General features: G+C 59.2%; 59 protein-coding genes and 2 pseudogenes (1 of these 61 cut by a window edge). 36 read left to right on the top strand and 25 right to left on the bottom strand.

Features of this window, described 5'->3' with window-relative positions; translation table 11 throughout:
* Nucleotides 1–639, bottom strand: partial view of a ribulose-phosphate 3-epimerase gene (gene rpe, locus B2M20_RS11880; RefSeq protein WP_079447256.1) — the 5' portion only. It extends 63 nt beyond the left edge of the window; 639 of the gene's 702 nt are visible here — the first part of the coding sequence; the start codon lies at nt 637–639; the stop codon falls past the left edge of the window.
* A 303-nt stretch (nt 640–942) separates the two neighbouring features.
* Nucleotides 943–1,941, bottom strand: a complete 999-nt coding sequence (locus tag B2M20_RS11875; protein WP_079447255.1) for a P1 family peptidase — start codon at nt 1,939–1,941, stop codon at nt 943–945.
* 149 nt (nt 1,942–2,090) lie between these two features.
* On the opposite strand from B2M20_RS11875, the gene B2M20_RS11870 reads away from it, so the two are divergent.
* Nucleotides 2,091–2,825, top strand: a complete 735-nt coding sequence (locus B2M20_RS11870; protein WP_079447254.1) for a cytochrome c biogenesis CcdA family protein — start codon at nt 2,091–2,093, stop codon at nt 2,823–2,825.
* A 101-nt stretch (nt 2,826–2,926) separates the two neighbouring features.
* On the opposite strand, the gene B2M20_RS11865 is transcribed toward B2M20_RS11870, so the two are convergent.
* The 5 genes from B2M20_RS11865 to B2M20_RS11845 all read right to left on the bottom strand — a co-directional run bounded on the left by B2M20_RS11865 (nt 2,927) and on the right by B2M20_RS11845 (nt 8,107).
* Complete coding sequence (locus B2M20_RS11865) at nt 2,927–4,042, bottom strand: branched-chain amino acid ABC transporter substrate-binding protein (protein WP_079447253.1); 1,116 nt, start codon at nt 4,040–4,042, stop codon at nt 2,927–2,929.
* A 181-nt stretch (nt 4,043–4,223) separates the two neighbouring features.
* Nucleotides 4,224–4,967: an ABC transporter ATP-binding protein gene (locus B2M20_RS11860; protein ID WP_079447252.1), complete on the bottom strand. Its 744-nt coding sequence runs from the start codon at nt 4,965–4,967 to the stop codon at nt 4,224–4,226.
* Entirely contained in the window at nt 4,964–5,800 is an 837-nt protein-coding gene (locus tag B2M20_RS11855; protein ID WP_079447251.1) for an ABC transporter ATP-binding protein, read from the bottom strand. Before B2M20_RS11855 ends, B2M20_RS11860 begins: the two co-directional genes overlap by 4 nt.
* Nucleotides 5,797–7,122 carry a high-affinity branched-chain amino acid ABC transporter permease LivM gene (gene livM / locus B2M20_RS11850; RefSeq protein WP_173815991.1) on the bottom strand — a complete coding sequence of 442 codons (1,326 nt, stop codon included), beginning with the start codon at nt 7,120–7,122 and terminating at the stop codon, nt 5,797–5,799. Before livM ends, B2M20_RS11855 begins: the two co-directional genes overlap by 4 nt.
* 70 nt (nt 7,123–7,192) lie before the next feature.
* Nucleotides 7,193–8,107, bottom strand: coding sequence for an ABC transporter permease subunit (locus tag B2M20_RS11845; protein WP_079447250.1), 915 nt, complete (start codon nt 8,105–8,107; stop codon nt 7,193–7,195).
* Nucleotides 8,108–8,563: 456 nt separating this feature from the next.
* On the opposite strand from B2M20_RS11845, the gene B2M20_RS11840 reads away from it, so the two are divergent.
* The gene (locus B2M20_RS11840; protein ID WP_087881175.1) at nt 8,564–9,091 is read left to right on the top strand and encodes a hypothetical protein; all 528 of its coding nucleotides are present in this window, start codon (nt 8,564–8,566) and stop codon (nt 9,089–9,091) included.
* Between the two features lie 53 nt (nt 9,092–9,144).
* On the opposite strand, the gene pcaD is transcribed toward B2M20_RS11840, so the two are convergent.
* Nucleotides 9,145–9,927, bottom strand: a complete 783-nt coding sequence (gene pcaD, locus B2M20_RS11835) for a 3-oxoadipate enol-lactonase (RefSeq protein ID WP_079447249.1) — start codon at nt 9,925–9,927, stop codon at nt 9,145–9,147.
* 179 nt (nt 9,928–10,106) lie between these two features.
* On the opposite strand from pcaD, the gene B2M20_RS11830 reads away from it, so the two are divergent.
* From B2M20_RS11830 to B2M20_RS11775, 12 genes are all read left to right on the top strand, one after another.
* Entirely contained in the window at nt 10,107–10,553 is a 447-nt protein-coding gene (locus tag B2M20_RS11830; RefSeq protein WP_079447339.1) for an SRPBCC family protein, read from the top strand.
* A 133-nt stretch (nt 10,554–10,686) separates the two neighbouring features.
* On the top strand, nt 10,687–11,172 hold the full coding sequence (locus B2M20_RS11825; RefSeq protein ID WP_079447248.1) for a (2Fe-2S)-binding protein: 486 nt from the start codon (nt 10,687–10,689) through the stop codon (nt 11,170–11,172).
* 44 nt (nt 11,173–11,216) lie between these two features.
* Nucleotides 11,217–12,023 (top strand): FAD binding domain-containing protein, encoded by an 807-nt coding sequence (locus tag B2M20_RS11820; RefSeq protein WP_079447247.1) that lies wholly within the window; start codon nt 11,217–11,219, stop codon nt 12,021–12,023.
* A 33-nt stretch (nt 12,024–12,056) separates the two neighbouring features.
* Entirely contained in the window at nt 12,057–12,962 is a 906-nt protein-coding gene (locus B2M20_RS11815) for an AAA family ATPase (RefSeq protein ID WP_079447246.1), read from the top strand.
* Nucleotides 12,963–12,975: 13 nt separating this feature from the next.
* Nucleotides 12,976–14,205, top strand: coding sequence for a vWA domain-containing protein (locus B2M20_RS11810; protein WP_079447245.1), 1,230 nt, complete (start codon nt 12,976–12,978; stop codon nt 14,203–14,205).
* The gene (locus tag B2M20_RS11805; RefSeq protein WP_079447244.1) at nt 14,189–14,512 is read left to right on the top strand and encodes an XdhC family protein; all 324 of its coding nucleotides are present in this window, start codon (nt 14,189–14,191) and stop codon (nt 14,510–14,512) included. Before B2M20_RS11810 ends, B2M20_RS11805 begins: the two co-directional genes overlap by 17 nt.
* Before the next feature lie 235 nt (nt 14,513–14,747).
* Nucleotides 14,748–15,440, top strand: a complete 693-nt coding sequence (locus B2M20_RS11800) for an XdhC family protein (protein WP_079447243.1) — start codon at nt 14,748–14,750, stop codon at nt 15,438–15,440.
* On the top strand, nt 15,437–17,041 hold the full coding sequence (locus tag B2M20_RS11795) for an NTP transferase domain-containing protein (protein ID WP_079447242.1): 1,605 nt from the start codon (nt 15,437–15,439) through the stop codon (nt 17,039–17,041). The genes B2M20_RS11800 and B2M20_RS11795 overlap by 4 nt, the downstream gene beginning before the upstream one ends.
* 307 nt (nt 17,042–17,348) lie before the next feature.
* The gene (locus tag B2M20_RS11790) at nt 17,349–18,068 is read left to right on the top strand and encodes a TetR/AcrR family transcriptional regulator (RefSeq protein WP_087881171.1); all 720 of its coding nucleotides are present in this window, start codon (nt 17,349–17,351) and stop codon (nt 18,066–18,068) included.
* Nucleotides 18,065–18,853, top strand: a complete 789-nt coding sequence (locus B2M20_RS11785; RefSeq protein WP_079447240.1) for an HlyD family secretion protein — start codon at nt 18,065–18,067, stop codon at nt 18,851–18,853. Before B2M20_RS11790 ends, B2M20_RS11785 begins: the two co-directional genes overlap by 4 nt.
* Nucleotides 18,850–19,794, top strand: a complete 945-nt coding sequence (locus B2M20_RS11780; RefSeq protein WP_079447239.1) for an ABC transporter ATP-binding protein — start codon at nt 18,850–18,852, stop codon at nt 19,792–19,794. Before B2M20_RS11785 ends, B2M20_RS11780 begins: the two co-directional genes overlap by 4 nt.
* Entirely contained in the window at nt 19,791–20,948 is a 1,158-nt protein-coding gene (locus B2M20_RS11775; RefSeq protein WP_079447238.1) for an ABC transporter permease, read from the top strand. The genes B2M20_RS11780 and B2M20_RS11775 overlap by 4 nt, the downstream gene beginning before the upstream one ends.
* An 18-nt stretch (nt 20,949–20,966) precedes the next feature.
* On the opposite strand, the gene bcsS is transcribed toward B2M20_RS11775, so the two are convergent.
* Together bcsS and B2M20_RS11765 are read right to left on the bottom strand one after the other, a co-directional pair.
* Nucleotides 20,967–21,692 (bottom strand): cellulose biosynthesis protein BcsS, encoded by a 726-nt coding sequence (gene bcsS / locus B2M20_RS11770; RefSeq protein WP_079447237.1) that lies wholly within the window; start codon nt 21,690–21,692, stop codon nt 20,967–20,969.
* Between the two features lie 148 nt (nt 21,693–21,840).
* Nucleotides 21,841–22,644: a DUF72 domain-containing protein gene (locus tag B2M20_RS11765; protein ID WP_079447236.1), complete on the bottom strand. Its 804-nt coding sequence runs from the start codon at nt 22,642–22,644 to the stop codon at nt 21,841–21,843.
* A gap of 272 nt (nt 22,645–22,916) precedes the next feature.
* Here B2M20_RS11765 and B2M20_RS11760 point away from each other — a divergent pair, with 272 nt between their 5' ends.
* The 4 genes from B2M20_RS11760 (at nt 22,917) to B2M20_RS11740 (ending at nt 27,451) form a co-directional block, all read left to right on the top strand.
* Complete coding sequence (locus B2M20_RS11760) at nt 22,917–24,047, top strand: glycosyltransferase (RefSeq protein WP_079447235.1); 1,131 nt, start codon at nt 22,917–22,919, stop codon at nt 24,045–24,047.
* Nucleotides 24,048–24,054: 7 nt separating this feature from the next.
* Complete coding sequence (locus tag B2M20_RS11755) at nt 24,055–25,551, top strand: glycosyltransferase family 39 protein (RefSeq protein WP_079447234.1); 1,497 nt, start codon at nt 24,055–24,057, stop codon at nt 25,549–25,551.
* Between the two features lie 196 nt (nt 25,552–25,747).
* Nucleotides 25,748–26,341, top strand: a complete 594-nt coding sequence (locus B2M20_RS11750; protein WP_079447233.1) for a DUF4142 domain-containing protein — start codon at nt 25,748–25,750, stop codon at nt 26,339–26,341.
* A 462-nt stretch (nt 26,342–26,803) separates the two neighbouring features.
* Entirely contained in the window at nt 26,804–27,451 is a 648-nt protein-coding gene (locus B2M20_RS11740; RefSeq protein WP_079447338.1) for a VOC family protein, read from the top strand.
* 34 nt (nt 27,452–27,485) lie between these two features.
* Here B2M20_RS11740 and B2M20_RS11735 read toward each other — a convergent pair whose 3' ends face one another.
* Nucleotides 27,486–27,719 (bottom strand): hypothetical protein, encoded by a 234-nt coding sequence (locus B2M20_RS11735; protein WP_139372894.1) that lies wholly within the window; start codon nt 27,717–27,719, stop codon nt 27,486–27,488.
* A 117-nt stretch (nt 27,720–27,836) separates the two neighbouring features.
* Between B2M20_RS11735 and B2M20_RS11730 the strand changes: the two genes are divergently transcribed.
* The gene (locus B2M20_RS11730) at nt 27,837–28,220 is read left to right on the top strand and encodes a hypothetical protein (RefSeq protein ID WP_079447230.1); all 384 of its coding nucleotides are present in this window, start codon (nt 27,837–27,839) and stop codon (nt 28,218–28,220) included.
* 210 nt (nt 28,221–28,430) lie between these two features.
* Here the strand turns inward: B2M20_RS11730 and groL are convergent, their stop codons facing one another.
* Both groL and groES read right to left on the bottom strand, forming a co-directional pair.
* Nucleotides 28,431–30,074, bottom strand: coding sequence for a chaperonin GroEL (groL, locus tag B2M20_RS11725; protein WP_079447229.1), 1,644 nt, complete (start codon nt 30,072–30,074; stop codon nt 28,431–28,433).
* 40 nt (nt 30,075–30,114) lie between these two features.
* A complete protein-coding gene (gene groES, locus B2M20_RS11720; RefSeq protein WP_079447228.1) occupies nt 30,115–30,432 on the bottom strand; it encodes a co-chaperone GroES in 318 nt (105 codons plus the stop codon).
* Nucleotides 30,433–30,832: 400 nt separating this feature from the next.
* On the opposite strand from groES, the gene B2M20_RS11715 reads away from it, so the two are divergent.
* The 5 genes and pseudogenes from B2M20_RS11715 (at nt 30,833) to B2M20_RS11695 (ending at nt 33,929) form a co-directional block, all read left to right on the top strand.
* A complete protein-coding gene (locus tag B2M20_RS11715) occupies nt 30,833–31,132 on the top strand; it encodes an usg protein (RefSeq protein WP_079447227.1) in 300 nt (99 codons plus the stop codon).
* 191 nt (nt 31,133–31,323) lie between these two features.
* Nucleotides 31,324–32,064 (top strand): competence/damage-inducible protein A, encoded by a 741-nt coding sequence (locus tag B2M20_RS11710; RefSeq protein WP_079447226.1) that lies wholly within the window; start codon nt 31,324–31,326, stop codon nt 32,062–32,064.
* A 100-nt stretch (nt 32,065–32,164) separates the two neighbouring features.
* Nucleotides 32,165–32,671: a xanthine phosphoribosyltransferase gene (gpt, locus tag B2M20_RS11705; RefSeq protein ID WP_079447225.1), complete on the top strand. Its 507-nt coding sequence runs from the start codon at nt 32,165–32,167 to the stop codon at nt 32,669–32,671.
* Nucleotides 32,672–32,733: 62 nt separating this feature from the next.
* Nucleotides 32,734–33,218 (top strand): annotated as a pseudogene (locus B2M20_RS11700) (hypothetical protein).
* 105 nt (nt 33,219–33,323) lie between these two features.
* Nucleotides 33,324–33,929, top strand: coding sequence for a 2-hydroxychromene-2-carboxylate isomerase (locus B2M20_RS11695; RefSeq protein WP_079447224.1), 606 nt, complete (start codon nt 33,324–33,326; stop codon nt 33,927–33,929).
* Nucleotides 33,930–33,948: 19 nt separating this feature from the next.
* Here the strand turns inward: B2M20_RS11695 and B2M20_RS11690 are convergent, their stop codons facing one another.
* The gene (locus tag B2M20_RS11690) at nt 33,949–34,347 is read right to left on the bottom strand and encodes a hypothetical protein (protein WP_079447223.1); all 399 of its coding nucleotides are present in this window, start codon (nt 34,345–34,347) and stop codon (nt 33,949–33,951) included.
* Nucleotides 34,348–34,686: 339 nt separating this feature from the next.
* Here B2M20_RS11690 and B2M20_RS11685 point away from each other — a divergent pair, with 339 nt between their 5' ends.
* Together B2M20_RS11685 and B2M20_RS11675 are read left to right on the top strand one after the other, a co-directional pair.
* Nucleotides 34,687–35,943: a tyrosine-type recombinase/integrase gene (locus tag B2M20_RS11685; protein WP_079447222.1), complete on the top strand. Its 1,257-nt coding sequence runs from the start codon at nt 34,687–34,689 to the stop codon at nt 35,941–35,943.
* Nucleotides 35,944–36,379: 436 nt separating this feature from the next.
* A complete protein-coding gene (locus B2M20_RS11675; RefSeq protein ID WP_139372892.1) occupies nt 36,380–37,372 on the top strand; it encodes a hypothetical protein in 993 nt (330 codons plus the stop codon).
* Nucleotides 37,373–37,537: 165 nt separating this feature from the next.
* On the opposite strand, the gene B2M20_RS11670 is transcribed toward B2M20_RS11675, so the two are convergent.
* Both B2M20_RS11670 and B2M20_RS11665 read right to left on the bottom strand, forming a co-directional pair.
* Nucleotides 37,538–38,797: a type II toxin-antitoxin system HipA family toxin gene (locus tag B2M20_RS11670; RefSeq protein WP_079447220.1), complete on the bottom strand. Its 1,260-nt coding sequence runs from the start codon at nt 38,795–38,797 to the stop codon at nt 37,538–37,540.
* Entirely contained in the window at nt 38,787–39,128 is a 342-nt protein-coding gene (locus tag B2M20_RS11665; protein WP_079447219.1) for a helix-turn-helix domain-containing protein, read from the bottom strand. The genes B2M20_RS11670 and B2M20_RS11665 overlap by 11 nt, the downstream gene beginning before the upstream one ends.
* Before the next feature lie 435 nt (nt 39,129–39,563).
* Between B2M20_RS11665 and B2M20_RS11660 the strand changes: the two genes are divergently transcribed.
* The gene (locus B2M20_RS11660) at nt 39,564–40,481 is read left to right on the top strand and encodes an ArdC family protein (protein ID WP_079447337.1); all 918 of its coding nucleotides are present in this window, start codon (nt 39,564–39,566) and stop codon (nt 40,479–40,481) included.
* Nucleotides 40,482–40,486: 5 nt separating this feature from the next.
* On the opposite strand, the gene B2M20_RS11655 is transcribed toward B2M20_RS11660, so the two are convergent.
* A complete protein-coding gene (locus B2M20_RS11655) occupies nt 40,487–40,669 on the bottom strand; it encodes a hypothetical protein (protein ID WP_079447336.1) in 183 nt (60 codons plus the stop codon).
* 464 nt (nt 40,670–41,133) lie between these two features.
* Here B2M20_RS11655 and B2M20_RS11650 point away from each other — a divergent pair, with 464 nt between their 5' ends.
* The 6 genes from B2M20_RS11650 to B2M20_RS11625 all read left to right on the top strand — a co-directional run bounded on the left by B2M20_RS11650 (nt 41,134) and on the right by B2M20_RS11625 (nt 46,025).
* Complete coding sequence (locus B2M20_RS11650; protein ID WP_079447218.1) at nt 41,134–41,979, top strand: abortive infection family protein; 846 nt, start codon at nt 41,134–41,136, stop codon at nt 41,977–41,979.
* A 578-nt stretch (nt 41,980–42,557) separates the two neighbouring features.
* Nucleotides 42,558–42,899 carry a plasmid mobilization protein gene (locus B2M20_RS19115; protein WP_139372891.1) on the top strand — a complete coding sequence of 114 codons (342 nt, stop codon included), beginning with the start codon at nt 42,558–42,560 and terminating at the stop codon, nt 42,897–42,899.
* 37 nt (nt 42,900–42,936) lie between these two features.
* Nucleotides 42,937–44,586, top strand: coding sequence for a relaxase/mobilization nuclease domain-containing protein (locus tag B2M20_RS11640; RefSeq protein ID WP_079447216.1), 1,650 nt, complete (start codon nt 42,937–42,939; stop codon nt 44,584–44,586).
* Between the two features lie 504 nt (nt 44,587–45,090).
* A complete protein-coding gene (locus B2M20_RS11630; protein ID WP_079447335.1) occupies nt 45,091–45,324 on the top strand; it encodes a hypothetical protein in 234 nt (77 codons plus the stop codon).
* A gap of 33 nt (nt 45,325–45,357) precedes the next feature.
* A complete protein-coding gene (locus B2M20_RS19560) occupies nt 45,358–45,531 on the top strand; it encodes a hypothetical protein (RefSeq protein WP_158081535.1) in 174 nt (57 codons plus the stop codon).
* Nucleotides 45,532–45,809: 278 nt separating this feature from the next.
* Nucleotides 45,810–46,025, top strand: coding sequence for a hypothetical protein (locus B2M20_RS11625; protein ID WP_079447214.1), 216 nt, complete (start codon nt 45,810–45,812; stop codon nt 46,023–46,025).
* A 26-nt stretch (nt 46,026–46,051) separates the two neighbouring features.
* Here B2M20_RS11625 and B2M20_RS11620 read toward each other — a convergent pair whose 3' ends face one another.
* The 4 genes from B2M20_RS11620 to B2M20_RS11605 form a co-directional block, all read right to left on the bottom strand.
* A complete protein-coding gene (locus B2M20_RS11620) occupies nt 46,052–46,951 on the bottom strand; it encodes a hypothetical protein (protein WP_139372890.1) in 900 nt (299 codons plus the stop codon).
* 62 nt (nt 46,952–47,013) lie between these two features.
* On the bottom strand, nt 47,014–47,472 hold the full coding sequence (locus tag B2M20_RS11615) for a hypothetical protein (RefSeq protein ID WP_079447212.1): 459 nt from the start codon (nt 47,470–47,472) through the stop codon (nt 47,014–47,016).
* Nucleotides 47,469–49,004 (bottom strand): type IV secretory system conjugative DNA transfer family protein, encoded by a 1,536-nt coding sequence (locus tag B2M20_RS11610; RefSeq protein WP_079447211.1) that lies wholly within the window; start codon nt 49,002–49,004, stop codon nt 47,469–47,471. Before B2M20_RS11610 ends, B2M20_RS11615 begins: the two co-directional genes overlap by 4 nt.
* Entirely contained in the window at nt 49,004–49,441 is a 438-nt protein-coding gene (locus B2M20_RS11605; protein ID WP_079447210.1) for a hypothetical protein, read from the bottom strand. Before B2M20_RS11605 ends, B2M20_RS11610 begins: the two co-directional genes overlap by 1 nt.
* 39 nt (nt 49,442–49,480) lie before the next feature.
* On the opposite strand from B2M20_RS11605, the gene B2M20_RS11600 reads away from it, so the two are divergent.
* Nucleotides 49,481–50,017 (top strand): hypothetical protein, encoded by a 537-nt coding sequence (locus B2M20_RS11600; protein WP_079447209.1) that lies wholly within the window; start codon nt 49,481–49,483, stop codon nt 50,015–50,017.
* Nucleotides 50,018–50,092: 75 nt separating this feature from the next.
* Here B2M20_RS11600 and B2M20_RS11595 read toward each other — a convergent pair whose 3' ends face one another.
* Nucleotides 50,093–50,347, bottom strand: a complete 255-nt coding sequence (locus B2M20_RS11595; protein ID WP_244553504.1) for a hypothetical protein — start codon at nt 50,345–50,347, stop codon at nt 50,093–50,095.
* Between the two features lie 317 nt (nt 50,348–50,664).
* On the opposite strand from B2M20_RS11595, the gene B2M20_RS11590 reads away from it, so the two are divergent.
* Together B2M20_RS11590 and B2M20_RS11585 are read left to right on the top strand one after the other, a co-directional pair.
* The gene (locus B2M20_RS11590) at nt 50,665–50,997 is read left to right on the top strand and encodes a plasmid mobilization protein (RefSeq protein ID WP_079447208.1); all 333 of its coding nucleotides are present in this window, start codon (nt 50,665–50,667) and stop codon (nt 50,995–50,997) included.
* The gene (locus B2M20_RS11585; protein WP_079447207.1) at nt 50,987–52,420 is read left to right on the top strand and encodes a relaxase/mobilization nuclease domain-containing protein; all 1,434 of its coding nucleotides are present in this window, start codon (nt 50,987–50,989) and stop codon (nt 52,418–52,420) included. The genes B2M20_RS11590 and B2M20_RS11585 overlap by 11 nt, the downstream gene beginning before the upstream one ends.
* Before the next feature lie 444 nt (nt 52,421–52,864).
* Here the strand turns inward: B2M20_RS11585 and B2M20_RS11580 are convergent, their stop codons facing one another.
* The 3 genes and pseudogenes from B2M20_RS11580 to B2M20_RS20785 form a co-directional block, all read right to left on the bottom strand.
* Nucleotides 52,865–53,527, bottom strand: a complete 663-nt coding sequence (locus B2M20_RS11580; protein ID WP_079447206.1) for an SOS response-associated peptidase — start codon at nt 53,525–53,527, stop codon at nt 52,865–52,867.
* Nucleotides 53,528–53,716: 189 nt separating this feature from the next.
* Nucleotides 53,717–54,238 (bottom strand): OB-fold nucleic acid binding domain-containing protein, encoded by a 522-nt coding sequence (locus tag B2M20_RS20295; RefSeq protein ID WP_244553503.1) that lies wholly within the window; start codon nt 54,236–54,238, stop codon nt 53,717–53,719.
* A gap of 147 nt (nt 54,239–54,385) precedes the next feature.
* A pseudogene (locus B2M20_RS20785) lies at nt 54,386–54,637 on the bottom strand (helix-hairpin-helix domain-containing protein); the annotation flags it as partial.
* Nucleotides 54,638–54,802 lie beyond the last annotated feature (165 nt).

The following is a 54,802-nucleotide window of genomic DNA, read 5'->3' as shown; positions in this document are numbered from 1 at the left end:
GGACTCCATGGTGCCGCCCTTGAACACCGCGGAGCCCGCCACGAAGGCATTGGCGCCGGCGGCGCCAAGTTCGCCCGCAACGTCGGGTCCGACTCCGCCGTCAACCTCGATATCGATCGGCCGTCCAGCGATCATCGTACGCAAATCCCGAATCTTGCCGACCGCCGAGGAGATGAACTTCTGGCCACCGAAACCGGGGTTGACCGACATCACCAGCACCAGATCGACCATGTCGAGCACGTATTCGATGGTGGAGAGCGGCGTCGCGGGATTGAGTGTGACCCCCGCCTTCTTGCCGAGCGCGCGAATGGCCTGCAGCGAGCGGTGCAGGTGCGGCCCCGCTTCGACGTGAACCGTGATGTGATCACAACCGGCCTTGGCGAAGGCTTCGAGGTAAGGATCGCACGGCGAGATCATCAGATGGGCATCGAAGATCTTCTTCGTGTGCGGGCGCATCGCCTTGATGACATCGGGGCCGTAGGAGATGTTCGGCACGAAATGGCCGTCCATCACGTCGAGGTGGATCCAATCGGCACCCCCCTGATCGACGGCGCGAACCTCCTCGCCAAGCTTCGAGAAGTCGGAGGCCAGGATCGACGGTGCGATAACGAGAGGACGCGGCACAAAAGTCTGGGACATGAACGTTTCCGAAAATTTCTGCGGAGCTTGAGAGAGCCCCGCGTAACATGAGCCGCGTCCGGGGGCAATGAGCGGCGTTAGCACCGGGTCGGGGGACGGAACGCGAGCACGAGGATTCTCTTCATGACGTTTCTCCATTGCTGAGATGCGCGACAGTGCGCACGAGGAGTATCCGCCGGTCAGATTGTCTAAATCTATACTTGAAACTAACCTTAAATACACAAAATAATACAATTATTTACACTATACATGAATTACATGCCGTCCTCGGTGGCGGAAAGACCTATGCACGCCAGATTGGAATCATCGATCAAACCGGTCCTTCCATGCCGGCAATGCGTTCAGAAACGGAAGTGCTTTTGCTTCATAGACGCCGCGTGCGATCGCGCGAGCCACCGTGTTGGCTGCGATCATTCCGAGTTCGGTCAATCCGATGAGCGGATCGATTCGCTTGGCTCCGGTGGCGGCAGCGAACACGATATCGCCGTCCAGGGGAGCGTGAACTGGATAAATCGCCCGCGCGAAACCGGTTTGGGCGATGATCGCAAGCCGTCTGGCTTGCGGTTTGGTAAGCACCGCATCGGTGATGACGATGGCGAGCGTCGTGTTTTCGCCAGCGTTTGCTGTCCCGCCGCCCTTCAATCGCATCGCCAGCATCTCCGGCGTGAACGACGGCGGCAACCCGCGTCCGCCGTATTCGTCACCGGATTCAAATGGCGCCGCCCAGAACCAGGGGCCGTCTCCGACTGTGACGCTGCCGACCGCGTTCACCACGGCGAGCGCCGCCACCCGCACGCCACTTGGCGTGGCGGCCGAAGCGGAGCCGACGCCGCCCTTCAAATTGGCGGTCGTAGCGCCGAGCCCGGCACCGGTGCTGCCGAGTGCGAAATCGTTTCCCGCAGCCGCTGCGGCGGCGTAGCCGAGATCGCGATAGGGCGCAAAACGACCCCATTGCTTGTCGCCGCCGTTCAAGAGATCGAACACGACCGCGCCGGGCACAATGGGTATGACCGCGTCGCCGATCGCAAAGCCGCGCCGCTGTTCGGCGAGCCAGGCCTGAACGCCGCCGCCGGCCTCGATCCCGAAAGCGGAGCCGCCTGACAGCGCGAGAGCGTCGATCCGCTCCACCGTATTGACCGGGTCGAGCAGGGTGCTGTCGCGCGTACCCGGGCCCCCGCCACGCACGTCCATCGCCGCGACGACTGGGGTATCGAAAAGCACCGCCGTGACGCCCGACGCCAGCTTCGTGTCGTCTGCGTGGCCGACACGGACCCCGGAAATGTCGGTAAGAAGGTTCTTCATGGTTCGGTCTCGTTTGCGGCGATGGGAAACGGCCGACCGTCAGATGACGGCACGGGCGTGTCGGGGTCAATCGATCACGCCTGATCACAAATGTCGCGGAAGGAAGCGAAGCCCTTGCATCGTGGCGCGATGGTAGGGCAAGTAGCCGCATGATTCACGACGTTTCCTTTCCCGCCGCCATGGTCGCGGGCCTTGTCAGCTTCCTGTCGCCCTGCGTTCTTCCGCTGGTGCCGCCTTATCTGATCTATCTCACCGGCACTACCATCGAACACGTTTCTCACGACGAGACAGTGAAGGCCTCGAAGCGGGCCGTGATGCTCGCCGCGTTGATGTTTGTGTTCGGCTTTTCCACGGTCTTCGTCGCGCTAGGCGCCAGTGCGAGCTTCATCGGCAGCCTGATCCGGGCTTGGTCGGCGCAGTTGTCGATCGTTGCCGGCATCGTCATCATCATCATGGGCCTGCACTTTCTCGGACTGACGCGAATCGGCTTTTTGATGCGCGAAGGACGGCTCACGGCGCCGAAGCCGGTCGGGTTATGGGGCGCCTATGTGATGGGGCTTGCGTTCGCGTTCGGGTGGACGCCGTGCATCGGGCCGATCCTGGCGGCGATCCTGTCGGTGGCGGCGGCAGAGGACACCGTCGTGAAGGGAGCGGGTTTGCTTGCGGTGTATTCGGCTGGGCTCGGCCTTCCGTTTCTGCTGGCGGCATTCATGGTTGAACAGTTTTCTTCGCTGCTCAATCGGATGAAACGTCATCTCGCTAAGATAGAGCGTGGAATTGGCGTACTCATGGTGCTGACCGGCATCGCGTTTCTCACCGGAACGATCTCCAACGCTAGTATCTGGCTGCTGGAGACCTTTCCGGCGTTGCAGAATTTCGGATGATTGGACGAGACACCTGGCTTTACTCTCGCTCGGTAGGATGACGCGCGCAGTCTTCCCCGCGTTCGAGGGGACGATGCCAAGGATGAGATGAATGTCGCGGCTCAGATGGCGGGGTCGATCTCGGCATAGTTGCCCTTGTCGTCCCATTTGTAGATGACATAGCCCATCTGCTTGATGTCGCCCTTCGCATCGAATTCCAGCTTGCCGAGAATGGTATCCCACGCGCCTGCCTTGATGACTTTCATCACCTTCATAGGATCCGTCGTGCCCGCTTTGGCAGCGCCCTGTGCCCACACCTGCATCGCCGCATAGGTGTAGAGCGTGTAACCTTCCGGATCGACGCCCTTGGCCTTGAATTTCTCGACGATCGCCTTGGCTGTCGGCTTCTTGCGCGGGTCCGGACCGAAGGTGAACAGTGTACCCTCGGCAAGAGGGCCGGTAATGGATGCGAACTTCTTGTCGTTCATGGCGTCGCCCGCCATCAGGATGGTCTTGAGGCCCTGATCACGCATCTGGCGCAGGATTAGTCCGGCCTCCTGATAATAGCCGCCGACGAAAACCAGATCGATGCTGTCGCGCTTCAGCCGCGAGACGATGGAGTTAAAGTCCTTGTCGCCCTTATTGTAGGACTCAAACATCTTCTCCTGAAATCCGGCCTTGTTCAGCGCCTTCTTGGTCTCGTCGGCGAGGCCCTTACCGTAGGTTGTCTTGTCGTTAAGGATGGCGATGTTCTTGCCTTTGAAGTTTTCGACGATGTATTCAGCGGCGGCGACGCCTTGCTGGTCGTCGCGGCCGCAGACACGCAGCACGTTCCACAGCTTGCGTTCCGTGAACAGCGGGTTGGTCGAGGCCGGCGTGATTTGCAGTACATTGCCGTCGGCGTAAGCTTCGGAAGCCGGAATAGATGACGACGAGCAGAAATGCCCGGCGACGAACGGAATACCCCGGCTTGCGATTCTTTCAGCGATGGAGCGCGCTTGCTTCGGTTCGCAGGCATCGTCGCCGATGAACAGCTTCAGCTTCTTGTTGAGCACGCCACCCGCATCGTTGGCATCGGCAACGAACTGTTCGGCGCCGTTCTGCAACTGGCGGCCGAAAGCGGACTCGCTGCCCGTCATCGGGCCGGCCACCGCCACTGTGATATCCTGGGCGAAGGTCGTGGCCGAAAGCGCCAGCGAGGCGAAAAGGGTCAGACCGATCAGCTTCAATGATTTCATTCGAGCAGTCCTCGCGGAGGCGGATCAGGTGCCATGTTTGCCATTGTGCAGGCATTGTCCGATGATTTGCGGTCGGTGTCATGGACAAATTTCGAGCGCCACTCCGTGACCGCCACTTGGTCTCATCGGTCAGGGGAGCGATTCGGCATGCGCGCCATCGCCCAGCAAACTCGCGCTCACCTCAGGCGTGGCGGCCGCCTTCGAGATAGGCCGCGCGTATTTCCGGTCGTTGCAGCAATTCCATGCCGGCGCCGCTCATCGTGATCAACCCGTTGACCATCACATAGCCGCGATGGGCGAGGCGAAGGGCGTGATTGGCGTTCTGTTCGACGATCAGTACTGTGAGATGGTCCTCGCGGTTCAGCGTATGGATAGCGCTGAAAATCTGCCGGGTGATCAGCGGCGCAAGACCAAGTGAGGGCTCGTCCAGCAACAACAGGCGAGGTCGGCTCATCAGCGCGCGGCCGATTGCCAGCATTTGTTGCTCTCCGCCGGACAGCGTGCCGCCCCGCTGCGACATACGCTCCTGCAAGCGCGGGAACAACCTAAGCACGCGCTCCTGGCTGACAGCTCGCTCAGCCTTGCTGCCGGGCGTGGCGTCCGCGCCCATCTGCAGGTTCTCCGCGACTGTCATGCGCGGAAAAATGCGCCGTCCCTCCGGGGATTGCGCGATGCGCAACCGGGCCACCTCGTGCGTCGGCATGGAGCTGATGTCCTGGCCATCGAACAGGATCTGGCCGGCGCGGGCGCGGGGGCGACCGAAGATGGTCATCATCAAAGTCGATTTTCCTGCGCCGTTGGCGCCGATCAACGCGACGATCTCGCCGGCCTTGATGTCGAGATCGATGCCCTTCAGTGCTTCGATCTTGCCATAGGCGGCGTGAAGCCCTTGAATGGCGAGCAGGGGCGTCGAGTCGGCGCTCATACGCCGCCCTCCATGACCGCGGTAGCCGTATCCTCGTCGGCGCCGAGATAGGCCGCGACAACCTTCGGATCGTCGCGCACCGCGCGTGGCGTGCCGTCGGCGATCTTGACGCCGTGGTCGAGCACAACGATGTGGTCGGAGATTTCCATCACCACGCTCATGTCATGTTCGATCAAAAGGATCGAAGTACCGAAGTCCCTGCGGATCGACAGCAAGAGCTCGCTCAAACTGGCACTCTCGTTGGCATTGAGCCCCGCGGCCGGCTCATCAAGGCAGAGCAGCGCGGGATGCGTGCACATTGCGCGCGCGATCTCCAGACGGCGCTGGTCGCCATAGGGCAGATTGCCCGCGGCGTCATCGGCGCGTTGCAGCAGGCCAATGCGGTCGAGCCAGTCGCGAGCTGAGTCGATCGCCTGCTTCTCCGCGGACCGGAACGACGGAGCGCCGATCAGGCCAAGCAGGCCGAAGCCGGACGCCCGCATCAAGGCATTGTGCTGCGCGACCATCAGGTTTTCCAGCGCCGTCATGCCGGGAAACAAGCGGATGTTCTGGAAGGTGCGCGTTACCTTGGCATATTTGCAGATGCGAAAGTCGTGCAGGCGATCGAGCCGGAAGGTTGCGCCGTCGTCGTGCACCAGGCGCATGGTGCCTCGCGAGGGCCGATAGAATCCGGTGACGCAGTTGAATACCGTGGTCTTGCCAGCGCCGTTCGGCCCGATCAGCGCAGTGATGTGGCCGCGCTGCGCGGCGAACGACAGTTCGTTGATGGCAAGGATACCTCCGAAGCGCATCATCAGTCCATCGACGGCGAGGATGGGAACAGGCGTCGTCATCCCTGACCTTCCTTCACCAGCGACGACGATATCTCTGTCCGTTTTTGCAGGAACACGGTTGGAGCGCGATGGCTGACCAGACCTCGCGGCCGCCAGACCATCAACAGCACCATGACTCCGCCGAACACCAGCATGCGAAACTGGTCAAGGCCGCGAAACAACTCAAATCCCCCGATCATTGCGATCGCGGCGAGCGCCACGCCGAGTTGCGAGCCCATACCTCCGAGCACGACGATGGCGAGAACCAGTGCCGATTCCTGAAAGGTGAAGGATTCAGGACTGATGAAGCCCTGGCGGGTTGCGAAGAACGCGCCCGCAAAGCCGCCGAACATCGCGCCTATGGCGAAGGCCGAGAGTTTCGTCGTGGTGATGTTGATGCCGAGCGCCCGACAGGCGATTTCATCCTCGCGCATCGCTTCCCAGGCACGACCGATAGGTAGCCGTCGCAGGCGGATGGTGACCCAGTTCGTAAGTAGTGCCAGCGCCAGGATAAGATAGAACAGGAAAACCAGACGATGCGTTGGCGAGAACGGCACGCCGATCAGCGCCGCGAAACCATCTTCGCCCGGCGTTAGGGGAATGCCGAACACGGAGGGGCGCGGGATGCCGCTGATCCCGTTCGGTCCGCCGGTGAGTTCCTGCCAGTTGAGAATGACCATCCGGATGATCTCGCCGAACGCCAGCGTGACGATCGCGAGATAATCGCCGCGAAGTCGCAACACCGGGAAGCCGAGCAACACGCCCCAGAACGCGGCGAGCAGACCGGAGACCGGCAACAGCACCCAGAATGCCCACGGCCCGAGTTGCAGGAAGTCGATCGCGACGTAGGGATAGGTTTCCATGAAATGCGGAAACGGCAAGCCGCTTTGCGCCAGCAGCGCATAGGAGTACGCGCCGACCGCATAGAACGCGACGTAGCCGAGATCGAGCAGCCCGGCGAGACCGACCACGATGTTGAGACCCCAGCCCAGCATCACATAGGTCAGTACGAGGATCCCAAGGTCGAGCAGGTAACGCTGATTGTAGAAGATGACCGGCACCAGCAGAGCGAAAATCAGAAGTGCCGGCGTCAGCAGGCGACCCAGCATCGAGAACGTACGACGCACGGTTGCTGGCAGTTCGACACTTCCGACGGGTCCGATCCAGCGCTTTAGCGTTTCGACAATGATGCTGCCGACGAACACCGCGCCGACTGTGGCCGCGAGTTCGCCGAACCGGGTCCAGTAGGTCAACTGTCCCGAGGAGCCGGATTCTGTACGAATGCCGATCATGAGCGAGAACAGCACCAGCGCCAGGACCGCGCTCACGACCGCTTTCTTCATGATGAAGACGACACCACGATCGCGCGCCGCGGTTTGTTGGCTCAGAGCGGGCGCTGACACGTCCGGGCCGTCAGACTTTTTCGACTTCGGGACGGCCAAGCAGGCCGGTCGGCCTGAAAATCAGGACGACGATCAGGATCGAGAAGGCGGCGACATCCTTGTACTCGATCGAAAAGTAAGCTGACCAAAAGGTCTCGATCAATCCGATCGCGAGACCGCCGAGCATCGCGCCAGGCAGCGAACCTATGCCGCCAAGAACCGCGGCGGTAAATGCCTTGATGCCGGCGACGAAGCCCATGAAGAAATCAACCAGACCATAATACAACAAGTACATCATGCCGGCGACGGCAGCGAGCGCCGCCCCGATCACGAAGGTCATTGAGATGGTGCGATCGACGTTCACGCCGAGCAGCGCCGCCATGGTCTGATCCTGTTCGCACGCGCGCATATCGCGGCCGAAGCGCGTGCGCGACACAATGAAACTGAAGATCGCGAGCAGAACGATGGTGGTAACCACCACCACGATCTGGACATTGGATAGTTGGACTGCGAAATTTCCGGAATCGTGAAGCGTGTAGCCGCCGGTGATGAGCGGCGGAATGGGCTTAGCCTGCGCGCCTTGCGAAACCTGAGAAAAATTGAAGAGCACGAACGACATGCCGATCGCCGACAAGAGCGGCGCGAGTCGAAACGATTGACGCAGGGGCCTATAGGCAAGGCGCTCGACAACCCAGCCGTACACGGCAGTAACGGCCATTGAAACGAGGAGCATAACGAGCAGGATCAGCGGCACGGCGGAGAGGCCCAACGATATCAGGATGAGGAAGGTGATCATCGCGATGAAGCCGCCGATCATGAAGATGTCGCCGTGAGCGAAATTGATCATGCCGACGATGCCGTAAACCATCGTATAGCCGATCGCGATCAGCCCATAGATCGAGCCGAGTACGACGCCATTGATGAGTTGCTGGGCAAAATAGTCCATGCGCTGCCGTGATCTGCGTATCCGAATGCGACTATATCAGACGCGATGCTAGGCTCCGGCAGCCGGACCGGCGCGTCTTGAATCAATGTCTAACAGTGGGAATCGAGGGCGGCAACCGCGGCAATTTCAGCGGGACCGGCGGCTGTGTATTTCTTCGGCGTCGTTTGCTCAGCGGAAGCAGCTCGTCGCGCGGGTGGGCGTTAAAAAGGCCAGTCTAACGGCAATTTGGCGGGCAAGCCGGCTGGAAAGCCGTCAAATCAGAGTTCCCAGTCTCCCGAAATCCAATCGATGCGGCCGGATTGTGCCTCCGTTCGCGTCGGCGTTGTCCACAGGGCTGGCGGGACTGTTAAGGTAAACAAAGGGTTTCCGTTGCGCCGCTCGGTTTACCCGACGTTAATCACCGTCAAGGCCGCGCTGGTTCCCGACGCGGCGGCCACGCGATTAGCGGGATGGCGCATGACCAATTCCTGGCGCATCAGCACCGTCAACGGAGCGTTGCTGGCGCTCTATTTCGTTCCTGCCTGGACCTTCGTCGCTTTCAAGATCGTGGCGTCGCCGGTGCACGGACTTTACGACCTGGCCAATGTGTCGGTTGCGTTGTTTCTCAGCGACCACCTCCATTTCGCGGCGATGGACCTTGTGCGTTTGGCCTGGCTCCTGGCGCTCGGCAAGATGACCGTCGTGGCGTTCTTCGCGGTGTTCCTGGTGATGACCACGCGCGCTTCGGTCCGGAAGTCAGGCAGCTTCGATGAGGTACTAGCGCTCGCGCTCGGCATCGGCAGCCTCATCGCCTTCGCCAGCATGGTGATGGCGTCACGAGTAGGCGAAATGGCCGCGGTGCGCCTGCATGCGACCGAACTGCTATTGCTACTTGGCGGTGCCATCCTGATGGCGGCCGAGCCGCCGTTCCAGCGCGATCCGCCGCCGGTGAGACGATGGCCTTCGCAACCGGAAGTCTATCCTTCGACCAATGCCAGTTCCTGAACGATCGTGCTGGTTTCCTTGACCGCGTGATCGGTTGCAGGGCGTTCATTTGACTACTGCTGCATCAGGAAGCCGGCCACTGCCTCTGTGAAAGCGTGTGATTGTTCGACGTTAGAGATATGTGCGGCGTCAAGGATGGTCATGTTGGCGGAAGGAATCTGGCTGCGGATGTATTCACCGGCCGCGACAGGCGTCGACAGGTCGTGCCGTCCGGCGATGACGAGCGTAGGGCTTTTGATGCGCGGCAGCAACGCGCGCTGATCCAGGGTACTCAACGCCTGACAGCAGGCGATGTAACCCTCCACCGGAGAGGCGCTCAGCATGGCTTTAATCTTCGCCGTGACCTGAGGTTCGCGTTCGCGAAAGCTTGCGGTCAGCCAGCCGCTGATTACGGTGTCGGCGATTGCAGCGAGACCGCCATCCTTCACTGCCTTGATGCGGGCGTGCCAATTGGTCGGATCGGGATAGTAGCAATTCGTATTGGCGAGAATGATCCGGTCGAACCGCTCCGGCGCATTTGCTCCGAGCCATTGGCCGACCATGCCGCCCATGGATAATCCGCACCAGTGCGCTCTTGCGATGTTGAGGTCGTCCAGAATTGCCAGCACATCCCGGCCAAAGCGCTCCATCGAATAGGGGCCGGGTGGCGCACCGGACTTGCCGTGGCCGCGCCGGTCATAGCGGACGATTCGGAACAGCTTCGACAGCGTCGCCATCTGCGGCTCCCACATCTGCAGCGTGCAGCCGAGTGCGTTCGACAGCATCAGCGTCGGGCCGCTGTCGCGCCCGTCGACGGAAACATTCAGCAGGCAGCCGTCGGCATCGATCATGGGCATTGTCGTTTCTCCTGCCAGACTCAAGCGTTTTAGTCGGGAGCGATCGGTTTCACCATCGAAAATCGCCACGCTTATGCGTGAGCTCTCCACCGCTGTCCTCTTTCTTTTGCGGCCGTCGTACTCTACGTCAGGGGTGAGCGCTTTCGAACAGTGTGGCCGCCGATCAAGGAGGCAAGCTCATGGCGATGACAATGAGCGGCGAAGTCGAGCTCGCAGCCTCTCGCGATCGCGTGTGGGCCAAGCTCAACGATCCCGAGGTCTTGAAAGCCTGCATTCCCGGTTGCGAGGACTTGATCAAGACCGACGCGAACCAATTCCATGCTGTCGCCAGGATGAAAATCGGTCCGGTATCCGCCCGCTTCAAGGGCAAGGTGACTCTTAGCGATCTCGACCCGCCGAACGGATACAAGATTGCAGGGGAGGGGGAAGGCGGCGTCGCCGGATTTGCAAAGGGTGAAGCAACCGTGGTGCTGGTCGATCACAATGGCGGCACACTTCTGAAATACGAAGCCGCGGCGCAAACTGGCGGCAAGCTGGCGCAACTGGGTCAGCGGTTGATCGGCGGTACGGCCAAAAAGCTGGCCGACCAATTTTTCGCGAACTTCGCCGAAGTCGTTCAGGGATAAAGGCGGTTCAGAGCCTATCTAAAGACCCGCTTCGGCGTGACCGGCGTTGCCGTGTATGAACCCATTATCGGCATCGCTCATATCGTGTATTGTAAAGAGCGACCTTCCGACGTGCGACCGTAGAGAGTGTCAAATGGCCAAGATTTCGCTGATCGTGAACGGCAGGCCGGCCACTACCGATATCGATCCCCGCACGCTGCTGGTGCAGTTCCTGCGCGAGAACCTGCACCTCACCGGCACCCATGTCGGATGCGATACCTCGCAGTGTGGCGCTTGCATTGTGCATCTCGATGGGAAAGCGGTGAAGTCATGCACTACGCTGGCGGTGATGGCCGATGGGCACGAGATCAAGACCATCGAAGGTCTCACAGCTGACGGGGCCTCGCTGCATCCGATGCAGGAGGCGTTCCGCGAGCATCACGGCTTGCAATGCGGCTTCTGCACACCGGGCATGATTATGACCGCGATCGATATGGTCCGCCGCAAGGGTTACGATCTTGACGATCGTACCATTCGCGAGGAACTGGAGGGTAACCTCTGCCGCTGCACCGGCTATCAGAATATCGTCACATCGATTGCGGCCGGCGCGATGGCGATGGCCAAATCGGATCTCGCATGAGCTTGGAGTTACACGCCGCAAGACGAGACCAGAGAACCTGAGCGATGTACGAATTCAAGTATCATCGACCGGCGACCTTGCAACAGGCTGTCAACCTCCTGGCTGAGAGCGAGGACGCCATGTTGATCGCGGGCGGCCACACGCTGGTGCCGGTCATGAAGCAGCGGCTCGCAAGCCCCGCACATCTGATCGATCTTACGCATATCGAAGGTCTTGATAGCATCGAGATGAGGGAGGGCCTGCTGGTGATAGGTGCGACCGCGAAGCACGCCGATGTTGCCGACTCGCCGATCGTGGGCGAGGCTATCCCGGCGCTCGCCGAACTCGCCGGGATGATCGGCGATCCCGCTGTGCGTCACAAGGGTACTATCGGGGGCTCGCTGGCCAACAACGATCCCACCGCGGATTATCCAGCAGCCTGTCTGGCGCTCGGCGCCACCATCGTCACTAATAAGCGCCGTCTGAAATCAGATGACTATTTCCAGGGAATGTTCTCCACCGCGCTGGACGCGGATGAGATCATCACCCAGGTGATGTTTCCGCTGCCGAAGAAGGCAGCCTATCAGAAATTTCGCAATCAGGCCTCCCGCTACGCTTTGGTGGGCGTGTTCGTTGCCGAGCGGCCGCCGGATGTGCGTGTCGCCGTTACGGGCGCCGGGGCCGACGGCGTGTTCCGCTTGGCGGCGTTCGAAGAAGCTCTGAAAAAAAGCTTCACAACGAAATCGCTCGAGGGGCTGTGCGTTTCCCCCGACGGCCTCAACAGCGACTTGCACGGCAGCGCGGAATATCGCGCGCATCTGATCGGTGTGCTTGCGCGGCGAGCAGTCAATGGCGCGAACGGTAAGGCATGACATGCGGATGCTCGCCGCGCTGGGCCAGATATCATGACGGCGGTACTGCCATCTTCCGTCGATGCAACGCTCGCTCTGCTGGCGAAGCATGGCTATTTCGCCGAGCGTTCCCTGGCGACTGTCGTGTTTCTTTCGCTACGCATGGCGCGGCCGCTGTTTGTCGAAGGCGAGGCAGGCGTCGGCAAGACCGAGATCGCGAAAGTGCTATCGGCTGCACTGGGCCGCAGATTGATTCGACTGCAATGTTACGAAGGATTGGATGTTGCCTCCGCCGTCTATGAGTGGAACAGCCACGCTCAGATGATTGCGATTCGGCTGGCCGAAGCGGCGGGTGATACCGATCGCGAGCAGCTTTCCAGCGACATCTTTGCCGAGAGATACTTGATCAAGCGGCCGTTGCTCCAGGCCCTGGAGCCGGATGTCGGCGGCCCGCCGGTACTCCTGATTGACGAACTCGATCGCGCCGACGAAGCTTTCGAAGCCTTTCTTCTGGAAATCCTCAGTGATTTCCAAGTGACGATCCCCGAATCCGGCACCGTCAAGGCGGTGACACCGCCGATCGTTATCGTGACTTCGAACAGGACGCGTGAAGTTCATGATGCGTTGAAGCGCCGCTGTCTCTATCACTGGGTGGACTACCCTTCCGCCGAGCGCGAACTTGCGATCGTCCGATCACGGGTAGCAGGTATCTCCGCCGCATTGTCGCAACAGGTCGTCGGCTTTGTGCAGGCGCTGCGCAACCGGGATTTCTACAAGAATCCGGGCGTCGCCGAGACCATCGACTGGGCGACGGCGCTGACCGAGCTCGATACCCGTTTGCTGACGCCGCAGGTCGTCGGCGATACCATCGGCGCGCTCTTGAAATATCAGGATGATATCGGCCGGATGCAGGGCGACGCTTTGCAAAACCTATTGAAGGAAGCAGCCAGCAACCAATAAAAGCGGGATTCGCATGGCCATCCATCATCTCGATTCGCCGACCGGCCGTATTGCGGACAACGTTATCGGCTTCGCCCGCACGCTGCGCGCCTCCGGTCTTCCCGTGGGTTCGGCCGCCGTCATCGACGCGCTGAACGCATTGCGCTTGATCGACATCGGCAATCGCGCGGACGTTTTCAGTACGCTTCAGGCGGTTTTGCTGACTCGCCACGAACATGCGCTGATATTCGCCCAAGCCTTCGAGCTTTTTTTTCGTATCGCGGAGCAACGGAACAACATGCTGGACTCGGTCCCGCTGCCAGACCAGGCCAGGAAACCGCCGCCGTCTGCGTCTCGGCGCGTTCTCGAGGCATTGTCGCAGCCTGCGATCACGGGTGAGCGCGAGATGCCGCGGGAGCATGAGATCCGGCCTTCTGTCTCCGACCGCGAGGTGCTGCAAAGGAAGGATTTCGCCCAGATGAGCGCAGCCGAGATGGCCGAAGTGATGCAGCTGATCGCGAAGATGGAACTGCCGCAAGCCAAGCTGCGCACGCGACGCACCCGGCCCGATTCACGAGGATCGTCGCTGGATCTGCGCCGCACGCTGCGCGGCGGCCTACGCACCGGGGGCGAGATCGTCGATATTCATCGCCTCGGCAGGGCCGGCAAGTCGGCGCCGATCGTAGCCCTGCTCGATATCTCAGGCTCGATGAGCGAATATACGCGACTATTTTTGCATTTTCTCCATAGTCTCACAAATGAGCGTAAGCGCGTTTCGGTCTTTCTGTTCGGAACGCGGTTGACTAATGTGACGCGCGCTTTGCGTGCGCGCGATCCCGACGAGGCGCTGGCCGCTTGTTCCTCGGTGGTGGAGGATTGGGCGGGGGGAACGCGGATCGCGACCTCGCTGCACAACTTCAACAAGCTGTGGGGCCGGCGCGTGCTGGCGCAGGGCGCCATTGTACTGCTGATCACCGATGGGCTGGAGCGGGAAGCCGACTCCAAACTAGCGTTCGAGATGGATCGGCTGCACCGATCCTGCCGTCGGTTGATCTGGCTCAACCCGCTATTGCGCTATGACGGCTTTGAGCCCAAGGCGCAAGGAATTAAGATGATGCTGCCGCACGTTGACGAATTTCGTCCGGTGCATAGTTTGTCATCTATCGAGGGGCTAGTTGCTGCGCTTTCCCGGGCGCCGAGACCAACGGCCGTGGTCCCTCCGTCCCGCAGCTTGAACGAGTGGCATCATGCTGGATCGCGATGAAGACATTCTGAGGGCGGCGGAAAACTGGAGGAGAGCGGGCAAGGGCGTCGCGCTGGCAACGGTCGTTGAAACCTGGGGCTCTGCACCGCGTCCAGCCGGTTCGAGTCTCGTCATCAACGAAGACGGCACGTTTCTGGGCTCGGTCTCGGGCGGCTGCGTCGAAGGCACCGTAGTGACCGAGGCGCTGGACGTGATCTCTAGTGGGGCGCCCAGGATGCTGGAGTTTGGTGTCGCGGATGAGACCGCGTGGACTGTCGGCCTCTCATGCGGGGGCAGGATCCGCATCTTTGTTGAGAAAGTCGTTTAGTGTCATTGGTGTAAAGTTTCTTCCGTTATGATGGGATATGATGGGAGGCCCATCCGGGGACTTCGATCGAAAGGGCACTAGTGGTCCGATTCTAACATTTGGTTCGTGGGCTCGCTTGAGGTGGGCACCAAATGTCAAATCCACTCCACTAGTCTTGTAGTGCGAGAGTACCCCTGTTTTCCGAGTTCGAACGGGGGGCTGTGGATGTTTACGATCTCGGTCTCAGGCGTTTGTCGTGAAGCTTGCCACACTTTCAGCGATCAATATCGAGCGGGCCGCGCGGAGGCCGGTGATCGTGGTGACCGATATCGATAATGGCGAGCAGCGCCTTATAAACGCCGCTGACATTGCCAGCGATCCTTTGCATATCGAATTGGAACGACATCTGCGTATGGGCAAGAGCGGCACCATTGAAGTCGCGGGCCGGAAGCTGTTCCTGAACGTCTATGCGCCGACCGCCAAGCTTGTGATCGTCGGCGCGGTTCACATCAGTCAGGCGCTGGCGCCGCTGGCGCGTTCGCTCGGCTATGATGTCACCGTGGTCGATCCGCGCTCCGCATTTGCAAGTCCTGAGCGGTTTCCGGACGTGACGCTGATCGCCGAATGGCCAGACGTTGCACTGCCGCCGCTCAACATGGATCATTATACAGCCTTCGTTGCTGTCACTCACGATCCGAAGATCGACGATCCTGCGTTATTGCACGGGCTGAAGTGCGATTGCTTCTACATCGGGGCATTGGGCTCGCGGAAGACCCACGTTCAGCGTGCCCTCCGCCTGAAAGCACAAAACATTTCTAATGCCGACATCGAGCGCATCCATGCGCCGATCGGCTTGGAGATAGGCGCGATTTCGCCCTCCGAGATCGCCGTGGCCATCATGGCGGAAATCACGGCGCAGCTACGGCTGCCGAAAGCGAGCGCGGCATGAAATTTGGTCCCGCTACCCCGGACGATGCCATTGGCGGCGTCACTGTTCATACCCTGCGGCAGGGTACGTTTGTACTCAAGAAGGGCACCATCATTGGGCCAGTGGAGGTCGAGGCGCTCAACAGGGCGGGTGTGAAGGAAGTTGTCGTCGTTCGCCTCGATGATGGAGATGTATCGGAGGACGAGGCAGCGGCGGATGTCGCAAAAGCGGTTGCCGGCGATGGTGTCACGGTGGAACGGGCGTTTACCGGCCGGGCTAATCTGTTCGCGTCGCGGGCCGGCGTGCTGGTGATCGATCGCGTGGCCGTCAACCGGATCAACAATGTCGACGAAGCGATCACCTTTGCGACGCTTTCGGCCTACAAGCCGGTAGTCCAAGGCGAAATGATCGCCACCGTCAAGCTGATTCCGTTCGGCGTTGAAGCGAAGCTGCGCGATGCCGCGATTGCGGCGGCAGGCGGTGGTGTGTTGCGGGTTGCGCCTTACAGCATCAAGCGCGTTGGCATTGTCTCGACCATGCTCCCTGGCCTTGCGCCGAAGGTGATCGACAAGACATTGCGCGTCACCGCCGAGCGTATCGCGCCAGCGGGTGCGACGATCATCGCCGATCGTCGCGTGACGCATGACCAAACCGTACTGTCGGCGGCGATCACGGAGATACTCGATCTCGGCGCCGAGTTGGTTATCGTATTTGGTGCATCCGCGATTGCGGATCGCCGCGATGTCATTCCCGCCGCCCTCACCGATGCGGGCGGCGTGGTCCAACATTTTGGTATGCCGGTCGATCCGGGCAACTTGCTTCTGATCGGAAAAGCGCGTGGTGTGCCGGTGCTGGGTGCCCCGGGTTGCGCGCGGTCTCCCGTTGAGAACGGGTTCGATTGGGTACTGATGCGGCTGCTCGCTGGATTGAAGGTCGCGCGACGTGACCTGACCGGCATGGGAGTCGGCGGCCTGCTGATGGAAATCGTGACGCGACCGCAACCGCGTATCTCGCCTGCGACCGACACCAACAGCAATATTGCAGCGGTGGTCCTCGCCGCAGGGCGATCAACCCGCATGGGCGGCCCCAACAAGCTTTTGGCGGAGCTGAACGGCAAGCCGCTGGTCCGTATCGTGGCCGAGCAGGTGCTGGCGTCAAAAGCATCGAGCGTTACGGTCGTAACCGGCCATGAAGCAAGGGAAGTCGAGCGCGCACTGCGGGGGCTCAACGTTACCTTTGTGTACAATCCGGATTTCTCTACGGGTCTCGCCGGCTCGGTCAGAACCGGTATCAGCACGGTTCCTAAAGAAGCCGGCGGCGCCTTGATCTGTCTCGGCGACATGCCGCTGGTCGATGCGCAACTCCTCGATCGGCTGATCGCTGCGTTTGCTCCGGATCGGGGTATGCTAATAGCCGTCCCTGTCAGCGACGGCAGGCGCGGCAATCCGGTCTTGTGGTCGCGGCGCTTTTTCGGCGAACTGATGTCGCTCGAAGGTGACGTCGGCGCGTGCCATCTGCTCGCGCGTCACGCCGAGGCGGTGGCGGAAGTCTCAGTCGATGCTCACGGCGCCTTCTTCGACATTGATACGCCTCAAGCATTGGCGGCGGTTCAACGCGGCTGACAATGAGCTCCTGGACCGGCGCGCTGTCCGGACTTCAGAGAGGGCGCTGACGGACGACGTCAGGCCCACGACCTGCATCGGAGAATTGTTCAGGACGCATCGACTTGCAAAGCGGTGCGGTCCCGCTTTCAATCCGGTTGGCTTGCGATGCATCAATGAGATTTCCGCTCCAGGCCGGGTCCGCCGGCACTTCGGCTTCTCTAGATTTGCAAACTAGTTCAGACAGATAGGTTACATCACGGCGGATTGACTGCCCGGGGCAAAGTTTTATCTTTATTATGACTGACTGGTCAGTCATAATAATCTGATGAAAGCTGCAAAAACCAAACGACGAAACGCCGCCACTGCGAACTCCGCCAAAGGCCGATCTGCCACAAGCACAGTCGGTGCGACTTCCTCGCAGACGGGCAGGGTGGCCAACCCCCCGAACCGCGCAGCACGCGCAGCGCAGCGACGCGCGGCGATCATCGCGGCGGGACTCGATGAATTCACCGCGCGTGGTTTTGCTGCAACCCGTCTGGACGACGTGGCAAAGCGGGCAGGCGTCGCCAAGGGTACCATCTATCTGCACTTCAAGGACAAGGAGGCGCTGTTCCAGGAGCTTGTGCGCACGGCGCTCGTGCCGCTGATCGGAAATCTGATGACCGTGCCTGCCGCTGGCGGATCGGTACGCGAGATCCTTGAACGCTTCGCTGAGACTTTTGTCCGCGACGTTGCCGGGACCAAGCGCGGCGATATCGTTCGCTTGATCATGGCGGAGGGCACGCGCTTTCCGTCGCTCGCCGACTTCTACTTTCGCGAAGTCGTTTCGCGTGGCCTCGCGGGCATGCGCAAGCTGATCGAATACGGCATCGAGCGCGGAGAAATCCGCAATGCGCGCCTTGCCGACTTCCCCCAGATCGTCATTGCGCCTGCCATGGTCGCCGTGATGTGGCAAGGCCTGTTCGGCCGGCATGCGCCGCTCGATGCTGTGGCAATGTTGAAGGTCCATCTCGATCTGATCTTTGGCGAACGGAGAGCTTCATGACCGCGCTGCGTACAGTCGCGCGTGCCGGCACCGCGTTGGCGCTGGCGGTTCTCGTTGCCGGCTGCGGCCAGAAGCTGCCGCCCGGCTATCAGGGCTGGGTCGAGGCCGACATGATTTTTGTCAGTCCCGACGAGAGTGGTCGCGTCACCAAACTGAATGTGCGCGAAGGCGACGCTGTCGAGGTCGGCGCGCAGCTCTATTCGGTCGACGATGACCTGCAACAGGCTGATCTCAATCAGAACAAAGCGACGCTGGCGAATGCGCAGCAGACTTACGATCGTGCGGCCTCGCTGAGGAAAACCGGGGCCGGTACGCAGGCGACTCTGGATTCCGCCGTCTCGGCGTTGCGTGTCGCCGAGGCGCGGGTCAACACCTCGCAGACGCGGCTGTCGCGGCGCAAGGGCTTTGCGCCGGTCGCAGGGACCATACAGCAAATCTATTTCCGCGAAGGCGAGATGACGCCGGCGCAACGGCCGGTGCTGTCGATCATGCCGCCGGGTAACATGAAGGTCCGGTTTTTTGTGTCGGAGCCGGATTTACCGAAACTCAGGATCGGGCAGGATGTTCACATCACCTGTGACAACTGTGCGCCCGATCTGACGGCAAAGATCTATTTCATCGCCACTCAGGCCGAATACACACCGCCGGTTATCTACAGTCTCGAGGAGCGCAATAAGCTGGTGTTCCTGGTTCAGGCGCGGCCCACCAGGCCGGACAGTCTCCGCGTCGGGCAGCCGGTCACCGTGCAGATCGACGCCGCGCCACCCGGAGGGGTAGCACCATGATCCAGGCAGCCGTGAAAGCGTCCGACATCGCGATCGAGGTTTCCGGCCTATCGAAATCGTTCAACGGCCGCGAGGTCGTGCACGACCTGTCCATGCAGGTAAAGCGCGGAATGATCTACGGCTTCCTTGGTCCCAATGGGTCGGGCAAGACCACCACCATCCGCATGCTCTGCGGACTGCTGACGCCCGATAGCGGCGAGGGTACCTGCCTCGGCTACGATATCCGCCGCGACGCCGACAAGATCAAGCGCCGGGTCGGCTACATGACCCAGCGTTTCAGCCTGTATCAGGATCTGTCGGTGCGCGAAAACCTGGAGTTCGTTGCACGGCTCTACGGCATTCGCGGTGCGCCCGGCGCGGCGCGGGCCATGATCAAGCGGCTCGGTCTTAACGGCCGCGAGGAGCAGCTTGCGGGTGAATTGTCCGGTGGCTGGAAGCAGCGCCTCGCGCTTGGCGCCTGTACGCTGCCGAACCCGCAACTTCTATTGCTCGACGAGCCGACCGCCGGTGTCGATCCGAAGGCGCGGCGTGAGTTCTGGAATGAGATTCACGCGTTGGCTGCGGACGGCCTGACGGTACTGGTCTCTACCCACTACATGGACGAGGCCGAACGCTGTCACGAGATCGCCTATATCGCCTACGGCCATCTGCTTGCGCATGGCACCGTAGACGATGTGATCGCGAAATCGGCGCTCACCACTTACACAGTCACGGGCGGCGACCTCAATGGGCTGTCGGCCGAGCTCGCAGGCAAGCCGGGCATCGACATGGCCGCGCCGTTCGGTACCAGTTTACATGTCTCCGGCCGCGACAAGGCCGCGCTCGAACAGACGATCGCGGCCTATCGCAGTCGTGGCGATCTGCATTGGCAGCAGAGCGAGCCATCGCTGGAGGACGTGTTCATCGAACTGATGAGTCGTTCGAAGGATAATTTCCAATGAGTGCCGCGAATGACCATTCCGCCGAAAGGGAAATGCCGTTCGGCTTCTGGCGGCGCAGCTACGCTATGCTGGTGAAAGAGTTCATCCAGCTCCGGCGCGACCGGGTATCGTTCGCGATGATCGTGATGATTCCGGTGATGCAGCTCATGCTGTTCGGCTATGCGATCAACACCACACCGCGCCATCTGCCTACCGCGGTTCTGCTGCAGGAAGACAGCGACCTCGCGCGCTCGATTCTGAAGGCATTGGAGAACACGTCCTATTTCCGTTTCACGCAAGAGGTGCATGACGTCGATACGTTCGACAATCTCCTGAAATCCGGCACGGTGCTGTTCGGTGTCGAGATTCCGCGTGGCTTCGAGCGCGGGGTGCGGCGTGGTGATCGTCCGGCGCTGCTGGTTGCCGCTGATGCCACCGATCCCGTCGCCGCCGGTTCTGCGTTGAGCGCACTCGGCTCGGTCGTGCAGACCGCGCTCGCGCATGATCTGCATATTGGCGATCCACCCGATCCGCCATTCGAAATCCGGGCGCATGCGCGGTACAATCCGGCGGCGTCGTCGCGGCTGAACATTGTGCCCGGGCTCGTCGGCACCATTCTCACCATGACCATGCTGATTTTCACGGCCTTGTCGGTCACGCGCGAGATCGAACGGGGTACCATGGAGAGCCTGCTGTCGATGCCGATCACGCCGGTCGAGGTGATGATCGGCAAGATCTTGCCTTACGTGCTGGTCGGATTTATTCAAGCAACCCTGATCATCGGCATCGGCGTGCTGCTGTTCGGCGTCCCCGTCTATGGTAGCCTGACGTTGTTGGCGTTGCTCTCGACTTTGTTCATCACAACCAATCTCGCCGTCGGATACACATTCTCGACCATCGTGCAGAATCAGCTCCAGGCCATGCAGATGTCGATGATGTTCTTCCTGCCAAGCATCCTGTTGTCCGGTTTTATGTTTCCCTTCGCCGGTATGCCCGTGTGGGCGCAGCGTGTCGGGGAGTGCCTGCCACTGACGCACTATGTCAGGATTGTCCGCGCCATCATGCTGAAGGGCGCGACCATGCAAAACCTGAAGTACGACACGCTCGCGTTGCTGGCGCTGATGCTGGTGGCCATGGCGATCGCGGTGACACGATTCCGCCGCACGCTGGATTAGCCGAGGCTAATGGAAACATCACTTTCGAAGCAAAGCGCTGACGCGCCCGTAGATGCCACTGCGGTCGAAACTATCTTCCACCAAGCCGGCGCCGACCGACCATTCCAGCAGCCCCGTCTTGAAGCCCGTGAGGTGCGTGCCGATCCGGTATTGGGTGCTGAACCGATCGGTGGATACGGAGACTTCGGGTCCGATCCAGAACCGGTCGAACAAACGCCAGCCGGCCGCGGCGCGGGCGCTATACACCGAGTAGATGGTGGTGATCGCGCCGGAAGCAGCCACCATCATCGCTGGCGTGGGCTCCCACCATAGCTCGCTCGCTAACTGGCCGCCGAAGCGGCTTCCGCTCAGCTTGCCGGTTTGAACATCGGGTTTGACCCCACGAATTTCCAGGGTTGGACCGGCAAACACCCTGATCTCGAGGTCACCGCGCTTGATCCGCCAGCCGGGCAGGGCCGAGGCGTGGAAGATGTTGGTGGTGAAGCGCTGCGTCGCAGTGTCGTACCGTTCGAGATTGTCGGACATAAACAAACGAACCAGAAAACCATCGTTGTTCAAGTCACCTTTCGGCGCCAGCAGCATTCCGTTGTAGCCGGCCAGTCCGTTGCTCCAGAGATCAATGCCGCTGAAAAACAGGAATCGTTCGGGTCTGGAGCCACCGCTGAGATTATCGGTCAGCGGCGGGGTTACCGCAGGCTGGGCCATTGACCGACCAACGGCCGCCCACACCAATAAGGCGGCCATGCCAAATGCGCGCACGCTCCCCAACGTACCCGAGCCCCCACAAGCCCCAAACGCCCATACGTACAACTACTGATAGCAGGCGGGCAGGCAGTCGCGTAGGGAACAATATGGAAACACCCTCAAGGTTTTTTTAACCAACCGTTCTTCGTCACCTCAACCGTGCGATCAATTCCATCGCGCCCGCAGGTGCGCGGACCTTCCCTTCGTGGATCACGTAGGCGAACACGTCGCGCGCCACTTTCTTCGGCTGGGCCTCGCCCACGCGCGGCAGATCGTCGGGTTCGCCCCCTGTGGCCCAGCATCGAAAGCGCTTCGCCCAGGTATCGAGCTGCTTCGGAGGATAGCAAGTCTTGATCTCGTCGCTGCCTCTTTGCAGGCGCGCATAGACGAAATCCGCAACGGTATCGGCGATCGCCGGATACTTGCCGTGTTCGGCGAATACGACCGGCACTTGGAACTGCCGAAGGAGCGAAATGAAGGCCGGTGTGCAGAAGCTGTCGTGGCGAACTTCGACCACATGCCGCAGCGCACGTCCGTCCAGCTTCTTCGGCAAGACTTCGAGAAACTTGCCGAAATCGGACTCGTCGAAAGTCTTGGTCGGCGCAAACTGCCACAGCACCGGTCCGAGCCGGTCGCCCAGTTCCAGCACGCCCGAATCATAGAAACGTTTTACCGAATCGCCGGCTTCGGCCAGCACCCGGCGATTGGTGGCGAAACGCGGACCCTTCAGAGAGAATATAAAACCATCCGGCACCTCCCGCGCCCATTTGCGAAAGCTTTCGGGCTTCTGCGATCCGTAATAGGTGCCGTTGATCTCGATCGAGGTGAGCCTGGAGGCGGCGTATGCCAGCTCCTTCGCTTGCGCCAGCTTGTCCGGGTAGAAAGCGCCTCGCCAAGGGGCGAAAGTCCAGCCGCCGATTCCGACGTAGATATTGCCTGCTTTGCCCATCATATGGGACCTGCCTCTTGCGGATGTTCCGACCGTACCTACCTTAATGACAACGGCGATGTTGAAGCCCGCTCCGTCGCCGGAACGACCACGGGATAACTGGGTTGCGCCGGATGTACGCGCGCTCCGTTGTTCGTGGTCGTTGACTTCGGTCTGTTTCCCTACATTTCCGGCTTTTAGCAGGATTCCCGGCTCGCGCCTGTTAGGGCTTCACGCCGGCTACCTTGATGCGCTCATCTTGGCATCGGCGGTCGCCACAGATATATGCTGGCGCCATGAATGAAGCCATGAGACCGGAGCCGGTCGAGCTATCAACCGGAATGCCGCGTCAGCTTTCGGTTGTCGTGCCCACCTTCAACGAGCGCGACAACGTGGTTGCGCTGTACCGAAAACTGTCCGCGGCGCTGAAGGGAATTGCGTGGGAGGTCATCTATGTCGATGACAATTCCCCGGACGGAACTTCGGACGTAGTGCGCGAGCTGGCTGCGGCGGATCCGCGTGTTCGCTGTATCCGGCGCATCGGCCGGCGCGGGTTGTCCGGCGCATGCATCGAGGGCATTCTGGCATCGAGCGCGCCGTGCGCCGCGGTGATGGATGCCGATCTTCAGCACGATGAAACCCGGCTGCCGGAAATGCTCGCGCTTCTGGAAAGCAACGTCGTCGACCTCGTCGTCGGCAGCCGCTACATCGAAGGCGGCAGTGCCGACAGCTTCGACAAGCAGCGCGCAGGCTTCAGCATGCTGGCAACCTCGGTCGCGAAGAAGTTGCTGCGCATCGAAATCGCCGATCCCATGAGCGGCTTTTTCATGATCCGCCGCGACCGCTTCGAACAGCTTGCGCCTGAGCTTTCAACCCAGGGCTTCAAGATCCTGCTTGATGTGATCGCAACTGCGCGCGGCGCATTGCGTGTCAGAGAGATTCCCTACACCTTCGGCTCGCGGTTGCACGGCGAGAGCAAGCTGGATTCGATGGTCGCGCTCGACTTTCTGGGCCTCGTACTGGCGAAGCTGACGCATGACGCGGTATCGCTGCGGTTTCTGCTGTTCGCGCTGGTGGGATCGGTCGGTGTCGTCGTCCATTTCGCTGGTCTGTTTGTCGCGCTCGAAGTGTTGGGATGGCCGTTTCCGCACTCCCAGGCCTTCGGCGCGATCCTGGCGATGACCAGCAATTTCCTGTTCAACAATTTCCTGACCTATCGCGACCTGCGCCTGAAAGGGCTCGGGATCTTGCGCGGCCTCCTCGTTTTCTATCTCGTGTGCAGCGTCGGCCTGCTCGCCAATGTCGGCGTTGCATTTTCGGTCTACGATCAGAAGCCGATCTGGTGGCTGGCAGGCGCGACCGGCGCGCTGATGGGCGTGGTCTGGAATTACGCGGTATCCAGCCTATTCGTCTGGCGCAAGCGATAGCAGGGCGATGCATCCGGCCGAGACGCGGTCCGTCCGCGCCGTTGTTCTCACGGTCCTTGCGCTGGTGGCGCTGCGGCTCGTCTGCGCGGCGCTGACGCCGCTGACATTCGACGAAGCCTATTACTGGACGTGGTCGAAGCATCTGGCCGGCGGCTATTACGATCATCCGCCGATGGTGGCGATCGTGATTCGTCTCGGCACCATGATCGCTGGCGATACCGAATTCGGCGTCCGGCTGGTGTCGGTCCTGTTGGCGCTGCCGATGAGCTTTGCGGTCTACCGCACAACGGTGCTGCTGTTCGACAGTGCGCGCGCGGCGGCGTCGGCAGTCGTTTTTCTCAACCTCATGTTGATGGTTGCTGCGGGAACCGTGATCGTGACTCCGGACGCGCCGCTGATGGTGGCATCGAGTTTCGTGCTGCTGTGTCTCGCGAAGCTGTTCGTGACCGGGCGCGGGGCCTGGTGGCTCGGGGTGGGGGCAGCCGTCGGCGCGGCCCTGCTGTCGAAATACACCGCGCTGGTCTTCGGTCCGGTGATTCTGATCTGGCTGTTGGCCGTGCCGGAGCTGCGGCGCTGGCTGCGGACGCCGTGGCCTTATCTCGGGGGTCTGGTGGCGCTGGCGATCTTCTCGCCGGTCCTGATCTGGAACGCCGAACACCATTGGGTGTCGTTCGCCAAGCAGTTCGGTCGCGCGCGTGTCGACCAATTGACCCTTCGCTATATCATTGAGTTGATCCCGACTCAGATCGCCTTTGCGACGCCGCCGGTGTTCGGTCTCGCCGCGATGGGGCTGTTTGCATTGGCGAAACGCGGCGAGGGCACGCTGGCGGCGCGAGTGCTGATCAATGCGATGGTGTGGACGCTGACGATCTATTTTGTCTGGCATTCGTTGCATGGTCGAGTCGAGGCCAACTGGTTCGGACCGATCTATCCGGCGCTGGCGATCGCGGCGGCGGTGGCTTCCGATGTCGCGCGCTGGCAGCCGCGTGGTAGGCACTTCGCGGATGCCTGCCAGCGCTGGGCGCTGCCGGTGGGTGTTGGAATATTCGTGGCGCTGGTGGTGCAGGTGAACACTGGCCTACTCTCGGGCTATCGGCGCGATGCTTCGGTGCGTAGCGTTGGCGTTGGTTTTCCAGAGCTTGCCGCTGAGATTGAGACGATGCGCGCGAGAAGCGGCGCGCGCTGCGTGCTCGCTCAGGGTTATGGCGTAACGAGCTGGCTTCAGTTCTATCTGCCGAAGGGCACTTGCGTGGCGCAACATTTCGAGCGCATTCGCTGGATCAATGCTCCGCCACCGGATGCGTACCAGCTGACTGGCAAGCTGCTATATGTCGATGACGGATCGGCCAACTGGCCGCGCGTCGCGCAGTTTTTCAATCACGTCGAGAAGGTCGCGACTCTCGAACGCAAACGCGGGCCGCTGACGATCGAGACCTTCCAGATCGACGTGGTGGCGGACCCGAAAGGCGATGTGCTCGCGCCACTGCCGCCGGAATTGAAGTAGCTGAATTCAGTTACAGGTGGCCGGACGGCTGACTCGATCTGAAAGATCGAGAGGACATGCAACCAACAAACCTGTTGACAGCGTCGGAACCACGCTGCGCGCCAGCCGTTGTCGCTCAACGAGCGCTCCGGAACCGTAATTTCGTCATGCGGCCGAGCGGGGGCTGTTCCATACACAACCAAAAAGGATCCGCGACATGAAAAAGATTCTGATCGCTCTCGCCGCCACCACAATGCTGACCGGGGTGGTATCTGCGCAGTCCATCAGCGAAAGAACCGGCGTTAACTCTGTGCTCGGCGTCGCGCCGTCCACCGCCGACTTCGTCAAGGAGGTCGCAACCAGCGACATGCTGGAAATCGAGGCTGCCAAGATCGCGCAGCAGAAGGGCAATGACGCGGAAAAGAAGTTTGCCGAACGAGTGATCGCCGATCACACCCAGACCTCGAACGACCTCAAGGGTATGGTGAAAAGCGGCGACCTGAAGGCCGAGTTGCCGACCGCGCTCGACAGTTCCGCGCAAAGCAAGCTCGACAAGCTCAGAGTCGCGACACCTCAGGAATTCGCCGCGCTTTACGATCCGATGCAGGTCGATGCCCATGAGGATGCTGTGTCGCTGTTCGAGCGCTATTCCAAGAGCGGCGATAACGCCAATCTGAAGAACTGGGCCGGCAAGACACTGGAGACGCTCAAGAGCCACCTCGTCATGGCAATCAAGATGAATGAGGATCGGCGTTCGACGGTCGGCAGTTCGAAATCGGCGCCCGCGCCGATGCGGATGGACCGCAAGTAGGCGGCACGACCGTCTCGCAGGAGCAGCGCCGCGCGCGACGTGCGCGCGGTCAGACACGCGTCATCGCCCCTGTTGTTTATCGGCGCGGGGACGCCGTCGTGTTACGCCTCAAGTTCGCGCCATCGAAGACGCGCGCTTGAGGTGTTCCTCGTTCGCGCCGTCGAAGAAGCGCGCTTGAGGTGTTCCTCATTCGCGCCATCGAAGAAGAGGGCGCGCGGAACGCCGGGTGCCCGATGCACCCGCGGCCTCGTGTGCGAAAGTGAAAAGCACACGAGCGTAGTCACCACGGTCACCACGGTCACACCGGCTTCATCCGGCGTTCCGCGGCCGAGGGTCAGGGGACGCTGCTGCCGTTGACAATTTACCGTCCGGACAGGCATCATGTAATAGTTGCAGTAGGGCGCATCGGCTGAAGCCGAAGGGGCAATGCCCACCTACGATGTGCTAACCGTAGTTGCGCCCATGCCTAGCCTTGAAAACCTGAAGAAGCAGGCCAAACAGTATCTGCGCTGGCATCGTGAGCGGTATTATCCAGTTGCCGCCGCGATCAGAGCTGCGCTGCCTCGATTTCAGCAGCTTGACGATCATCAAGTGCTGGAAGCGAAGTTCAGGCTCAGCGATGCACAAGAGCTTGTGGCTCGCCAATTGGGGTTTGAGGAATGGCAGGCGCTCAAGGCAGGAGCTCTAGCCATGAGCACGCAAGTCAAACAGGCAATGACAATTCCAAACCTCAGCGGAACGGCAGCTCAACTCTATGTCGCTGACGTCAAGGCGTCGTGCGATTTCTTTACTTCCAAACTCGGCTTTGCAATCGACTTTGTGTACGGCGATCCGCCGTTTTATGGCGCGGTCAAGCGCGACCGTGCGCAGCTTTGTGTGCGGCTTGTTTGCGAGCCAGTCTTTGTCGGAGACATTCGCCAGCGCGAGCAACTGCTTTCGGCGTCGATCACCGTCGACACCGCAGCAGAGATCAAGCAACTTTTCTTGGAATTCCAATCCGCAGGTGTGAGCTTCCACCAAGAACTGAAGAAAGAACCTTGGGGTGCACGGAACTTCATCGTCCTTGATCCAGACGGCAACCTCATTTTGTTTGCGGGTCCTGCCGATTGAGCGCTGGTCCCGCTCTTTCGACGGGCTTTGACGATCAGGCGAACAGAGTGGCGATCACAAACAAAAAGACCCGGTTTTTTGCACCGGGCCTTTCGCATTCGCATTCAGCTTCGAAGGGCTGATGGACTTTAGAAATCCATGCCGCCCATGCCGCCGCCCTGCATCGCCGGGGCGCACGGGTGTCCTTCTTCGACAGTTCTGCGACCATCTTTTTGCTGGTGATGAGCGAGCCGGAAAGAGATGGATGGCCGATAACAGACTCGGCCACAACGTTTGATCGGCTTTCGCGATAGCGGCCGATCGCGCGATAACCGGCTGAACCCGTGACGCCCGTCGGCAGACTCATATGAGACACTGTTAGCCAAGGGAAACCGGAACGAACACCATGCCATACATCTTACTCGTCGCCGTGGTCGGCATCCTGCTGCTTTACGTCAGCGACGCGATTCCGCTGTCGAGTGTCGGCGGGCCGATGGTGATCGCGCTGGCTGTCTTTGTCGCGGCGCTGGCCGTCGCGATCCACGAGGCATGGACGAAAAGGCGGGGCGTGCTCGGCTGGATCGTCAATATCATTTCCTCATTTCTCGGGACGTTTGTGGCTGCCCAGGTTGGCGGGATGATAATGGTCATGATCCTCAGCCCGTTTATGGATGGGTCGTCGCTCGCGGCTTCGGGAGGGGCCGTGATGGCTGTCTCGCTGGCCGGTGCCATGGCCGCTGCGGTGCTGGGATCGTGGGGTGCGTTGGCGATCGTGAACCGTTGGCGGTAAGCGTCACACCTCGCGCGCGTATAAAAAAGTCGGGCCAGACAAATTCGCGGGGTTTGTACCGCAAACAAAAACCCCGGCATCGCTGCCGGGGTTTTGCATTTCGTAACTGACTGAGAAGCGTGGATCAGAAATCCATGCCGCCACTGAAAGCCGGGCTTGCCCGGCTTTCAGCAGTTTAGATTCAGGGGCGACGACTTCTGACGCTGTGCGTCAGAAATCCATGCCGCCCATGCCGCCGCCGCCGCCCGGCATCGCCGGGGCAGCGGTGTTCTTCTTCGGCAGCTCTGCGACCATCGCCTCGGTGGTGATCAGCAGCGCCGCGACCGAAGCCGCGTTCTGGATCGCAGTGCGAACGACCTTGGTCGGGTCGATGATGCCCTTGGAGATCAGGTTGCCGTATTCGCCGGTCTGCGAGTCGAAGCCGTGCGAATACTGCTCCTTCTCGAGGATCTTGCCGACGATGACGCTGCCGTCTTCGCCTGCGTTGATCGCGATCTGGCGGGCCGGCGCGGACAACGCCTTGCGCACGATCTCGACGCCGGTCTTCTGGTCGTCGTTCTGAGTCTTGATACGCTTGAGCTGCTCGGAAGCACGGAGCAGGGCGACGCCGCCGCCCGGTACGATGCCTTCCTCGACGGCCGCGCGGGTCGCGTGCATTGCGTCATCCACGCGATCCTTGCGCTCCTTCACCTCGACCTCGGTCGCGCCGCCGACGCGGATCACCGCAACGCCGCCGGCGAGTTTGGCCAGACGCTCCTGCAGCTTCTCGCGATCGTAGTCCGAGGTTGTCTCCTCGATCTGCGCCTTGATCTGCGCCACGCGCGCCTCGATGTCGGCCTTCTTGCCGGAGCCGTTGACGATCGTGGTGTTTTCCTTGTCGATCATCACCTTCTTGGCGCGGCCGAGCATCTGCAGCGTGACGTTCTCGAGCTTGATGCCGAGATCTTCGCTGATCGCCTGACCGCCGGTCAGGATAGCGATGTCCTGCAGCATGGCCTTGCGGCGGTCGCCGAAGCCCGGAGCCTTGACGGCCGCGACCTTGAGGCCGCCGCGCAGGCGGTTGACCACCAGCGTCGCAAGCGCTTCGCCTTCGACGTCTTCGGCGACGATCACCAGCGGCTTGCCGGTCTGCACCACGGCCTCGAGCAGCGGCAGCAGCTCGTTCAGCGAGGAGAGCTTCTTCTCGTTGATAAGGATGTAGGCGTCGTCCATCTCAACGCGCATCTTTTCGGCGTTGGTGACGAAGTAGGGGGAGATGTAGCCGCGGTCGAACTGCATGCCCTCGACGACGTCGAGTTCGGTCTCGAGCGATTTGGCTTCTTCAACCGTGATGACGCCCTCGTTGCCGACCTTCTTCATGGCGTCGGCGAGGAATTTGCCGATTTCGGAATCGCCGTTGGCCGAGATGGTGCCGACCTGGGCGATTTCTTCGTTCGAGGTGACCTTCTTGGAATTCCGGACGAGGTCAGCGACCACGGCGTCGACGGCCAGATCAATGCCGCGCTTCAGGTCCATCGGGTTCATGCCGGCGGCGACCGACTTGGCGCCTTCCCTCACGATCGCCTGAGCCAGAACCGTCGCGGTGGTGGTGCCGTCACCGGCCGCGTCAGCGGACTTGGAGGCGACTTCGCGCACCATCTGCGCGCCCATGTTCTCGAACTTGTCGTCAAGCTCGATTTCCTTGGCGACGGTGACGCCGTCCTTGGTGATGCGGGGCGCGCCAAATGACTTTTCGAGCACCACGTTGCGGCCCTTCGGACCGAGTGTCACCTTCACCGCGTTGGCGAGGATGTCCACGCCGCGCAGCATCTTGTCGCGAGCTTCGACGCCGAATTTGACATCTTTGGCTGACATATTGGATATTTCCTTTGAATGATTTTGAAGGGGATGGCGCTCAGGCGGCCTTTTTCTTGGCAGGCGCGGCGTCGGTGAGGACGCCCATGATGTCGGACTCCTTCATGATGAGAAGATCCTGGCCGTCGATCTTCACCTCGGTGCCGGACCACTTGCCGAACAGCACCTTGTCGCCGACCTTGAGATCGATCGGGATCAGCTTGCCGGACTCGTCGCGGCCGCCGGGGCCGACGGCTACGACCTCGCCCTGCGAGGGCTTTTCCTTGGCCGTGTCGGGAATGATAATGCCGCCTGCGGTCTTCTCTTCAGCGTCGATGCGCTTGACCACGACGCGGTCGTGAAGCGGACGGAATTTCATGCAGTCCTCCTAAGATATTGAAAATTTGGGATGTTCTGAGTTTTAGCAGTCAACACAAGCGAGTGCTAGCTAACCGGACAGGACATAAGCCCGGTGCAGGGTGTGGGCAAGGGTCCGAGACGTATTTTTTAAGCAATCAAAGATGGAGACTGCCAGCGCCTGGTCGTCAATTTAACCCACCGTGCAGAGCATTGTTAGCAGATGCAGTAAGCTGCTGCTAGAACTTGGTTAATTGCTGGTTTCTTTATTTTTTTCATTTGTGATTCCGGCTTCGTATGTCACATTTTCCAGATGATCCGCGCATCAAAACCAGTCCAGACCGCGGATTACGGAGGAATGGAGCGTTATCGGGGAACCGGCCCGTCACTTCGCCGATAGCGCAGCCTTCAAGGAGGTTGAGATGGTCACGAAGCATGACGTGCAGTCCCGCGGCGTTTCGGATGATTTTCGTAAGCAAGTGCTCGGCTATGGCCTGACGACGGCCGAGATCCTGTACCGCCGCCCCGATCGCCAGTGGTTATTGCAGAGCTACGTCTGGCAGAATTACGACATGTTCCCGAAATTTCCGGTGTTGTGCGACTTCCTCGCTTTTTGGGAGAAGCAACTCGATGGACCGCTGGTTTCGGTGACGGTCGCGCATTCGAGGCTGATCAAGCCTGCTGAATTGCGCGCGGTGGATGGCGTGTTCTGTCTGCATTGAGGGCCTTGACGATGGAGCGCTGCGGCCTCTGTTGTTGCGCAGTCAAGGCGCACGTCTTGACGCTGGCGCGGCTGCGCGTCATGTGATGATCCCGAATGCGCGCCGTACGCTCCGCAATGATGCGGCGGGTTCGCCATGAAGCGGCAGGTTCCGGGCGAGGGACAAGTACCTGCTGACGGCGAGGAGAGGTGATGGGTGATATTGTCACCGCGGGCGTTTTAGTGATCGGAGACGAAATCTTGTCCGGCCGGACGAAGGACAAGAACATCGGATTCATTGCGGAATACCTGACCAATATCGGAATTGACCTCAAGGAGGTACGCATCGTTGCCGACAATGAGTCCGATATCGTCGCGGCGTTGAACGCGCTTCGCGCGCGTTACACCTACGTCTTCACGACCGGAGGCATCGGCCCCACGCATGACGACATCACCGCCGACAGTATCGCGAAAGCCTTGGACGTCAGCATCGATTATCATCCCGAGGTGGTGGCGCGTTTCAAGGAGCGTTACCAGAAGCCCGGCGAGTTGAATGAGGCGCGGTTGCGGATGGCGCGCCTTCCCCGGGGGTCCGAACCGATTCAGAGCGCAACCATTCTGGCGCCCGGTTTCAGGATCGGCAATGTCATTGTCATGGCGGGAGTGCCATCGATCATGCAAGCGATGATGGATATCGTCGCGCCGTCGCTGCAGGTGGGCGAGCGGATGCTGTCGGAATCGGTGCGCGGCAATTGCCGGGAAGGTGACATCGGCACGCCGCTGCGCGAGATCGCCGAGGCGCACCCGGACACCACCATCGGCAGTTATCCCTTCCTCGACGAAAACGGCAAGCCGAACACGAGCCTTGTGGTGCGATCCCGCGATCAGGCCAAGCTGACGGCGGCAATGGACGCAATCAGAGCGATGCTGACGGCACTCAAAGTGCCTCAGTAAATGGCCCATCGGTTTGGCGTCTCGCACTCAGACCAAAAATTCTGGATATGATGAGCGAGATTTCTGCTCTTGCAAAAAGACTTGTGACGGAAACCACCAAGTGACTGCTAACAAAACGCCCAACAAGGCTTTTCCGGTGTCCTGGGACCAGTTTCATCGTGACTGCCGCGCGCTGACCTGGCGGCTGAACGAGACAGGACCCTTCCATGCAGTGGTCGCTATCACCCGCGGTGGTCTCGTCCCGGCAGCGATCGTGGCGCGCGAACTCGGCGTCCGCGTGATCGACACGGTGTGTGTCACAAGCTACGACCATATCCGCAAAGGCGAACTGAAAGTGCTGAAAGGCATCTCAGATGCGACCGCGAAACTCGGCGGCGGCACCGGCAAGGATCTTCTGATTGTCGACGATCTTGTCGATACCGGCGCTACAGCGCGAGTCGTGCGGAGCATGATTCCGGACGCACATTTCGCTACCGTCTACGCCAAGCCCCTCGGCAAACCGTTGGTTGACACGTTTATCACCGAGGTTTCGCAGGACACCTGGATTTATTTCCCGTGGGATCTCGACCTTGCCTTCGCCCCGCCGTTGCGTGACGGCGCAGCATAGAATTCTTCATCGTTCTCGCCGGCAACAGGTCAAGAAAACTCACGTCATGGTTCGAAAGGTTCATGCATCCTTTGCAAAACCGTGTCATGCCTTCAGGCGACATTGTCGCGGTGTCGCAGCGCGGCGCCTTCACCGGCAACCGTGGAATCATTCACGATCCGGCGGACACCGCCCGTGCTTCCATTGCCGGCGCGCGGATGCAAATGCGTTTCGTGCCGCGTGGAAACGAGGCAATCGTGCCCGCTATGCGTCAGCGCCTTCAATAGACGCAGTTCTTCACGTGGAACGGCTCGATGGCCGCACGAAGCGACTGCATTCGCTTTCGATGCCGATCAACGAATTGCCGGACGGAGCGATGGTGCGCGCGGGTGAACAAAATTATTTGATTGTGGGTGCACGACCGTTGCTGTGGAGCTTTGATGGCTATTGCGAGGCGAGCTTGCCGCTTGCAGGCCCCCGGTTGATCACGCCACCATCCACCATGCGCGCATTGCAGGCCGGCTATCGTGTGAAGCTGCATGAAAGTGTGACGATTCAATCCTATTGATCAATGTTGTGACATCATGTCCGCCTTCACGTTGATCTTGAGCCATAGTTGACAAGACAGGGATGGTCGGGCCAAGCCGTGGCACGAAAATAAAGGAAGCAGTCCATGATCGAATTCTTCTTCGATTGCTCCAGTCCCTGGACCTATCTCGCTTTCCACAACATCCAGCCGCTGGCAAAGGAGTTCGGTGAGCAGATTTCGTGGCGGCCGGTTTTGGTCGGCGGAATATTCAATGCCATCAACCCGAGCGTCTATGCCTCGCGGGAAAATCCGGTGGCGGCGAAGGTTCGCTACATGAAGAAAGATCTCGCGGATTGGGCGCGGTTGGCGGGACTTGCGATCAAGATACCGCCGACTGTGTTCCCCGTAAACAGCATCAAAGCCATGCGCGGCTGTCTCTGGCTTGGCAACGACGCGATGGTGCCGTTCGCCAGATCGGTGTTTGAAGCCTATTGGCGCGATGACAAGGACATCTCGCGTGAGCCGGTGCTGGCCGAGATTTGCAGGTCGCTCGACATCGACCCTGAAAAGCTTCTGACCGGCATTGGAGATGAGGGCATCAAGAACGAACTCAAGGCTAATACCGACGAGGCGATCGCGCGTGGCGCGTTCGGATCGCCGACGATCTTTCTTAGCAAGACCGATATGTATTTCGGCAACGACCGCCTGCCGCTTGTCCGCGAGGCGCTGCAACGAAAGAGCGCTGCGTAACACCCGCGACGCTTTTTTGTTATTTTTGTTTCTCCGTTGGAGCGAGAAACGTGCGAGCGCGCGTAACCAGTCGAATCTGCTCGGAGTTGTTAATTCGCATCGCCGCGACCAACTCGATCACCTTCTCGGCCTCCTTCAGCCTGGTTTCGGCGGCGATGCGACGCCTTCCTTCGTGGCCGAGTTGCTCGCCGATAGATCGGTGAGATTGATCCAATGCATCCCATTCCGCTTTGGCATTGCTCAGTGCCTGGATCTGGGCTTCGATGAGGTCGGCAGCTGCTTCACAAGCTTTTGCGGCATCCTTCACGACGACGCCGTGCCAAAGCTCGGTGAGGTTTCTCTGGTAGCCGTCCTTGAGCATCTCGGCGTCTTGCCGCAACCGCTCCACCAGGTTGGTCACATCGTCGGTTGGGATCATGGGTTCGTCTCCTGCCTCATTTCATCACCGAGTGAACGCATTTGCAGAACGCGCGAGCTGTTTTGCAATACCGCCATTGCATTTCCCCACTAAGTGTTTGAAAAGAAAGCGCACAGGCATGGCGGAATCGGTAAACGCAAGGGACTCAAATCACTGCCCCCATGGCGAAACTGGTAGACGCAACAGACTTAAAATTGTAGTAATTTACGGAATTCATGATCAAATAAGACAATAACATCAATAGCTTGATATTTTCTTGCCCGCCTGAACCCCTCCTGATATAATTACACATAGATTACACAAAGTTGCACTGTAAGGCGCATCAGGACGCCGTGCATTATGGCAAATCACGAACTCATGGGAGGTAGACTCCATGTTTACAAACGCGAGGAAAGCGCACGCTTCTGGCAGTGCGCGACGTTCCTCGCAGGACGCAATCACCGCGTCAGCACCAAGCAGGAGAGCCTCGCTCAGGCAAAAGACTTTGCAGAAGACTGGTATCTCACCCTCAAGGGCAAGCTCATCAAAGGCGAGCTGCGCGGCAATGAGAAATCATTCGAATTCGCAGCAGAGCAGTTCTACCGTGAATTCAAAGTTCTGACCGAAGGTCAACGCAGCAAGATCTATGTCGAGGCGCACAGGACGCGTCTCGATAATCACATCCTGCCCTTCATGGGCGATAAAGGCCTCTCTGAAATCACCCCGGGCCTCCTGCAGGAATACCGCATTCATCGCCATGAAAAGGCGATCGCGAGGTGGGGAGCACCCCCCGCCCGCAACACCATCCACCAGGAGGTGGTGGTGATCAGGCAGGTGCTGAAATCAGCCGTACGCCACGGCTGGCTCCGCCTGATGCCTGACCTGTCGGAACCGTACAAAGCGTCAGGCAAAATCTCTCACCGCGCCTGGTTCTCGCCGGACGAGTACAAGCAGTTGTACGAGGCAACCCGCGAGCGCGCGAAAAATCCAAAGAAGAAGAGATTCAAAAAGGAAAGCGAACAGCTTCATGACTTCGTGCTGTTCATGGCCAATACCGGCCTGCGCCCCGATGAAGCCTGGCGGCTTCAATACCGCGATGTAAAAATAGCGCATGATGACGGGCTGGATGAAACCATCCTGGAGATCGAGGTGCGCGGCAAGCGCGGCATTGGTTATTGCAAGAGTATGCCGGGCGCAGTCGAACCCTACCGGCGGCTGGTAAGGCGCAATAAACCCGAGCCGTCCGACCTCATTTTTCCGAAGCGTCAAAAAGAAATATTCAACAATGTGCTGAATGAGCTGAACCTCAAGACCGACCGGGATGGTCAGTCGCGCACTGCCTACAGCCTGCGCCATACCTACATCTGCCTGCGACTGATGGAGGGCGCTGACATCTACCAGATCGCGAAAAACTGCCGCACCAGCGTCGAGATGATCGAGAAATATTACGCCTCGCATCTCGTCAATACGCTGGATACGACCGCGATCAATGTCAGGAAGCAAAAGCCGGTGAAGAAGGCGGTGGCATTGCCCGAGCCGGAGCCGAACAAGGTCAGCTCAAAGCGCGATGCGAGGCCCGGAGTACGGCGTGCGAAGGCTCCGACGAAGAAACCATAACAATATCATGTGAATAAACAGCTTTTCCGACTCCGATCCCTTCGCTATAGATGAAGGCTGTGCGGGCGTGGCGAAACTGGTAGACGCAACGGACTTGAACAAGGCCTGAGTGCTCTACGGGAAACCGCAGATGCAGAACTGCTCAAAGTCGGGGAAACCTTTCAAATGGCAATCCCGAGCCAAGCTCCTTCAATATCCTTGAAGGTGAAGGTGTAGAGACTAGACGGGCAGCACCTACAGCGCGCACGCGCCACGGTGAAGGGATAGTCCAGACCACAAACGCCATAGGGCGGCGGTGAAAGCCGAAGTGGTATGAAAATCCGTAGGGCCGTAAGGCCTGTGCCGGTTCGATTCCGGCCGCCCGCACCAATTTTCCAATCTCGACGAAGGCTATCTTTATGACGTCGTCAGCGGCAACCTTAGAAGAGATACGTTTTTGAAACCGTTCATTTACAAGAACACACTCTCCAAGGTGAATGTCAGTCCGCCACTGCATCAGACCGAACCGATGGGGTATGCCTACGAAATCGACGAGCACTTCGTACACTTCTATGGACGCGATAGCGGTCTCTGGGTCATCTCGTCTGGTCTTACAACAACGGAGGGAAAATCCGGGACAATCGCCGATTGGATAACTGCCACTTTCGGCGCAACGGACGTTGTCGCTGGTGCTCGGGAAGTCGGGGAAACGGTTGCCGGAGTCTGGCGACCTGGCGTGTTTCTTTACGATGACATACGCACGGCGCTAGCAACGACCGACAGTGACCGGCACGAAGCACTTCAGTCAATGAGGCTGCTACTCGATCGACTGGACGAATTGTTTCTCTACGTTGAGCCTGGCCCCGCAAGCCTTAGTACCTATAGCCACAAAACCCGCGAGCTTCTTATCCTCGCCTGTACTGAGCTTGAGAATGCGTGGACCCGCTATATGCGCGAGGCAGACGCCGCGCCAGCTGGCAAAGACTTCACTACCGGCGACTACGTGAAACTTCTGGCTCCGCTTTTCCTTAGTGAGTTTCAGCTGACGCTAAAGGCTTTCCCAGGCGTCGCACCATCGCGCCCGTTCCATGGTTGGACCGCGGCACAGCCGACTAAGTCACTTCCATGGTATGACGGCTACAACCAAACAAAGCATGATCGCAAAACGCATTTCGACAAAGCAACGCTGAAAAACTGCATCGATGCTGTTGCGGCCAATCTAGTAATGTTCAGTGTGCGTTTCAGTCCATATCCTTTGTATAACGAAGGCGGAACAATATCGTCACTATTCAGGCAGCTCTTCGAAATCGAGCTTAAGGACTGCCGACGTGAGAGCTTTTACGTCCCGCTGATAAAGTTTCCAGACAATCCGAATTTGAATCTTATCGTGATCGATAGCGCGAACCAAAAAATGGTTCAGCCGTGGGGGGTGAAACCGTTCTCCTTGTAAGTGTTGAGAGGTGGTTCCGGTTTGCGAGATGGTGTGATGATAACGGCATACGAAGAGCTTTCGCTCTTTTAGAGCGCGTTCCGTTGAACCGGGCTCTAGGCGTTCCGCCCCGAGCCTCCTTCGTAGTCTCGGCCAGTCGGTGACGATCCCTCGCGCAGGGCAAGGTCAGCGGGAGAATCCTTCATATAGGAACGCGCCGCGGATGGTTTCAGCATCCTTTTCGGTGACGCCTTGGGCGCGGGCAACGTCGTACCAGCTTGCTTTTACCTGTTCGGTCATCTTTGAAACGATCGTCATTGCATCCTCTGGCTCCAGCAAAAATCTTGTGTGCTGGGACAGGAGATTGTTTGCGCTCGCAAAGCGGCCCTGATCGCCGATATCCATCGCGAGGTCGCGGCGGTCCTGCGCGATCACGGGTGACGGCGTGAGATCATAGGCTGGTGAGAGTTTCCAGTCGCGGTCCTTTGCGATCAGCGCATGGTTGCGCGGATGATCATCGATGTTCGAGATCAGCGCGTTGAATACCATGCGCCGGAACAGCTCGGGAGCGTCCCGTTTGGGCTCGGCGACGACGCGGCGTAGTTCTTCCGCCATAAGAACGTATGACCAGCGCTCTCGTGCTTCAGGCGCTTCGTCGGCGCGCAGCAAGGTGAGGCCGCTGATCATGCGCGCGCGCGTGTAACCTTGGGCGGTGTTTTCGCGGTCGAAGCGTTTGACCAGCAGGACATCCTTTCCGGCGATGGTTTCGACGCGGCTTGCGGCTACGCTGATGCCGCAGCTTTTTGCGAGCTCAAGCATCGCGTGCTCAACCCGGGTGTTGTTCCAGCGGTCGTCGGGGCGGTTGAATTTTGCGACCCAAAGGCCTTGATCGTCTTCGACGACGGCTTTGGGGCGCGCACCGCCCATCGAGGTGCCGATCAGCATCAGATCCTGAACCTGAGCGGCTTCCTCGGTTTTAACATCCTCCTCGCGCATCAACGCTTCCGCGATTTCCTGAAGCTTTGCGAGTTCAATAGTTTTGTTGAATTTGCGCCGGGGGGCAGGCGGCTGCTGGCCGAGGCCAAAGCCGAGCGCTCCCGCGCGGTCATCAGCTGAGGACAGCAAATAATCGAGCTCGCCGAGCTGCGCTTGCCCAGCATGTTTTTCGATGACGCGGCGGCCCCAGTAGTCAGGGCCGGAATCGCGCAGCGCGCCGAACACACCGTTCAGGCGCGCGGTTTCATAAGTATCGCCTGCAAGCTTGAGTTCGATCGGGTCGATCGCAACCGCATTGCCACGGGCAAGATAGGTTTTGCCGTAGACGAAGCGCCCCAGCGCGTTGCCGCGCCGGTCTTGCGTCAGTTCGAACTTGCCAGCGGTGACGGACTCCGTTTCTCCGGGCAGCGTGATGTAAACGAAGCATTCCGCAGGAGACTTAGAAGTCATTATCCAGCCCTCCGCTCTTGCGGACACGCACGCGTGCTTTTGCAGCCTCAAGTGAGAGGCCTTCTTTATCGGTGAGCGGATCGGCGAGTGTCTCGATCGGCTGAAGCAGATCGTAGAGCCAGAGCAGCGCCGAATAGACAACGATGCCGGTTGATGGCTTGCCCTTCTCGGCATCCATGACGGCGCGCGGCCCCGTGCCGATGCGCGCGGCTGCATCCTCAATTGTGATGTTGCGGCGAACCCGTGCAGTACGCAGGTTATCGCCGAGGCGCTTGAGCGCCTGTTCGACCGGAAACGGGGGAGCTGTCTGAAGCTTGTTGCGGGCAACCATATGCTTTCAAGAGCCTCTTAAGTAGGTTTAGCTGCTTTCAAGAGCATATCAGATTCTACCGTTCAGCGCAAGAAAATGCTCTTAAGGGCATGTAAAGTCGGTTAATCAGCTCGCAAGAGCACAATTTCCTATTCGCCGCATATCATGCGGAGAATAGGCTTCTTATCGCCGCATCAGGCGGTTTTCGCCATTTCTGGCCGTCCGGCAGGCATTTATCCATTCAGACACCCGACCTTCCTTCACTCGCGCAATTGGCGTCTCTCATCATGCCGACGCTGCGCCGGTGCGCGCCCACTTCAAGGGCAAGCCCTCGGCTTTCCGGCAAGCCGGGCCGTTTCGCCGGTGGCGAAATTCCGCAGCCGCTTATTCCCCGTCGCCTTCGCTCAGGCATCGAGACCGCCAATCAGGGCGGCTCGCGAAAGCGAAGGAAGCGATATGTCCCGGCAAGTTCACCATGCCGCCAAACGGCAAGACATCTACTCTGAAATCACCTCGCAGCTGATTGCTGCGATCGAGGCCGATCCCGGCAAGCCCGCGCTGCCGTGGCGCAAGTCCTCCGGTCCCTTGTTCATGCCGGTCAATGCGCTCACGCATAATGCCTATAACGGCATCAACATCGTCAGCCTTTGGGTGGCGGCAGAAGTGAAGGCTTATGCAACGCCCATGTGGGCAACCTACAAGCAGTGGCTTGAGCTTGGTGCCCAGGTTCGCAAAGACGAGAAGTCGAGCCTTGTCATCTTCTACAAGGAGTTCGATGCGAACCCCGATCCCGATGATGCAGGCGATGACGGCAAACGCCGTATCGCGCGCGCATCGCGGGTCTTTAACGCCGCGCAGGTCGATGGTTACGTGAGCACTCACGAACCAGAAAAGCTCGGACCGGTCGAGCGGATCGCAGCGGCGGATTCTTTTGTCAGCGCCACGGCAGCGCGGATCGAGCATGGCGGCGATCGCGCTTATTACCGGCCTTCCACCGATCATATTCAGATGCCTTCCGAGGATGCGTTCTGTGGAACAGCGACGATGAGCCGGAGCGAAGGATATTACGCAACCCTTGTTCACGAGCTCACGCACTGGTCAGGTGCAAAACACCGGCTGGACCGCGAGATGGGCAAGCGCTTCGGCGATCATGCCTACGCAGCGGAAGAGCTCGTAGCCGAAATCGGCGCGGCGTTCTTATGCGCCGAGCTTGGCATCACCCAGGAGACGCGGGCCGACCACGCGCAGTATCTCGCACAGTGGCTCACGATGATGAAAAGCGACTCGCGGGCGGTCTTTGCCGCGGCGGCGAAGGCGTCTGAAGCGGCTTCTTTCTTGAAGTGCTTCAGCGCCGACAGGCGAAACGCCGCCTGATACGCTCAGCGCGGCCGGAAATCCGGTCGCGCCAGTGTCAGGCGGATATTGTAAAGGTTGTAGTGAGCTATCCGCAGTTCCTGCGAGCCTTCCGGCAGCCCCGGAAGCTCGCTCGCGATTTTGCGCAGCAGAGTCGTGAGTTCGAGACGGGACAGACGCAGCAGTTCGGATTGTGAAATCACTCTCATTTTTTCCTCCATCGTTCGGGCCGCGACCATCGCGGCCTCCTGGAGGAAAGGCCCTGCGCCTTCGTCAGCGGGCTGCACCGCTTGCGGCCGAAACGAAGTGGAGGAATGCCCCTGCATTTGCGGCCATGCGAGCTGACGATCGGTGCGAGGACTTGGTCAGGAGGCCAGGCGTGACGCGGGAGAGGAACGTTGAGAAAAAAAGCTTTTACAAACCGGACTGCGGTTTGAGTCTGATCCGTGATGGCGAATGAATGAGCCGCTACACGAGCCTGAATTGAGGGCGCAGCGAAGGATCGTCAGGCTGCACGCCCGCAACCAGAAACGCGCATATCTGGTCTCGCCGCGAGCTGACTGCGCTGACGCTCAGGCGGTATTTCGCGGGTCTGTGGTACAATCCGTCGAAAGAGTTGATTCACGGAGAGCACGGCGGCAAGTGCCTGGCTGGGCCGTAAACGGTGATTGCAATGGTGACGATTAAACGCTCGGAAATGCGACAGATAGATCAGGTGCTAGGGATGGAGAGCGGCTATGTCCTCGATTTCTCAAACAGGACATTTTCAGAGTTTTTCGAGGACGAATTCGGGATCAGTATCTACGACGATAAATACCAGGTCAGCGGCGCTTCCAAGGCAAATCTGCTGCGCGGATTCATTGAAGTGGAGGACGGGTATCTGGTCGGCCAGGCGCTGCGCAAACTGTACGCCCATCGTAGCCGGACCGCCGTTGGCCGAGAGGGATTTCAGGCCCTCCCGGAAGAGGCGCAAAAGCAGTTCTTCGAGCTGGTGGCGAAAATCGAGTCAGGCGCATCCTCGCCCGTGCTGGGTTCGCTTTCAAACGCCGCGCAAGTGCTTAACTTCGACACCGTGACCCGCGATATCGAACGCGCGCTCGCAAGCGCGGATAAAGACCCCGAGGATGCAGTTACAGCGGCGTGCTCGACCGTCGAAAGCGTGTGCCGCTCAATCCTGATCGAACTCGGTCTCGGCCTGCCGGAGAAGAAGGATATCAAGGGGCTGTTTGCCGCGGTGCGCAAGCCTTTAGGACTAGGTACTGACCGTGATGATCTGGATGCCCTTATTGCGGACGATGTGCGGAAAATCCTGAACGGGCTTGCGACGGTTATCGAAGGCATCGGTTCGCTTCGCACCCATGGCGGCGACGCCCATGGCAGGGAGCGCGGCTACGCGAGGATCGACCGCAGAATCGCAAGTCTTGCCATTCATTCGGCAAGCACCGTGGCGCTTTTCCTGATCGAGACATGGCAGCGGAAGCACCCGGCTCGCGAGCTCAAGCTGCACAACGCGGCATGAAATTCCTCCTTGCGGAGCGCCATTATGGATGCGCGAGCACTGCGCGCCTCTAAATTAGCATCTTCAATAGTAGGCTTATCCAAAAAGCATATTCGCAGCTTCAAATGTAATCAGCGCGCAAGCGCGCGGCTGTCTTTGCAACCTCGTGTTGAGGTATGTCAGACTGAAAGAAGAGAATAGCAGAGGATACAAGGTGTGCGCGGACCGCCGCGCTCACCTTGAGGGGGGCTCAGATGCCGCCCCCCGTTGCACCCCTGGCTTAAGTCGACCGTTCGCATCTCGTCAGCTTTGAGCTGACGGCGAACGACCGACGCGGGACCATTCTATCCCGCACCCTGCGACCAAGGCGGAGGCGGCCTTGGATACGCCTCTCGGTTGGCGGAAGCCGTGTCCATCTTCCCGCCAACCGGCAAAGGGCTATCGCGCCCCTTGCAACCACGACCAGGGCTCACGGCCACCCTGGACCCGCCTCGCGGCACGCGGTGCTGTTATGCCCGCCTGCGGGCGAAGGGCTTTCGCGCCCCTCGCGACCACGACCAGGCAATAGGCCTGGAAGACGCCAAACCACGGGAGGGGCGGTGGCGGAAAGCGGCAGTGAAACAAGGCAACGCTCCGAGCGGTACACGGTCCGCTTCACGCCGCTTGAGCACGCGCTGGTATGCGCTAAAGCTCAGGCAGCAGGCGTTCCGATCGCCACCTTCCTGCGTTGCACTGCCTTGAGCTTTCCGTTCCCGCGCGCGGCCCGCCGCCCGGCCTCCAGCCACGAGGATGTCGCGCTGCTGCTGGGCCGAATCGGCCAGCTCGCCATGGCATTCAGGAGCGCAGCGGCGCTTGCAGACGCGCAAGCGTTCGAGACAGCCTTGCAGGATCTGTCCGAACTGCGGCTCCTGTGCTTCACCGCCCTGGGACGGAAACCGTGAGCATATTGCGGCACGCTAATATGCGCGGGCGGCGGCCATGATTATCTCCGGTATCCAGACCGGCAACACGAGGTGGCTCGCGCGCCATCTGCAAAACACCGTCGATAATGAAACAATCGAGCTGGCCGAAGTGAGCGGCACGGTCGCGACCGATATTGACGGCGCACTCGCCGAAATGGACGCGCTCTGCGCGGGAACGTGTGCCAAGGAAGGAGTGTATGCAGCCTTCATCAACCCGCCACAGCCCCTCACCCGGGAGCAGTTCATGCGGGCGATCGCGCTCATCGAAGAGCGCCTTGGCCTCGCGGGGCAGTCGCGCATCGTGCTGTTTCACATCAAGAATGGCCGTCATCACTGCCATGTGGTGTGGTCGCGCATCGACATCGAGCACATGAAAGCCATTCACCTTTCTCATGACCGGCAGAAGCTGCGCAAATGCGCGCAGATGCTCGCAGCGGAGTTCGGGCTCACGCTACCCGACGGCCTCAAGAACGATCGCGGCGCGGAGCGGTTCACGGACCCCGAGCGGGCGAAGCGTCCAACCCGCGCCGAGAAGGCCCAGGCGAAACATTCCGGCATCGGCCCGGAGGAGCGCAGGGCGGCGATCACCGAAGCCTGGCGCAGTTCCGATAGTGCCGAGAGCTTCCGGAATAGCCTTGAAGAATTGGGCTATCTGCTCGCAAAAGGCGATAGCCGCGCTTTTGTCGTGGTCGACCTCGCAGGCGACGTTCATAGCCTCGCGCGTCAGATCGACGGCGCGAAAACAAAAGACGTCGTAAGGAAGCTGGAGGGAATAAATCTCGCGCTTTTGCCCAGCGTGGAAAAAGGCAAAATCCTGATGCTGCAACGCGCCGCCGCCATGCAGGATACGGCCCGCGAAAGGCTCAAGAAGGATACAGCGGCAGAGGCCATTCGTAATAGCCTATTGGCTGCCCAGCGGGCGAGAAAGCTCCAGCTAGATCTCAACTGGCAGGTGATGAAAGTCCGGCATATGCATGAGCGCAAGGTTCTGCTCGCGCACTTTATGGCGGTGCGAGAGCGCCATCTCGCGCGGCGCAAGTGGCAGGCCGTTGGGCTCGCGCTCTATCTCAAAAAGATCGTGTTTCTCCGCGCGCTAGTTCGGCACCATGAGGCCCGCCAGACAAAACACAAGCGATCAATCGAAGAGTTTCATCGGCAGCTTGAAGATAGCATGCGCAGGCGGCATGGCAATGAGGCGGCGGAGCTCCAGCGCCGCTACGACGCGCTGCGTCGGCTTGACAGGCTTGAGCTGAGATCGCTCTTGCAAATACAGATTCAGCCGTACATGCGGGCAACGTGGCTGGGTCACGATGTTGGCGATTATGACGGCAAGATAGCGTTCGGCGTTAAGCTGGGCCACAACCGCCGACAGCTCGACAAGGATTTTGATCAACATGTGGAGTTAAACCGCAGGAAAAAATTGAACAATCACTCCGAGCGTGTAGCCAAGTATCAGAAAACTCTCGCTTACATGCGGGAAAGCGGCATCGAGATAACGGATGATCCTGCATCCAAATGGCTACCGCTGCAACGGAAGCAAGCTGAAGTGATTCAGCAAACTGGCAGATGGGAAGAGTTTCACGCCAACACTGCGGAAGTCACGCGGCACGGACGAAATGTTTTTCGAGGACCACCGGGTCCGGAGATCACGGCTCCCAAAAGCTAAGGACGCTATGCCAGAATTCCCACATTGAAACATACCGGCAATATGCGCAAAGATGACGCTTATCGAGAACGGTTTGCAGATTTGGTGGGCGCGGATGACAAGGATGCCCGGATGCAGAATCTATACTCGTGCTTTGAAGCGGGAAACTGGCCATCATCATGATCTGCTAGCGGGAAGGTCCGAAGATTTGTCCGGTGCGGCCGTGATTGAGATTACGGCAATCAGCTTTTCCGTTCATCGCGCGACCGTTCGATCTTTTCTGAATTGCCTGTGCCGTTTGCATCCTTTTGAAAAGCTGAGTGCTTCGACTCTAGACGCCATGACCTGACAGGGCGCGCTTCCGTTTCAATGCCGGGCCCTCCGGGTTTTTCAAAGGTGTCCCCAGCTTCCGCGCTGTGCTTGTGCAGCCGGGCGATGCCCCTCCCTTTCAAAAGCAGTGATCCGGGCGCTCTGCCGCCCCGTCTAAGGTTTGGCGTGTCGAACATTCAGCAAAAGGAGCAAATCATGGCACGCAACTTCAAATCGAACCGCAATCCAGCCCGCGAAGCGAAAGCACCTGCCTACGTCGCGTATTACGTAGCCGACAAGGGAGAGGACAAGTCCTTCTGGACCCGCATCGGCGCAGCCTGGGATCACGAAGACGGCAAAGGTCTCACCTTGCAGCTCGACCTGATTCCTGTCACGGGCGGACGCATCGTCCTCCGCACTCCATCAGAAACCGAGGAGAAAGGCGCGTAAGCGCCTTTTTTCTTACTAACAAGGAGAAGCACAATGAAACGCTACATCGTAAAATTCGAGGAAATCCGTCACTACGAAATGGTCGTCGACGCTTTTGACGAAGAAGGCGCGATCAAGAAGTCCAGAACCGGCCCCGATCTACCGACATGGGTCAATGTCGAGCTCGATAACTTTCGGGCGGAAGCCATTACGAGAGAACCCGCCTAATTGGGTCGGGCGCGTCCTCCGCAAAACTGCGGAGGACCGGGCTCTAGGTAAGCGCCCCAAGCCGCCGTCAGCGTCTTGTCTATCCGATAACGATCCCTCGCGCGAAGAGAGGGCTTGCAGCCCTTAGCCGTCAAGGGCTGCGCAAGCCGCAAAGGATGCGGCCCTGTGACGGCTTAACCCCTGCTCATTGCCGCACGGCTAGTCCGGTTGCATCGCAACCGCTTTTCTTATTCACGCAACTGTGAGCAATCGGGCGCTTCTTCCAGACATAGGCTCCAATGACCGGCGACATGCCGGACATTTTTACAAATTCATATTGGAGGAATGTGATGGGCAATGACCCTTGGAAGAAAGGCGTAAGCGACGTTAAGCAAGGTAAGGGCGCGCCGCCTCCGGGCAGTTATAAAAGCGACCAGCAGAGAAAAGAAGAGATCGCCGGTCGTGCTGCAGAGATAAAGAGGCAGCAGGACGAGGCGAATAAAAAGAAGAAGTGAGTTAAGCGGGTCGCGGACCGGCGCTCTTACAGCGTCGGTCTCGCGTTTCGGGCAGTTCGGTTAGCCGCGCGAATTTGCTCGGAAAGACGCTCCTCAAACCTGAACTGCGATGTGTAGGCGATATCTTCCTCAGGACATTGTAAAGAGAGACTCTCGACTTTGCCCGGGAAAGCCGCAGACGCGTGGATGCTGATTTTCCGCTGCAGCGCATCCTTATAGAGCGGATGGCCGGGCGCGATTGTTCCTTCCGTCACCGCCCGCGCGAGCTGCCACGTAACGGCGTGGGTTACCTCGTGAAACGCATACGCGAGCGGCCTTAGCGCCCTTCTCCAATTGAGCAGCTTCGTGTGAAGCACGATATCCGTGTCTTCCGGACCACGCGTCGTCATTAGGTAGCGGAACTGGGCATAGGAATCGCCGCTTAACTTCTCGAAAGATATGGGCGGCACCAAAAACTCAACTCCATGTTTGCTGAATGATTTAATTTGCGCCCTGATTTGCTCCCGTAGAAATTCTTTCCGCTCTTCAATGGTCATGTCCGACCATTCGCGCAGGCCTTTCTGAAAATCTTGCTCTAACTGCAGTTCACCCGCGAATTTATCTCTCGCCATCTTCATCCACTCATAGAGCGCTGGCGAGTACTGCCGCCGCTTACCGAGATCCTGAAGATAGAAAATCTCCCTTTTATAGAAATCTTCCCGAACGTAATTATACGGCGGGGAGAAATGGTCTTTGCGCTTCGCCATTTCCATCACGGCATCGGCGAGATAGCTGAACACATAAGCGTTCTGGCGGAGGGTGAGCGCTGCGGGGTCGAGCTTGCCGATTGCGCGCATTGCACGGTCGTGGCTGCGCCTCGCAAACTGCTTTTCACGGCTTTCTTTGACGAGAGGTTTTACTTCGGCTGCAAATACGTTCGATAACACTCATGAAATAATACCATATCGCCGTCACGACCATCAAAGTTCAGGCAGATTTTCATGTTGTTTCAATGAGATGGAAACCACGGGCGTGCAGCGTATTCGTGAAGCATTCCCTGATAGGCGAGGAAGCCAAAAAAGAGCCCTTTCACCGTCCAGCTTACGACCTGGTCCCAGTACTCCCACATGCCAAGACACGTCCACCAGGGGAAGTCGACCACGCCGCCTTCTCTTGTATAAATCACTGTTTTTGCCTGCGCCGCTCCCGCCTTGAATCCCCGTATCGCCATGCCGACGCTCAATACGAATAGAACGCCGAACAATCCCCATAGAACGACCGGGTAGTAAAACGCCACAAGGGAAGCAGAGAGGCTATTGGGGCCATCATAGATGAAGGACGGTCGCGGGTTGAACATCGAAAAGATCGAAATAGCGCCGCCTGCGAGAAGAAAAGCATCGAGGCCAAAACTGCCGGTAAAGAATACGAACCGAACAAGTCCCTTAATCCAAGGGAATGCGTTTCTCATGACCCAAACCATCCTCTTTTAGGTTTGACGGGCGGTGATGACAGCGCTTGACCGCTAAGCAGCGCCGTAATGTTTCTATCCTTGAAGTAGGGCGTCTTCTTAAGGGCAACCGGAACGCTATGCGGCAGAAGCAGAATAAGGAATTCATCGGCGGCCTTCCGCCGCGCGAAATGAATCTGAATTTCGTCCGTTGCAAGTAAAGGCGTTGTCGTCTCGCTGAGGCTGACGCTATCGAGCCCGCCAGCAGGCATGGAGAGCCCGGTGGAAACGATACGCGTCTTACCAAGGCGCTCCGAGACATGCCGGAGCGTCGTAAGGTCGGTGTTGCCGAAGAAAAGCTGGGCTCCCGCGTTGCCGACGAAGGACTCCCAACTTTTCTCGTAGTGCTGCTGGAGCTGCGAAAGATCTTGCAGGAACGGCCATAGCCGCACGCCAAAGCCAGCCATAAGTCCCGCCGCAATCGCCATCGACGGCATGTGGCCGAGCGAGGAAAACTCGTCCATGAGAAACAGCACTGCGGGGCCGGAAGGTTTTTCATTCGGCCCCTGGTCCTGCGCATCTTTTTCCAGCATCGCGAGCGCAAAATTTATGACGGCCCGCAGCCACCTTGAATGCGTCGGCATCCGTGATGCAGGCAGACAAAGATAAATCGTGACCGGCTTCGCGCCCGCTGTCCGGTGCGACGCGCGCAGCGCTCTTAAAGACGAAAGAGTTTTTTTGGCCGGAGCTCCGCCCGCAAGCACTTCGCGCATACCGGGGCTGTCGAGGAATTCCGTATGCCTTAAGGCTGTCGAGAGCACTGAATCCCGCTCTCTCTCGGGCTTTAACTCAAACGAGTTGCCAATGGCCGCCAGAACACCATCGAGCGCATCCGACTCCTCCATCTCAATCACTTGAGGCGCAAGGAGTGCAGGGTTGGAAAGTATGCGGCGCATTTCATAGAGGTTCTGCTTGTCGGCGAACGGGCTGTTCAGCTTCAGATGCAGGATGAGGCCCTTGATGAGCTCCCGCGCCGCTTCATCCCAATGCGGGTCTTTCAGGTTCTTGTCGGCAATCAGGCTGTCCGCAAGGAGCGTGACATCGTCGATGAAAGCAGGGTCCGACGGGTCGAGATCGTCGAACGGATTGTATGAAGCCTGTTCGGCTTCTCCTGAAACACCGAAGGGGTCGAGGACATATACGTCCTGTCCCATAGCGCGCCGCCTCGCGGCAGTGAGGCGCGCGTTCTCACCTTTGGGGTCGATGCACAGTATCGACCCGCCATAGAGCGCAAGGTTGGGGACGATCAAAGTCGTCCCCTTGCCGGCACGGCTGCCGGCGACGGTCAGGCAGTGCCGGTCATCGGTAACGCCGACATAAGAACCGTCATCGAGCTGCCCGACGAACAGGGCATGCCGCCCGCACAGCGCCTTCAAATCCTTATGGACGATGAGGCCTTCAATCGCGGCAATGTCGGCTTGCTCCGCCCACTTGCTTGACGCCGATTGCGGTTTGCGTACTGCGGCGTGGCCTCGGGGTAATTGGGGCGGCATCACTCGCGCTCCTTCGATGGATACCGATCTTTGCCAAGGTGGCGATCAAGAAACCTCACCTGAGAAATCTCAAAGCGGCGAGCGCGTTCGGTTAGATCGTTTTGCTCGCGCTCACGGACGGTCTTTTCCGCCGCATCGCGAAGTGATTTGAATTTTTGAGGAGAGAATAGGTCGTCGCTGGCGGTGGTGCGGGCGAAGTCCGGCTTAGGCGCAGGTTGCGGCTTACCAAGCTGGTTCTGGATTTCTTTAATGACGCGCTCATCGCGCCTTAGATCATTCTCTTTTTTCGTGCGGTCCTGCTCACGTCTGAAGGTAATCTCGTTATTCTCGTATTGCGTTTTTTCGCGCGCTGGCAACTTCTCAATGTCTGCTTTTGAATGCTTATTAAATGACTTGCCGATTTTGCCGCCATTATTTGCGCCGTCCTCGTCCGCCATGTTAGAATTCTTTCAATCAAGAAAAATAACGGAGGGAATATGAGCGAATTTGCGCTTGCGATGGACCGCACCCGTCGGGACAAGATCGAGGCGGATTTAATGGAATTCGTGCTTGGAATGTACCGACGCTATCATAACGCGAAGCACGAGGTCGAGTCGGCATTGATGTTCGCCGCAAACGAGATCGCAAGCCGCGAAGGCATCACCGCCGGGCACGCCCAGGACCATTATCAGCTGGAGGCATCCCGCACCACGCTTGCAAAGCGGAAGATGTATGACGGGGCATGGCTTCCCCCGGGCGGCAAGGTGGAAGAGGCAATCAAGGGCTGGCCCCACAAAGAGAGTGCATGCCAGGAAGACCTTGAAAAGGAGGTTGTCCGGCATTGCCGCCGTTACGATGGCAAGCAGCCCAACCGGTTCATTGCGAGGGCGCTGACGAACGTCCTCATCGCGGTTGCTGACAACTACATGCTCGAACACCTCGCCTTCATGGCGCAGTCAGTGCTGGGCTTTGCGGACAGGACTTTGCCCGGAGTTCTGGATGAGGCGCTCGGCCAGGACCGCTACCCGGCGTAGGCCGAAGGCGGGACTAGCCGCGGGGGCTGCCCCCTCAAATGCCGTGTTCCTCGGCTGCGCTCTTATAGGGAAAAATCACAAGCTCATTGGCTTCATTGATACGAACGAGGCCGCCGTCCTCGCGATCATCGGCAGATAGATCGCCGCCGATTTCACCCGGTAACCGGGTTCATATTGGAGGAGCTGACGGGCCGCTTCCAGCGGGCCCTCACGCAGTTCCGCCATGGTGAGCGGCACGTTGTCCTTACCGAGCACCCGTATCTTCAATGCGGAATTGTCGGCTTTGGAGACGGGTGGCTTACGCCTTCTTCCCTTTGGGCGAACTGGCATCCAATCATTTTACAGGACTAATCCCAGCCCACACACGCGGGTATGTACCGGACGATGCGGCCATGGCTAAAGCCCAACTGGCGCAGAAGCGGAGGGGATGGTAGTAAGGAAAAAGGAGAGTAGTCCAGAGTAGCAAGATATGTTTTTGTGGCACGAAAACCTTTCCGGCTAGCGCGGAGGTTTCCCTGCCAAAAAACGATTTCATCTTGCCAGCGTTCCGCCGCTGAACCACGGAAGTCCGGCACGGGGCCTGACGGCATAATTCATTTCCACGACGCGTCCTTATTTTTACGCGGGCGTACGCCAGGGAGCGAACCATGGCCCGGCCCCGGAAAGGCCGTGACGACCAGCTCAGCGAGATGCTGCGCTGCCGCCTTCGCCCTGCCGAATATCTTCGCATCCGGCAGGCTGCGCATAAGGCGAATATGTCCGTTTCGGACTACACCCGCCGCATGCTTCTCACGGGAACCGTCGTCGTAAAGAAGACGCGGACCCTAGGCCCTGAAGTCTTTGACGAGCTGCGCCGCATTGGCATCAACCTCAATCAGGCCGTCCATAAACTTCATGCAACAGGCCTGATTCCGCCTGAGCTGGCAAGGGCGGCTGCCGCCGTCGAAGCCGCCATCCTGGACATCGCTGATGGTGCCTAAAGTGGCGGGGAAAGGCCGAAGCTTCGTCGGCGCTGGCCTTTATTACCTTCACGACAAGAAGGCGGAAACCAGCGAGCGCGTCGCCTTCGCCCACACCGTCAACCTTCCGACCCTGGATGCCGATAAAGCGATACGGCTCATGGCTTACACCGCGATGCACCAGACGGAGATCAAGGCACGGGCGGGTGGCAGCACCCGTGGCCGCAAGCTGACCGACCCCGTCTATTGCTACAGCCTGTCATGGGCTCCCGGAGAGGAGCCCTCGCAGGACGAGATGATCGGTGCGGCCAAGGAGACGCTGAAAGCGCTCGGGCTTGAGGGCCACGAAGCGCTCCTTGTTGGGCATGACGACGAGCCGCATCCGCACATCCATATCATCGTCAACCGCGTCAATCCCGAGACCGGCATTGCGGCACCCCTCAAGATGGACCACCTGAAACTTTCCGCGTGGGCGGAAGAGTTCGAACGCAGGCAGGGGCAGATCAGGTGCGAGCAGCGCGTCCTGAATAACGAACTTCGCAGGCAGGGCGAGTTCGTAAAGGACCGCAGCAGCCAGAAGGCCGCCGAGTTTCAGCGCTGGCGGATGGAGCGCGCACATCGCAGGAGTGACAGGCGCGTGCGGGAAAGTGATCGCCTTGGCGTAAAGCACCACGGCGAGCGCGACCGGCTCCGCACAGATCGAGACCGGCTCGTTACAGAGCAGCGCAGGCGCTACCGTGAAGCGACGCGCGCCGACTGGCATGATCTTTTCACAATTCAGCGCCAGGAACGGCGAAGGTTCGCAGACGCACAGCGGAATGCCTGGAGCCGCGTGCGGTTCGATATTCGCACCTATGGCGAGGATTACCGCAGGGCAGGCAAGAGCGGACGCAAGCAAATGTTGAAGGGAGCAGCTAGCGCGCTTTTGGGGTTGAAAGCACAAAGGAAGAAGCTGGAGCTAAAGCAAAAGAACGAGCGTCTATTCTTTGCACGTAAGCTGAACGACAGAACAGATAAGCTCACGGAAAAAATCCGGCAAAAGCACGAGCGCGATCTCTCGGCGCTTTACAAGAAGCAGGCGGATGAGCTCCACGAATTAAAGATGCGCCAGTCCAAGGAGAGCCAGGCGGAAGCGCGCGAGATCACCGAAGATCGCGACAAGGAGATATTCCGCAAGGAGTGGCGCGAGAAGCGCAAGTCATCGCTCACGGAACACTTCAGCAAGGCGAACCGGGAAGCGGGCAAGGACGCAGCCCGCGACGGCGGAGAAGCGGCGTCACAGGAAAGGGATTCCGCCAGGGCACGTAAGAGAGGCCTTACAGATGAATTCAAGGCAGCGCGCGGCCTGGCACCTGAGAAGAAAGGAAAAGACAGCAAGGGAGAGTTCAAAGATAACGCGAAAGATGTAGGCCACGATACTGGACGTAAGCCGAAAGGAGATTAGAGCCGCAGCGTTATCGCACCGCATCCAACAGCATGCATACCACGCGACATCTTTCTAGAGGCATCAAAAATCAAAAGAGCGTTTTTTTCGGCTGAAGCGCAGGTAGCATAGCCCCGCGCAACTAGCCGATCGAACTATCGAGCACAAGGCAATCGAAGCCGCCAATTGGGGGATCATGCGACGCTAGATATAATGCCGGAAGGGAAGCAGTTTGTGACATCGGCGAAATCTTAACCGCGACCCCTGAAGTGGGAATATTCCACGAAAAACCTGTGGCGCCGTTCGAACCAAAGAAAGTTTTTGCGGAAAAGTGCATGGCGGCGCGCGATACAGCTTCTATTGAAAAGACGACGGACCGAAAGGCTGAATTCAAGAAGAATGCGAAGGACATAGGTCATGACATCGGGCGCGAGCGCAGCAGGAACAAAAAGTCGCCAAAATCAATCAGGCTGCGGTTTTATCCTCCTTATTGGCACCGCGTGCGACAATACGAATACACTCGTCTGGCACCGGACGCTGCAAGGCCTTGGCCTCATCCCAGGGCGCGCGCATCCAAACATCTCTTTCTTCTTCCGTCGTCAAAATGACCGGCATTGCCTTCAGATGAATTGGTTCAACAACCGCGTTAGGTGTCGTTGTGAGGAAGCCGTAAACAAAGTGCGGTCCGGGAACCGGATTTGATTTTGGGCCTCGCTCGCCTGTAAAAAGCGTCCACATACCGGCAAAAGCAAAGAGCGGACGATCCTCGTTCAGCGCAAACCAGACGATGTCTTTCTTCCCCGTCGCAGGGTTTGGCTGCGGGGCGTATTCCGAAAAGCTTGATGCAGGAACAAGGCAGCGGCTTTCTGGCTTCAGCCATCTCCGCCAATGAGGAGATAGCGTGTTACGTATATTTGTGATCGGCGGACCGCCGAAGTTTGGGGGCGGAGGCATACCCCAGCGCATTTTAATCAGCTCGCGATTGCCATCTTCGTTGCGGACGACAGGCGCTTCCTGATCTGGGAAGACGGAAGGAAGGCTCGGAAGATTTCCCGCTCTGTCGTGGAAAACGCCGAACAAACGGCGAATGGCTTCCTGGTTTGTCGTGATGCTGTAAAGATTACACATATCTGAATTTAACATTATCGGTTTGTTCGCGGCAATCAATCAGTGCGAGAAGGCCGTTAGCACGAGCCAGAACCTGCAATCTTGAGGGTCTCGTTTGCGTTTATGCTCATTTGAAGCGGGGGCAATCTGACGGAGATATATTTCGAGCCAGGTGCCGAACCATTCTGCGGCATGTGTGCCGCGTCAGCTTCATTTGAAGTTTCGAGCCGAGGGAATGAAGTCACGGCTGTCCCGGCCACTAGGGCTGCGCTCGTCTGCGTGGGCGAGCGTCAGCAGCGGCAGGTTTTCTGTCTCGTCTTCAGTCATCCCGCGCATGAGATGGGTGAGATCATGGCAGGTCTTAACGATCACATGAATGACATCTCCTTCTCGCTGCACTTTTCCATCCACCATGATGAGTCTTGAGTGAAGGATTTCGCGCCGGAATTTACTGAACAGAGTTTTGAAGATGACAAGATTTGACACGCCGGTCTCATCTTCGATCGTCATGAAGCAGACGCCGCCTGCCGTGCCGGGACGCTGGCGGACAAGGACGAGTCCCGCGACCTTAATAGGCGCAGCGTCCCGGGCTTCTTTGAGATCGGCCGCGCAGGCTATTCTGAGCTGGGTCAACTTTTCACGCACAAAGCTCACCGGATGCGCTTTAAGCGAGAGCGCCGTCGTGCCGTAATCCTGCACGACATGCTGCGGCAGGCTCATGACCGGCAGCACCGGCTCCTCTTCGACGATTGCTTCGTTTGGTTCGCCTCCAAACAGGATGATCGGAGAATCAGCAAGGGCGGTTACTTCCCAAAGCGCTCTGCGTCGATCATGACCAAGAGAGCGAAACGCATCTGCGTTCGCAAGACGCTCCAGTGCCGCCTGTGAAATCCCCGCTTGATGCAGCGCGTGAATATCGCGGTAGCCTCCGGCTCTGCGCGTTGCCAGCAGCCTCATATCTTCCTCACGAACGCCTTTGACCTGGCGAAGCCCGAGACGGACCGCCTTATAACGGCCAGCCTCATCTTCCAGCGTGTTATCCCACTGAGATTTATTGACATCCACCGGGCGAACCTCAACGCCGTGCTTCCGGGCATCGCCGACGATCTGCGCCGGTGCGTAAAAGCCCATCGGCTGACTGTTGAGAAGCGCGGCGCAAAATAAATCGGGATAGTGGCACTTCAGCCATGAGGAGACTGTCCGGGATCAGCGCCTATGGCACAGAATTGATTGTGTGATCTAAGGAGTGTTCGGTTCTCGTCGCGGACGAAGGAACGAACATGAGCACGAAGTCGA

This window comes from Nitrobacter vulgaris (assembly GCF_002028545.1).
Classification (GTDB): Bacteria; Pseudomonadota; Alphaproteobacteria; order Rhizobiales; family Xanthobacteraceae; genus Nitrobacter; species Nitrobacter vulgaris.
Note: the sequence above shows the minus strand (reverse complement) of the source record. Positions and strands in the feature narration are given on the sequence as shown.

Excerpts from the sequence above, each read along its gene's own strand:
- B2M20_RS11875 (WP_079447255.1), bottom strand. The coding sequence starts at position 1,941 with ATGAAGAACCTTCTTACCGACATTTCCGGGGTCCGTGTCGGCCACGCA.
- B2M20_RS11870 (WP_079447254.1), top strand. The coding sequence starts at position 2,091 with ATGATTCACGACGTTTCCTTTCCCGCCGCCATGGTCGCGGGCCTTGTC.
- B2M20_RS11865 (WP_079447253.1), bottom strand. The coding sequence starts at position 4,042 with ATGAAATCATTGAAGCTGATCGGTCTGACCCTTTTCGCCTCGCTGGCG.
- B2M20_RS11860 (WP_079447252.1), bottom strand. The coding sequence starts at position 4,967 with ATGAGCGCCGACTCGACGCCCCTGCTCGCCATTCAAGGGCTTCACGCC.
- B2M20_RS11855 (WP_079447251.1), bottom strand. The coding sequence starts at position 5,800 with ATGACGACGCCTGTTCCCATCCTCGCCGTCGATGGACTGATGATGCGC.
- livM (WP_173815991.1), bottom strand. The coding sequence starts at position 7,122 with ATGAAGAAAGCGGTCGTGAGCGCGGTCCTGGCGCTGGTGCTGTTCTCG.
- B2M20_RS11845 (WP_079447250.1), bottom strand. The coding sequence starts at position 8,107 with ATGGACTATTTTGCCCAGCAACTCATCAATGGCGTCGTACTCGGCTCG.
- B2M20_RS11840 (WP_087881175.1), top strand. The coding sequence starts at position 8,564 with ATGACCAATTCCTGGCGCATCAGCACCGTCAACGGAGCGTTGCTGGCG.
- pcaD (WP_079447249.1), bottom strand. The coding sequence starts at position 9,927 with ATGCCCATGATCGATGCCGACGGCTGCCTGCTGAATGTTTCCGTCGAC.
- B2M20_RS11830 (WP_079447339.1), top strand. The coding sequence starts at position 10,107 with ATGGCGATGACAATGAGCGGCGAAGTCGAGCTCGCAGCCTCTCGCGAT.
- B2M20_RS11825 (WP_079447248.1), top strand. The coding sequence starts at position 10,687 with ATGGCCAAGATTTCGCTGATCGTGAACGGCAGGCCGGCCACTACCGAT.
- B2M20_RS11820 (WP_079447247.1), top strand. The coding sequence starts at position 11,217 with ATGTACGAATTCAAGTATCATCGACCGGCGACCTTGCAACAGGCTGTC.
- B2M20_RS11815 (WP_079447246.1), top strand. The coding sequence starts at position 12,057 with ATGACGGCGGTACTGCCATCTTCCGTCGATGCAACGCTCGCTCTGCTG.
- B2M20_RS11810 (WP_079447245.1), top strand. The coding sequence starts at position 12,976 with ATGGCCATCCATCATCTCGATTCGCCGACCGGCCGTATTGCGGACAAC.
- B2M20_RS11805 (WP_079447244.1), top strand. The coding sequence starts at position 14,189 with ATGCTGGATCGCGATGAAGACATTCTGAGGGCGGCGGAAAACTGGAGG.
- B2M20_RS11795 (WP_079447242.1), top strand. The coding sequence starts at position 15,437 with ATGAAATTTGGTCCCGCTACCCCGGACGATGCCATTGGCGGCGTCACT.
- B2M20_RS11790 (WP_087881171.1), top strand. The coding sequence starts at position 17,349 with ATGAAAGCTGCAAAAACCAAACGACGAAACGCCGCCACTGCGAACTCC.
- B2M20_RS11785 (WP_079447240.1), top strand. The coding sequence starts at position 18,065 with ATGACCGCGCTGCGTACAGTCGCGCGTGCCGGCACCGCGTTGGCGCTG.
- B2M20_RS11780 (WP_079447239.1), top strand. The coding sequence starts at position 18,850 with ATGATCCAGGCAGCCGTGAAAGCGTCCGACATCGCGATCGAGGTTTCC.
- B2M20_RS11775 (WP_079447238.1), top strand. The coding sequence starts at position 19,791 with ATGAGTGCCGCGAATGACCATTCCGCCGAAAGGGAAATGCCGTTCGGC.
- bcsS (WP_079447237.1), bottom strand. The coding sequence starts at position 21,692 with ATGGCCGCCTTATTGGTGTGGGCGGCCGTTGGTCGGTCAATGGCCCAG.
- B2M20_RS11765 (WP_079447236.1), bottom strand. The coding sequence starts at position 22,644 with ATGATGGGCAAAGCAGGCAATATCTACGTCGGAATCGGCGGCTGGACT.
- B2M20_RS11760 (WP_079447235.1), top strand. The coding sequence starts at position 22,917 with ATGAATGAAGCCATGAGACCGGAGCCGGTCGAGCTATCAACCGGAATG.
- B2M20_RS11755 (WP_079447234.1), top strand. The coding sequence starts at position 24,055 with ATGCATCCGGCCGAGACGCGGTCCGTCCGCGCCGTTGTTCTCACGGTC.
- B2M20_RS11750 (WP_079447233.1), top strand. The coding sequence starts at position 25,748 with ATGAAAAAGATTCTGATCGCTCTCGCCGCCACCACAATGCTGACCGGG.
- B2M20_RS11740 (WP_079447338.1), top strand. The coding sequence starts at position 26,804 with ATGCCTAGCCTTGAAAACCTGAAGAAGCAGGCCAAACAGTATCTGCGC.
- B2M20_RS11730 (WP_079447230.1), top strand. The coding sequence starts at position 27,837 with ATGCCATACATCTTACTCGTCGCCGTGGTCGGCATCCTGCTGCTTTAC.
- groL (WP_079447229.1), bottom strand. The coding sequence starts at position 30,074 with ATGTCAGCCAAAGATGTCAAATTCGGCGTCGAAGCTCGCGACAAGATG.
- groES (WP_079447228.1), bottom strand. The coding sequence starts at position 30,432 with ATGAAATTCCGTCCGCTTCACGACCGCGTCGTGGTCAAGCGCATCGAC.
- B2M20_RS11715 (WP_079447227.1), top strand. The coding sequence starts at position 30,833 with ATGGTCACGAAGCATGACGTGCAGTCCCGCGGCGTTTCGGATGATTTT.
- B2M20_RS11710 (WP_079447226.1), top strand. The coding sequence starts at position 31,324 with ATGGGTGATATTGTCACCGCGGGCGTTTTAGTGATCGGAGACGAAATC.
- B2M20_RS11695 (WP_079447224.1), top strand. The coding sequence starts at position 33,324 with ATGATCGAATTCTTCTTCGATTGCTCCAGTCCCTGGACCTATCTCGCT.
- B2M20_RS11690 (WP_079447223.1), bottom strand. The coding sequence starts at position 34,347 with ATGATCCCAACCGACGATGTGACCAACCTGGTGGAGCGGTTGCGGCAA.
- B2M20_RS11685 (WP_079447222.1), top strand. The coding sequence starts at position 34,687 with ATGGCAAATCACGAACTCATGGGAGGTAGACTCCATGTTTACAAACGC.
- B2M20_RS11670 (WP_079447220.1), bottom strand. The coding sequence starts at position 38,797 with ATGACTTCTAAGTCTCCTGCGGAATGCTTCGTTTACATCACGCTGCCC.
- B2M20_RS11665 (WP_079447219.1), bottom strand. The coding sequence starts at position 39,128 with ATGGTTGCCCGCAACAAGCTTCAGACAGCTCCCCCGTTTCCGGTCGAA.
- B2M20_RS11660 (WP_079447337.1), top strand. The coding sequence starts at position 39,564 with ATGTCCCGGCAAGTTCACCATGCCGCCAAACGGCAAGACATCTACTCT.
- B2M20_RS11655 (WP_079447336.1), bottom strand. The coding sequence starts at position 40,669 with ATGAGAGTGATTTCACAATCCGAACTGCTGCGTCTGTCCCGTCTCGAA.
- B2M20_RS11650 (WP_079447218.1), top strand. The coding sequence starts at position 41,134 with ATGGTGACGATTAAACGCTCGGAAATGCGACAGATAGATCAGGTGCTA.
- B2M20_RS11640 (WP_079447216.1), top strand. The coding sequence starts at position 42,937 with ATGATTATCTCCGGTATCCAGACCGGCAACACGAGGTGGCTCGCGCGC.
- B2M20_RS11630 (WP_079447335.1), top strand. The coding sequence starts at position 45,091 with ATGGCACGCAACTTCAAATCGAACCGCAATCCAGCCCGCGAAGCGAAA.
- B2M20_RS19560 (WP_158081535.1), top strand. The coding sequence starts at position 45,358 with ATGAAACGCTACATCGTAAAATTCGAGGAAATCCGTCACTACGAAATG.
- B2M20_RS11625 (WP_079447214.1), top strand. The coding sequence starts at position 45,810 with ATGACCGGCGACATGCCGGACATTTTTACAAATTCATATTGGAGGAAT.
- B2M20_RS11615 (WP_079447212.1), bottom strand. The coding sequence starts at position 47,472 with ATGAGAAACGCATTCCCTTGGATTAAGGGACTTGTTCGGTTCGTATTC.
- B2M20_RS11610 (WP_079447211.1), bottom strand. The coding sequence starts at position 49,004 with ATGCCGCCCCAATTACCCCGAGGCCACGCCGCAGTACGCAAACCGCAA.
- B2M20_RS11605 (WP_079447210.1), bottom strand. The coding sequence starts at position 49,441 with ATGGCGGACGAGGACGGCGCAAATAATGGCGGCAAAATCGGCAAGTCA.
- B2M20_RS11600 (WP_079447209.1), top strand. The coding sequence starts at position 49,481 with ATGAGCGAATTTGCGCTTGCGATGGACCGCACCCGTCGGGACAAGATC.
- B2M20_RS11595 (WP_244553504.1), bottom strand. The coding sequence starts at position 50,347 with ATGCCAGTTCGCCCAAAGGGAAGAAGGCGTAAGCCACCCGTCTCCAAA.
- B2M20_RS11590 (WP_079447208.1), top strand. The coding sequence starts at position 50,665 with ATGGCCCGGCCCCGGAAAGGCCGTGACGACCAGCTCAGCGAGATGCTG.
- B2M20_RS11585 (WP_079447207.1), top strand. The coding sequence starts at position 50,987 with ATGGTGCCTAAAGTGGCGGGGAAAGGCCGAAGCTTCGTCGGCGCTGGC.
- B2M20_RS11580 (WP_079447206.1), bottom strand. The coding sequence starts at position 53,527 with ATGTGTAATCTTTACAGCATCACGACAAACCAGGAAGCCATTCGCCGT.